Origin of the sequence: Cetobacterium sp., from assembly GCF_051653945.1 — a bacterium.
GTDB lineage: Bacteria > Fusobacteriota > Fusobacteriia > Fusobacteriales > Fusobacteriaceae > Cetobacterium_A.
Genome location: NZ_JBOFXD010000061.1, coordinates 1 through 56,075, shown reverse-complemented (window position 1 = coordinate 56,075; position 56,075 = coordinate 1). Strand labels below are relative to the sequence as shown.

Sequence of the window (56,075 nt, the reverse complement as noted above, 5' to 3'; positions counted from 1 at the left end):
TATATCTTATTTAACACATTCTTAGTAATTGGACTAAAAATATTGTTTATTTCCTCTTTATTTACCTCATATCCCTCAACTGAAAGATTACAAATACTTGATATCATAGGAAGCTCTCCAAGTAGGTCCAGTCCGTTCTCTTTCAAGAAGCTATCTGTTGACGCTCCATTGAACAGCTTAATCTTAGTTTCACAACCAGGGCAAACTATATAACTCATATTTTCAACCACTCCAAGCACATCGACACCCATTTGTTTTGCCATTTTTACAGCTTTTGCAACTATCATAGATATCATATCTTGAGGTACTGAAACCATTACTATTCCATTTAATGGAATTGATTGCATTACAGTTAAAGCTACATCTCCTGTTCCTGGTGGCATATCTATAACTAGATAGTCAAGCTCTCCCCAAATAACATTTTCCCAAAATTGTTTAACTGCTCTTCCAATAATTGGACCTCTCCATAATACTGGGTCATTTTCATTTTCAACTAGGAAGTTTAATGAGATTACTTTTATTCCATCTTTTGTTACTACTGGATAGATATCCTCTCCTTTTCCTCCAGCTCTCTCTCCACCTAAACCTAATAATCTTGGTATACTTGGCCCTGTTATATCAGCATCCATAATACCTACTTTATATCCTTGTTCTGCTAACTGTTTTACTAGCAGTGTTGAAACTGTAGATTTTCCCACTCCACCTTTTCCACTCATAACACCTATTACTTTTTTTATTTTATTTGCAGGATTATTAACAATTCCACAACTTGTAGATTCTTTTGAGCATGACCCTTGAGATGGGCATGAATTACAACTTGACATTTTTATGTCCTCCTTTTCAGTACATAGATTAAGAAAAACTACGTCTTCTTATATAGACACATTTTAGTATAGTTTAATCCATTTGTCAATTCCATTTTACAAATTAAAATAATCATACAAATCTGAGTCTATCTCATATTTCAATTTTAGTTCATACTCCACTAAAGGTTCCCCTTTTTTTCCTAATGTTTCTTGAGCATTTAAAACTTTTTCAACCTCTCCTAAATAGAAGAAATTTTCTCCTGATTTTTTCTTTAGAAATGCCTCTATTGTATAGTCGTTATTAGCAATTTTCCCCTCTCCTGTTAAAATACCATTTCTACTGATACATCTATTGCTCTTAGAAAACCAAGTAAATCTCTGCTCATCATAAAAAACATTATCGTATGCTGCAAAAGGTTGGGAATCATCTAACGTTATAAATATTATTACTTTTTTTTGCTCCTCAAATATTGTATATCCACTCACTTGATACCCATTATTAAAATCTAAGTTCAAGTTCCAAAAAGCCTGTTGCTTTGTATACTCCCTATATCTCAATATAGTTTCTTTTCCCTGCTGCTTATAGTTTTTAAAAACATAATTTAAATTATACTCAACGAGATCATCTATTAACATTTTAAAATAACTATTTTTTTTGTAGCTACTTTTAAAACTTTTTCTTAGACTATATTTTTCTTCTAATTCAACTACTGCTTCAAACTCCTTTATTGTAGATAAACTTGTAAAAATATCTTTAGATAGATGTTTCATAGCATTTTCAACATTTTCTCTTTGTTCTATTAAAGAGTAATCTCTTTCTAAGATAACTTCTATATCCTCTATAGACACATCTTTATCTGAGAGTAAGGTTTTTAAAATAACCATCTCATGAACTCTTTTGCTTGGAGTAAAGATACTTGATAAAAACGTCAGATAATTTTTTTCAATTTTTGAAAGTTCACCTAAAAATAGTTTGGGTCTTAATGTTTTTAAAATTTCATCATAATCTTTTCTAAATTTTAATATAACACCAGGTTCTATCATATCTCTTTGAAAAAAATCATTGAGTAGAGGTATTCTTCCAAGTTGTTTCTCTAAAAGATTAAAATCATGCTCTATATTTTTTTTAGTTGAAAAATTTGTTTTGTTTATATTTTCAAAAATCCTTTCTTTTACAATAGCTTCAAAGGTTACACTACTCTCCCCTGGAATCATATTCGTTCCATTTATTAGAAATCTTTTCATAAAATCCCTATCAAAACTATTATTTTGTGATATGGCTGTTGGAATTAAAAAGTTTTTCTCATAATTTCCTATAAAATCCAATATTACAACATACTCTTTATTTTTACTTTTTCTAAGCCCTCTTCCAAGTTGTTGAATATAAACTATTGATGACTCAGTTGGCCTTAAAAAAATAACTTGATTTACACATGGGATATCTACACCTTCATTAAATATATCTACAGTTACTATATACTCAATCTCTCCCTTTTCTAAGCTCTCTATAGTACTCTCTCTTTCTAAATCACTACTCTTACCACTTAAAGCTTTACTTTTTATGCCTTTTTCATTTAATCTCTCTGCTAAGGCTATAGCCTCTTCAACTTTTGATGCAAATATAAGTCCATGAAGTTTATCTCCACTATAACCGTAATACCTACTTTTTTCAATTATATGGTTTACTCTCTCATCTATAACTAAATTTTTTACCAATATTTTTTCATCAATCTCTTTACCATCTATAGATATATCTGATATTCCAAAATAGTGAAACGGACATAGTAAATCCTCTTTTAAAGCATCATGAAGTCTAATCTCATAAGCAATATTGTGATCAAATAAAGCATATATGTCAAAATCATCACTTCTTTCTGGGGTAGCAGTCATCCCCAATAAAAATTTAGGTTTAAAATAGTTTAAAATTTTCTGATAGCTCTTAGCTCCACTGTGATGTACTTCATCTACAACTATATAATCAAACTCCTCCTTTGAAAATAGCTCTAAGTGTTTATCTTTACTCAAAGTTTGTACCATTGCAAAAACTATATCTTTATCTATAAGTATATCTTCCCCATATAAAGCCATTTTTTTATCTTTCATTATAGTTTCAAAACTTTTTTTAGACTTTTCAAGTATTGTTCTTCTATGAGCTAAAAACAGAACTTTTTTAGGGTTTGCTACTTTTATATCAAAAGCACTTAAATATGTTTTTCCTGTTCCAGTGGCACTTATTAGTAAACCTTTATTTTTACTTTCTCTTAAAACTTTAAAAGCTTTTAAAGCCTCTATTTGCATTAAGTTTGGCTTGATTTCTATATTTTTTATAGCTCTTTCTTTTTGAAGTTTTAACATCTTTCTATTTAAATCATATATCTCTTCATACTCTTTAACCATATCTAAAGTCAATTTAGGTAGAGTATTAAAAGTTGTGTTAAACTCATTTAGGACCTCACTGGCAATCTTTCCCTTTTCTAAAGAGCTCACTTTTAAATTCCATTCAAAATTCACAGTTAAAGCTGTTTGAGTTAAGTTACTACTTCCTACAATTAGCGTCCAAATATCATTTTTTCTAAAAAAGTAACCTTTAGCATGAAATTTTTCATTACTTAAAAGTTTTACTTCTATATTCCTATATGAAAGTAGTTTTTTTAAAGCTTTTGGCTGGGTAAAGTTTAGGTAATCGCCTGTTAAAATTTTTCCTTTAACACCTTTCTCCTCTAAAACTTTCAATTGCTCTAATATAAGAGAAAGCCCCCCCTCAGTTATAAAAGCTACTGAAATTATAAATTCATCACAGTTTTCAAGTTCTTTTCTTATATCTGTAACTATCTTTTTTTCTTTATTTGATAAAAGCTTATGTTGATATTCACTTTTTGACTCTATTTCAAAATTAATAGAGCTCGTTTTTAAACTTTCTACTAAGTATTTTTCCATCTCTCACCTTTTATTACATTTAATTTGTATAGTATATTATAACATATTTTTTAAATATAAAAACGGTTAAACTTTCTAAGTTTAACCGTCCACTTATTTATATTATAAAAATTCTAAACAATACCCCGCTACTACTACAGAAAGTGTTGTTACAGAAACTAATCCTGAAACTACATAGGCTGGACCTATCTTTTCCATAATAGCATTATATTCTAAATCTGTTTCAGCTACTGCTAAAGAGATTTCTTGAGCTACTAATAGGGTTGCGGGAAATCCTAAAAGCTGTGCCATTGCAATTCCCATAGATATATTTCTAGATCCTATTATTTTCCAAGTTGGTAAAATATACATTGTTACAAAACTTCCTATAACTAAAGCTCCAAATACAACTATTAAATGCCATCCTAAAGATAACAAATCTGTTGCTGTTATTTTTGCTAGTGAGGGAATTATTCCAGCAAAAACAGCTATAGTTATAAATCCAGAAGCTTTTCCATGATCTAAAATTTTCTCTGGAACAACCCCGTAGTGAGAAAGTGTAGCTCCTATAATTAGACACCATATCGTATTATTTATATTAGTTAAATCTTGTAATAAAAATCCTATATATGCACCTAAAGTTGTTATTCCAAAACAAACAAAAGGAGTAAAGTAGGCTTTATTTTTTTCTGAAAAAGTTGCCTTTTTTTCGATTTCGATAGATTTATTTTCTTCATTTTTTAAACTAAGATTCTCTCGATGCTTTTTCACTATACTTTTAGCTTCTTTTAATCCATAGTACGAAGCTATTGGTGTTCCTACAAATTTTTGTAAAGCGTATATCAATGTCCCAAATGCTGCTGCCATTGGAAATCCCTTTTCTAACGCTCCACTAACCATTATATTCGTGGCAACGATTCCTCCATTTATTATAGGAACTGCCACTAGAGCAGAGCTTTTACCTATTATTGGAACTATTAATAACATAAAACTAATAGCCCCAACCATAGAAAGCACTGAAACTAAGACTGTCCTCCACTCTGATTTCAACTGTTTGAAATTAACCATTGTTCCCATTCCAAAAACTAAAATAGGACTTGCCCAACGACCAACCTTTGTCAAACCTGATATCTCAACAATATCAACTGGTATTATTTTTAACATAAACAATATTAGGAAAATGAGCAAAGCTACAAATATTGATGACAACCTAGCTTTTGTTAAAACACTCAATATATCTCCAATAGCAAATATACATATTGTAATTGTTAACATTAATAACATCTCTTTCATCTACTACCTCTTTTTCTATTTTAGAAGCTCTTAAAATTTATAGCCTTAATTGTTACCATATTTTGAGTGAATTTTATAGTATCTTTATCTAATTTTAAATCACTCCCCATTGTAATTCCATTTAAGGCCATTCCTTTTAATAAATTATATAAAATTCTATCTCTATCTTCAAAGTTTGCCATTTTTATCCAATCCTTATAATTTCTTTTTACTTCAAACTTCTCAATTTCAAGACCTCCAAAATCAAAATCTTTTAGTAGGTCTTTTAACTCTCTTGAAGTAAAAAATTTATTATGAGAAAAATCTCTAATTTTTTCACAAGTATTTTGTAAAATATTTTCTCCTTCATCTGATGATGTATAAATATCAACTACTATAATTTCACCAAAAGGTTTTAATATTCTTTTTAATATCTGCATAACTCTTCTAATATCATGAAAATGATGGAAAGATAGAACACATATTATTGTATCAAAAAAGTTATCAGGGAATTGAGTATCATGTATATCTCCCTTTATAGCTTTTATATTTTTTATCTCTCTTTTTTTTATTTTAGATTTTAAACTATTAATCATTCCATTACTTATATCCAAAGCAAATATCTCATCAGCTTTATCTGCAAGACTTAGTGACAATAATCCCGTTCCGCACCCTAAATCTAAAACTCTTTTTCCCTTGAAAGGGTGACCTATATTTAGTATTCTATTCAAATACATATTATCCGTTAAAAGAGTATACTCATTATAACCACTTGCTTGTTTATCAAAAGATCTTTTTACTTTTTCCAAATAAAGATCTGTATCCTGTAAAAAATCATATCCCAATGCTATATATATTTTTTTCTCAGAAGTTGCTGATATTGTTTCCCCATTTTCAAAACGACTAATAGTTCTTATATTTAAACCTGTTATTTTAGATAAATCCCTTTGTGTCATTTTTCTTTTTTTTCTAAGCTCAATAACACTTTCAAAATCCTTTTCAATCATATATCCCTCTCTTTACTTGAGATTAATTAAATTAATAAAACTTTAATATCACTCTCATTAAAAGCATTACTATAACTGCATCAATAAGAGGAATCATTAGTAATAATTTTTGATACTTCTTTGCTACATCTGAAACTAAAACTATTCTAGCAAAGTGTCCTACTAAAGTTCCCATTATTATAACCGTTGGAAATAGTATCGTTGCTTGTTCTTGATTTATAAGTCCTTGTTCATAAAGAAGAAGTGCACTTGCGGCTCCTGCTGCCTTAGCAAAAAAGGCTGCTATCAAAGCTACAGTAGCTTCTCCAGGTAATCCAAATATTGCCATTATAGGTGATAAATATTTTCCTATTATTGGCATCATTCCTGTTACTGTTAAAATTGCTATTAATGCATAAGCCATAACCATAGCTGGAGCTATCAACTCTAGTCCTATATAAAGACCTTTTTTAGCTCCCTTCATAAACGTTTCTACTATACTAACCTTTTTTGTATTTGTTGTACTCACTTAAACTCCTCCTAAATAAACGCCTTATCTTTTTTTGCTTCTTTTTGATTTAATCTTTTGCAATAAAGTCTTACTATATTTGCCCCTATAATTTTTACAACAATCTGAATAAGTATAATTAATCCAACTGGTACAATAGAAACCGCTATAAGAGGTGCTCCACCAGTTAAGGTATTATTTATTACTCCTGATCCAGCATATTGATAAGCTACAAATATCGCTCTTTGATCATCTGTTATTTCATTATTTTCAAAATGCTCTTTTGTCATTACAGCTCCTACATCAGAAGAAGTAAATGTACTTACAAATGTTAAACCAACTACACCAGGTAATCCCATTAAAGGTTTTAAAAGCGGTGTGAATAATTTTGATGCTACTCTTAAACCTCCTAACTCTTGAGCAACCTCTATAAGTCCAAGAGCTAACATTGTTGTAGGAATAAGTGTCAACGCAAATAAGAACCCCTCTTTTGCTCCTGTTCCACCAGCTCCTCTAAAATCTAATTTTCCAGATACTTTACCAAAACTTCCAGCTAATGTATTAAAATCTAGTGCTCTTAAAGGTCCCTCAGCTTTTTGAAATGCTCCAGAAAATATCATTATTAACATAACTAATGATAACCACGCTATTATATTTTTTTTAGTATTATTATTATTCATCTTTTTATTTCCTTTCTTTAATTTAAGTTTATTTTTATTTAAAATCTTTTGGCATATTTAAAACAGTTGCAACTAATAGCTTTGCTCTTTCTTCTAAAGAGTCCACTAACGCTCTTTCTTCTAAAGTGTGATTTGCATATCCTCTAACTCCAATAGCACAAACAGTTGGTACTCCAGCCATAACACTATATGCAGCATCTGATGCTCCTCCTAATACGCACTCCTTTGGTTCTACAAACCCTAATTCTAAAGACGCTTGCTTTACCAATTCAAATAATCTCATATTTCCATCTGTTTTTTCCATAGGATGCATCAAAGATACTTTTTCTAAAACTGCTGTAGTCCCCTCAACATAAGATGTATTCGTAATATCTTCTAAAACTTTTTTCGCTATATCAACATCTTTATTTGTTCTAAATCTCACATCTATTTGAAGTTCACAGTCAGCTGGGATACTATTTGCAACTGTCCCACCTTTTATAACTCCAACATTGTAAGTGATTCCATCATAATTTGTTAATTTTTCCAAATTAATAGTTTTATATGCAGCTTCTTTTATAGCACTTATACCATTTTGTGGTTCATTCCCAGCGTGAGCTCCTTTTCCTTTTATTTTTATTTTATAAACTGCTCCACCTTTACGCCCTACAGCTATTCTTCCATCAACAAATCCTGTTTCACAATCAAAGGCTGCTGCAAATCCTTTTACTTCATTTAAAAATACATCAGCTCCTTTCCCTAAAGATGTAGAGTGTTGAATCTCCTCATCCCCTGAATAAACAAGCTTTATTTCTCTATCTATACCAATATGTTTTAATGCTTGAGCAGCTAGAAACCCAACTATTACTCCACCTTTACAATCTAAAACCCCTGGTCCAGAAATAATTCCATCTTCTATTTTTACAGGATTCTCTCCAAATCTTCCCTTTCTATGTACAGTATCAACATGTCCCATAAAAGCTACTCCTGGAAGATTACTATCTACTTTATAAGAAGCTACTAAACTATTTCCACTTCCTTGGAAATCATATATTTTTGTTTCCATCCCTACTTTTGAAAATTCCTTTTGTAAAAATGATTGTACTTTATCAATCTCTTCAAAATCATAAGCGTATGATTCCATTTTACAAATATCTTCCCATAATTTTCTCATCTCTTCACTCCTACTATCTATAAAAGTAAAAGCTTTTTCTAAATTATTTTTCATTATTCTATACCCTCCAATTTCTATTAATTTTTATAATCTTATTATATTTTCAAAAAAATAATTGTCCACTTTTTTTTTAAAAGTCTCATTTTATAAGGTATTGTCTTGTATGTTTCTACATGCTGTCTATAAATTGTCGTCTATGAAATAGAAAAATATTCTACAAAGTTCACAACAATTTTCCTTTTTTTCATGTACAAAAAAGGTGTGATTTTAGTTCGCCTTGCAAACACTAGCTTTCCCATTTTCAAAAAATGTGTTTATATATCAAAAAATAAATTAAAAAATAAAAATTTGGAATATTTATTTTCTTTTACTTTTTTGATATCATTACAGAGTAAGAAACATATCAAAGAAAGTCGGGGGACTAAAGCCATGATAGAAATTAAAGACATTAAATTAGCACAACAAGGAAACGAGGAAGCTACTGAAAAGATTTTCCACGAGTACCAAAGTTCAATCTTGAGAAATAATCGTAAATTTTTCTTAAAAGGTGCAGAATCAGATGATTTACTGCAAGAAGGTTATATCGGACTTATGAAAGCGATTAAATCTTATGATGAAACAAAAAATGCGTGTTTTAACACTTTTGCAAATCTATGTATTAGAAGACAGATTATAACAGCTGTAAAAACACATAGTTCTGCTAAATATCAAAACTTAAATTCTGCTGTTATGGGAGAGGAGTATGTTGGATTTGAAGAGGTTACTAAGTATAACTCTCCATCTATAAACTTCTACAATCCCGAAGAGATTGTTCTAGGAAAAGAGTTAATTAAACTTTTAGAAAATTTCTTAGTTGAAAATTTAAGTGATTTAGAAAAGAAAGTATTCTATTATTTATGTAAAGAATATTCATATATTGAAATTGCTGAAGCATTAGATGAAACTCCAAAGAAAATAGATAACACTATCCAAAGAATTAAAAAGAAAATATTAAACTATTTAGGAACTTACATTGAAAAATAGTTATTTAAAAATAGTAGCCTACATCTTTTGTAAGCTACTATTTTTTATGATAATATTTTTTGCTATCTCCAGCATCATGATAACCTACTAAAGAAACTTTTAATCTCTTGATTAGGTATTTTTAAAGAATATGATTTAAGCCCAGTTATTGAAGAAACTCTCATCTTTTCATATGTCAAATATCCTGAAAACAACATCAAAGACCATATGGTATTAATATTATTTAAGTCATCAAAGACTATATTTTCTGAGATTGTTTCCCAAATCGTTTCATCTTTAAATATCAATTCCAACTCTTCAAACACCTTTTTATCATTTTTAGCTAATAACTGCTTTATTAAGGCATTATCACTTGTGTTTATCCAGTATGCATCTAATTTATTTCTATTTAAAAAATTTATTAACGACCATGGATTATATACTAATTTATCTCCAAACGTGTAGCCATTATACCATTTTTTTACTTCTTCTAGTTCGTAATCTAACTTATAGTATTCCAAAGCTTCCTCTACTTCATTTTCAGTTAATCCAAAATAATTAAAATCATTATCTAAAATTGTAGATACTGTAAGATTATTTAAACCCGAAAATATACTTTCCTTAGCTACTCTTAATATTCCAGTGAGTACTGCAAATTCTAAATATGGATTCCCTTTTAATGCTGCACTTAGAAAGTTACGGAAGAAAAATATAGCTTCATCATAGTATCCTTGTGAATGAGCTGTTACTAAAGGTGTATCGTATTCATCTATCAAAATTACCACTTTTTTATTATATTTTTCATATAAAATTTTTGATAACTCTAAAAGTGATGTCTCTTGATTTTCTCTTTTTCTTTCTAATGTTACACCATACTTACTATATTCAGCTTGTATCAATAAATGCAATTTATTTAAGCAAAGCTCCCAGTTATTGACTTTTATATCTTTTAAACTTATATATATAACTGGATACTCCCCTTGATACACCATTTTATCTGTAGCTGAAATATCTAGTCCATTAAATAACTCTTTATTAACCTTTTTATTTTCTATATTAAAGAAATAGTTAAGCATTGACATATTTAAAGTTTTTCCAAATCTCCTCGGTCTTGGTAGCAATGTTACTTTAGATTTCTTATTTAATAGCTCATCTATTAATAAAGATTTATCTATTAAATAATAATTATTATCTATTATTTCTTTAAAATCATCTATCCCTACAGGCAACTTCTTCTTAACCATTTTTTCACCTCACTAATATTTTATATTATCTTTAGTATACCATATTTTTTATTAAAATTAGCATCCTCAATAAAATAAAAGTGTGAGATAAATCCCACACTTTTTCTACCTTAATACTTTATCTTTTTCTAATTCATTTTTCATTTTTTCTGCTAACTTCAAGTAATTATCCCAAGCAGTATTTCTTCTTGTAAATCCACTTTGCTTATAATTTCCTGACTTTTCAGTAGCTGGTAAGTCTGTTAAATCTAAAAGATTTTGAGTTTTTACCACTTTATCATTTAACGCATCCATCTGAACGTTAAACCCAATACGTGATGGCTCATCATACATAATACTCCAATATTTTGATTGTCTATAAAACTCTTTTAATTTTTTATCTTTTATCTCATCCTTAGTATCTGCAAAAATCTCATCATATCTACACTCTACTATTTTACCTTTTTCAACAATAACTTTTAAAACTCCAGTTAAACCATTCCCAAAGTTTTCAGAAACACTATAGTATTTAGAATCAGATTTTTTATCCATTTGAGAGCTTAATTTTTCTGCTAGTGGAACCATAGATTGTTGAATACTATTTGATGCTCCCGCTACCATATCAAAAGTCCCTGTTAATCTTTGCTCTTTTATCATTTGATTCTCAGCAACTAGAACCCCTTCTATCCAAGCTACTCCACTTTTTTCTACCATTGAAAAATTATACGGTGATAATCTTTTTGATACATTTTGGTAAAAACGATTATAATAGTTCGGTCTTGTTAATTCATTAAACTCTACATGAACTAATTTACCATTATTTTTTACTACTTCTAAGGTTCCTAAATGTCCCTGACGAAATCTCTCTTCAATTTTATAATAATCACCTTTTACAACTCCCTCTTTAGGCTGAACTGTCCAATTGGGAACTTTTATCTCACTCATAGAAAGTGATGATACTAACGTTAACATAGCTAATAAAAATATTTTTTTCACTTTATCCTCCAAAACTTTTTCTATAAATAGTATACTTGTATTTCAAAGTAAGTCAAGAATTTAATTGACAAATCTAGAATTTTTGGATATTATTACTATATAAATTGAATAAAGTTGTATTTTAATGCAATGTGGTGCCCACAAGAAACTCATTAGGTTGTTTTAAAACAACTCATCTTGCTAGGGTGAAGTGTATCGTTAGTAAAGGTAATCCTAGGATTACCTTTTTTTATTTATTATTTTTTATCAGGAGGAATTATATTATGGATCACAAATTTTACTTAAGAAGATGTATTGAGATTGCAGATGAAGCAGTTGCCAGTGGAAATAATCCATTTGGAGCACTTCTAGTAGATTCTAAAGGAGATATTATCGTAGAATCTGGTAATATCGAAATTACTGAAAAAGACTGTACTGGTCATGCTGAAACAACAGTTATGAGAAAAGCTACTAAGCTTTATTCTAAGGAGTTTTTATGGGATTGTACTCTTTACACAACTGCTGAGCCTTGCTGTATGTGTACTGGAGCTATCTATTGGGGAAATGTTGGAAGAGTGGTATTTGGAATAACAGAAAAACAACTTCTTGAGCTTACTGGTAGCCACGAAAAAAATCCTACTTTTGACGTTCCATGTAGAGAGGTTTTAGCTAAAGGACAAAAAAATATCGAAGTTATCGGTCCAATTGATGATGTTGATTTACAAGAGGAGATAGTTAAGATACATAGAACTTTCTGGAAATAGATTTTTTTAACGGGGGTTATATAATATGAAAAACCAGATATTTGAAACTTTAAAACCTTATCTTGGAAAAGTGATCTCTGCATTAACCCTTAAATCTACGGAATCTATAATCGATTTGACTCTTCCACTTATTATGGCTGATATTATTGATAAGGGTGTTATGAAACAAGATATTGATTATGTTATATCTAGAGGGCTATTTATGATAGCTGTAGCTACCTTAGGTTATATTAGTGCAATTGTTTGTAACTACTATTCTGTTCAAGCTTCTCAAGGTTTTGGAAAAGATTTAAGAGAAAAAATTTTTATAAAGATACAGGGCTTTAACTTCAATCAATTAAATCGTTTCACCCAAGCTTCTCTTATAACTAGAGTTACTCAAGATGTAACTCAAATAGTTATGACCTCTTATATGTGCATGAGAATGGTTGTTAAAGGACTTGTCACAGGTATCGGAGCTGTTATAATGTCATTTATAATAAACCCCTCTCTTTCTACAATACTTCTTATTATAGTCCCTATAACTGTCTACCTAACATATTTTTATATGAAAAAATCTATTCCTCTTTATACTGAGCTTCAAATAAGACTTGATAAACTCACACAAATAATAAGAGAAAATCTAGTTGGAATTAGAGTTATAAAAGCTCTTGTTAGAGAGGGAGTTGAAAATCAAAAATTTGAAGATAGAAATACTGATTTTGCTGAAAAAAATATAGAATCACAAAACCTTATAGACTCTAAAAGTCCATTTATAGCTCTACTTTTAAACTTAGGTATTTGTGCTATTCTTTGGTTTGGTGGACAAAAAGTGAATTTAGGTTCAATAAAAGTGGGGGAGGTTGTAGCTTTTGTAAACTATGTGAGTATGATTTTTTTCTCTCTCAACGCTCTATCTTTTCTTTTTACTCTTTTAAGTAAAACAGTTGTTTCTTCTGAAAGAATCAACGAAGTTTTGGAGGAATCTACTGAAACTTCTGAAGAAAATGAAGTTTCAAAAAATATAGATTCCAATTTTTCCATAGAGTTTAAAGATGTTTATTTCTCCTATGAGAAAAACTCTCCTTGGGTTTTAGAAAATATAAACTTTAAAATAAAAAAAGGGGAAATTATCTCCATAATCGGTGGAGTTGGTTCTGGTAAAAGTACTCTTATAAATTTAATTCCACGATTTTATGATGTTTCTAGCGGTTCTATTTTAGTTGATGGGATAGATATTAAAAAATATAATCTTAAAATTTTAAGAGAGAAAATAGATCTTGTTATGCAAAAAACTTTCCTTTTTTCTCAAAGTATTGAGGACAATGTAAAGTGGGGAAAACTTACAGCTTCTCAAAATGAAATTGAAACTATAGTGGAAAAATCTCAAGGAAGTGAATTTGTTAATAATCTTCCTGAGAAATATAAAACTAAAGTGGCCAAAGGTGGAATGAATTTTTCGGGAGGACAAAAACAGAGAATCTCTATAGCTCGAACTTTAATTAAAGAGTGTGAAATTTTAATTTTTGACGATAGTTTTAGTGCACTAGATTTTATAACAGAAGCAAAATTAAAAAAAGAGATTTTAAGTTTAAAAGGAGATAAAACAGTTATAATAATCTCTCAAAGAATATCCTCTATTAAGAACTCTGATAAAATAATCGTTTTAGATAATGGGAGAATATGCGGCACAGGTACCCATACAGAACTTTTAAACTCTTGTGAAATTTACAAAGAGATTTGCCAATCTCAAGAAATCTGTTCTAAAGAGGGGGAGTCTTATGAGAATAAAAAATGAAATTTTGAAAAACCTACTTCCATATCTTTTAGAACATAGAAAAAAATTGATTTGGTTAAGTTTTATTGCCATCTTAGGAAATGGACTAACTTTAATAGGTCCATATCTCATTGGAAAAGGAATAAATATACTCAAACTTCAAATGTCTAGGGTAGATATTATCTCTCTTGGAAAAATAACTTTTCTTCTTGGAATAGTTTATACTATTGGAGCTTTTTTAACTTTTATACAAAATATAACCATGAATAGAGTTTCTCAACAAATAGTTTGGCGTATGAGAAAGGAGAGCTTTGAGAAACTTCATAAATTTTCTTTAAAGTTTTTTGATAATAACTCTCATGGAAATATTATTAGTATAATGATTAATGATATTGACAATATAAGTAGTTCTATTTCACAAATTGGAACTCAAGTTGTTGTCAGTATTCTTACCATTGTTATAACTTTAGGAATTATGACCTATATAAGTCCCACACTTACACTTATACAAATAGTTTTAATTATTGTAACTGGAGGTTTTTTACGAAAATTAACTCTTAAAAGCCGTGAAAAAATGAGAGAACAGCAAAGGTACTTAGGAGAATTAAGTGGATATGTCGAGGAGATGCTCATGGGAGAAGCTGAGGTTAAATCCTTTACTTATGAAGAAAATGCTATTAAAAACTTTAAAAATCTCAACGAAAAATATAAAGAGAACGCTGTTAAAGCATATTTTTTTACAGGTTTTAGTTACCCCTCTTTAAACTATATAGGAAATATAGGGTATGCCCTTATAGTGCTTATTGGGTCTATTTTTATTTTAAATAATGAAATTACCTTAGGAGGTCTTTCAAGTTTTATAATCTATTCTAGAATGTTTAATCGACCAATAGCTAACATCTCAGATGTTTACAGTATTATCCAAACTGTTCTTGTCAGTGCTGAAAGATTCTTCACTTTAGTCAATCAAGATGAGGAGAAGGAAACAGGAGATAAAAAAGTAATTCTAGAGGAAACAAAGGGTAACATACAATTTATAGATGTGACATTTGGATATCAAAAAGAACAAAAGATTATTGATAAATTTACCTTTGAAGCTAAATCTGGAAATATGATTGCAATAGTTGGACCTACTGGAGCTGGAAAAACTACTATAACTAATCTTTTAATGAGATTTTATGAGATTGATTCTGGTAAAATTATAATTGATGGAAGAGATATAAGAGAGTATTCAAGAGGGGAACTGAGAAAACTTTTTGGAATGGTACTTCAAGATACTTGGATTTTCACAGGTACTATTAAAGAAAACATAGTTTATGGAAATGAAAATGTCACTGAAGAGGAGATTATAGATGCAGCAAAATTAGCTTGTGCTCATGATTTTATTATAAAACTCTCTCAAGGCTATGACACAAAAATTAGTGAAGAAAATATAACTTTATCTCAAGGTCAAAAGCAACTTATCACTATAGCTCGTGCTATTTTAAGAGATCCTCGATTTCTTATTTTAGATGAAGCTACAAGTGGGGTAGATACAAGAACAGAGATGAGGCTTCAAAAAGCTATGGAAAACTTAATTCATGGAAGAACTAGTTTTGTAATAGCCCACCGTTTATCTACTATAAAAAGTGCTAATCTTATTTTAGTCATAAGGGATGGAAAAATAGAGGAGCAAGGTACGCATAAAGAACTTATGGATAAAAAAGGGTTCTATTATACAATGTTTAACGAGCAATATACAAATATTTAATTAGACCCATTAAACCCTAATTAGATCCACTTAATTATTCACAAATGAAAAAAGAGGTTATACAACCTCTTTTTCTATTTTATATATCCCAGTGCTTTTAGTATCTTTTCTCCTAAGTTTCTATTTTTACCCTTATATGGATAGCAATGAATATGTATTGCTGGATTAAAATTTAACTCTATTATGGCGTAGTTACCAATTGGATTTGGATTTTTTATATCCTCTATCATCATATCTACCCCACATATCTTCGCTCCCACAGCTTTTGAAGCTTTTACAGCAATCTCTTTATACTCATCTAAAATATCATCTGTATAGTCTAGGCTATCTCCCCCTGTACTTATATTTGAATTTTCTCTCAAATATATAACTTCATCTTTTTTAGGAATATACTCTATAGTTAATCCTTGTCCTTTTAAAAATAACTTTTCAGAATCTCCTAATCTTATCTTTTCTAAAGGCGTTTTATAACCAATACCCCTCAATGGATCTAAGTTTTTCTCTTCCACAAGCTCTTTTATACTTCTCTCTCCATCTCCCATTATATTGGCAGGAACTCTATGTAAAATACCAACGACCTCCTCTCCTATAACAAAGATTCTATACTCTTTTCCTTTTACAAATTTTTCTATAAGAATTGAGCTATCCTCTTTAAAAGCTATTTCCAATGCTTTTTCATAATCCTCTTTTGAAAAATCCTCTTTAAATATTGTAATACCAAGTCCAAAATTTGTAGACTTAGGTTTTATAACTGTTCCAGCTCCATATTTTCTATAATCATTTTTGGCTTCTTCAATACTAAAATAATCTTTTCCTTGCGGAACTACAATCCCCTCTTTTTCTAAAACTTTTTTCGTTACAACCTTATTCTCCATAATAAGCATTGTTACATATGAATCTAAAGATGTTTTAGTCGCTTGTTTAACATATTCCACCTTCCCATTTTTTTCTAGATGTATAAAATTTTCCTCTCTATCTAAAAGTTCAAATTTAACTCCATTTTTTATAGCTGCTTTTAGTAATATCTGAGTAGATAACTCCAAATCTTCAAACCCTTTAAGAGTATATGGAGTTTTTTTCATTTCATTTAAAAACTCTTTTGCCTTATTTATATGAAATTTTACAAAACCTTTTTGTCCTACCTCTTTTAAAACCATATCTGAGTATAATCTATTTGATAAAATCTTATTTTTTTGATACTGTAAAGTTTTCTCATCTTTATTTGTAAACGCTCCTACAGTTTTTAAATATCTTTCTATCTCCTCTAAAATAACCATTGAATACTCTTTTGGAGAAACATTTTTATCTTCGCAACAAATTAGCCTAAACTCATCTGAATTACCCCTATTTGCAAGAATCTCTTGATTTTTTAAATATCTAAAATAATCTTTTTCTTCAAAAGGTTCATCATCTTTTAAAAATAAAAAAAGTATAAAAAGATGTAAAAATTCTAAATCTGCTTTCTCTATACCTATCTCTGAAAAAGGATTTAAATCTATTGATCTAAACTCTAAATACTCAATTCCACTATTTTTTAACTCTTTTAATATCTCTTTAGGATTTTTTGTTTTTAATCTAATTGGGCTATAATACTCTTTCGCACTTGAAATACTCTCTTTTTCTATTAACTTCTCTAAGCTTTCAACATACTTATCTACACTTTCATAATTAACAAAAAAATCTTTTTCATTTCTATAGCCACAACTACCATTTCTAAAAGAAACTAAGTCTTCAAAATAGTATGTATCATCAGTAAATCTTTTCATTTTATCTATACATTTTTGAAGATATGTCTCATGAATGACAGGACTTGCACCTAATAGGTATATAATCATCCAACCATATTTAAAATAATTTCTAGATATTTTTAAATAAATACTATTTTTAAACTCTTTAAATGATGTTTTCTTCTCAGATAACTCATATAGCTCCTTTAAAAATTCATCCTCAAAAGAGAAATTAAAATGTATTCCTGATAAGAGTTGTTTTTTTCTACCATATTTTAATGCTAACTTTTCTCTATACTCCTCTAATGCTTTATTTTCTGGAAATTTTCCAATTGGAATTAGCTCCTCAGACGGTAAAATTGGAGGTACACTTTGAGACCATAGATACTCCTCTTTTAAATTTGTTGCAACTATCTCATGAATATTTCTTAAAAAATTATAAGCCTTTTCCACACTTTTTTCTGTAGGAGTAATCATCTCAATTTGACTTTCAGAAAAATCTACTGTAATATATGGATTTTCTGTTTTTTCTCCAAAAATCTCTGGATGAGGTGTTGTAGCCAGCTCCCCGTTTTCTTTAACTCTTACACTCTCTTTTTCGATACCAAATCTTCCCTTTTTTATATCCAATCCTAAAGAATTTTCTTTTATAATTTTTTCTATTGTGTTCATTTTTTATCAACTCCCCTATTTAAATATTTTTTAAAAAGCAATGGCGACAAAGCTCCCTTTATTACACTTGATAATGCTATACTTATCCACACACCATTTAATCCAAAATACTCCTCTTTTGATAAAATCAAAGCAGCTGGTATTCTTAAAGATGTGAATATTATACTTATTATCGATGGAACTTTTGGTTTCCCAATTCCACTAAAAGCACCATTTGTTACAATCTCATAACACATAAACAGTTGAGAAAAACCAATTATTCTCATATAGTTTATAGATATCTCTACTGTTTCTGGTTTCTCTACAAATATTTTAACTAAATATCCTGGAAAAAATATGAATATTGCAGTTGTTATTGCACCAATTCCCGTACAAAGATACATTGCTGTTTTATATCCAGATCTTATTCTCTCCTCTAAACGTGCACCATAATTTTGACCTATAAAGCTTGAAATAGCACCTTGTAACCCAGCTATAGTCATAAATGTTATAGACTCTATTTGTAGACCAATCTTTTGAGCTGCAATAGCATCTGGTCCCCACTGAGATATTATTTTTGCTATAGCTATTCCAAACCCTGTAAATAAAACTCTTTGAATAGCAATTGGAGTTCCTAAGACCATCATCTCCCTCATTTTACTCCAACTTTTTGATATATAACTTTCAACTTTAAAATAATCTTTTGATTTTTTTACAAATAGATATGTATTTATTCCCTCAGCTAAAACTGTAGCTATTGCAGCTCCAGCTACTCCCCAATCAAATACAAAAATAAATATAGGATCTAAAATTATATTTAAAATAACTCCAACACTGCTTATTTTAAAAGGTAACTTACTTTCTCCATAACTATTTAAAATTCTCGTATACAAGAAGTTAAAAAACTTAAAAATCAATCCAATTCCACCAATGACTAAGTACACTTGAGCCATTCTTTCAACTTCATTTTCCAAATTAAAAAATTTTACTAAATTTTTAGAAAAAATTACAATTGGAAGAATAAATGATATTGCCATTAAAAAGTTTAAGGTACATGAGGCTTTTATATACTCTTTAGTGCTTTCCATATCTTTTGCACCTATTACATGAGAAACTTTTATCCCTGCACCTATTACAATCATTGAATTAATTGCATATCCTAAATTTATAAAAAAACTTGCTGTTCCAACTGCAGCTACAGCGTTACTACCAATTTTCCCTACCCAAAACATATCCACTAACCCGTATATCATCTGTAAAAATGATGATCCCATTATTGGAAACGCTAAGGAAAGTAGTATTTTTTTTATATCTCCTGTTGTTAAATCCACTTTTTTCATAAAATCTCCTTTAGACTATATCAGTTTTTTCTAATATGACTTTAACACTTTTCAAATATTTTGTCAATTTAATTAATCAAAATAAAAAAAGATGTGATTTCTCACATCTTTACCAACTGTTTACTTTTTATCCTGCTTTGGAAATGGTATATAATCAACTAAAATATCCACAAAAGATTGAATATTTCTAGTTTGAATAATTACCTTTCCTCTCCCCTTAAATGTATTTAATAATCCCTCTCCTGATTTAAATCCAAATAATCCACTTGCTATCTCTAACTTATAATCTAATGTTTCTTGCCAACACACTACATGACCATTATCTATTTGAAAAGGTTGTGAACCATCTAACTCTATCTCAATTAGATCTCCAAATCCATTGACTAAAAGTTCTCCCTCTCCTTTGGATTTTAAAATAAAGAATCCACCAGTTCCTCCTAAAATAGAGTTCAAAAGTCTTTTTTGTCTAGTTGATATATAATCAACTGATGTATTACATGCTAAAAATGCTCCATCATTAATATACCATTGATTTCCCGAAGATACATTTAGAACTTTTATATTTCCAAATCCCTTTGGTGCAACTGCCACTCTTCCTGAAGATTTAGCTGTAGCTACAGATGTAAAGAAACTCTCTCCTCCTAGAAAAGCTTTTCCTATCGCTGAAAAAAAACCACCATTTACTTTTCCCTCTAAATTTATACACCCATCTTTATAAACCATACATCCTGGCTCTATTCTTATGCTTTCTCCTTTTTCTAACTGAAACTCAACAAGAGAAGCACTTGTTGATGATGTTTGAACTATTTTCAATTTTTTCACCTCACAATTTTTTATCGAACTATATTAAAAAAAAATCATATATATTCTATTTAAATAATACTTTTTAGTAAAATTTCAATAAAACATATATGATTAAGAGCTTATTGGTGCCTGAGGGGGGACTCGAACCCCCAAGGTGCAAACACCGGCGGATTTTGAGTCCGCTACGTCTACCAATTCCGTCACTCAGGCCTTTCGTTGTTATTTTATACCAATTAGAGAGGTTTGTCAACAACTTTTATAATTCTTAAAAGGAATATTCTAATTTTATACGTAAATAACTTAAAGTCTAATGTCTAAATTTTTTAATAATTTTAAGGAGGTAACTTATATGCTTAAAAGATTTATCTTTTTATCAGTTTTAGTTTCTGCTTTAGTTGGATGTGCTAATAATGGTTTTTATAACACTCCAACAGTTAGAAAAAATGCACTTGGTGGAGCTGCTGTTGGTGCTCTTGCTGGTCAGCTTATTGGTAGAAACACTGCTGGTACTTTAATTGGTGCTGGAGTTGGTGCTCTTGCTGGAGCTGCTATTGGAAACGAAAAACAAAAAAACTATTATAGAAACAGATACTATTATTAATTAGGAGGTTTTCAATGAAAAAAACATTATTATTTTTATTCTCTCTTACTCTTTCAGTAAGTATATTAGCTAGTAGTGACAATTACAACTTTCCTAAATTAAAAGAAAAGATGGAAAAAGATGGTTATAAACTGGAGTATGTAAAAAAAGATGAAGGATTTAATTTTAAAAAAGGGGATTCTCATGTTGAAGTTACAGATTATAAAAATTATGCTAATTTAAATGATGCTATAGCTAACTCTATAAACTTATTAGAAGAGAAAGGATTTAAACTTGTTCCTCAAGAGTGTGACTTTGGAAATGGTGTTTTAGTTTTTACTAATCCAACTATAAAAAACTATGCTTTTGTTCTTTCTGCAAACTATAAGCAAAATATTATGTTAAATACTGGTGGAGCACCAAAAGATGTTGAATTCTCGGTAAAAACTTTACAAGAAACTTTAAAACCTACTAAAAAATAAAAAAAGTGAGTTTTAAGTATGATGCTTAAAACTCACTCCCATATTTCACTCTACTACACCCAACTCTTTCTATTTATTCAATCTTTTTGCTAACTCTTGAACAGCATATGAAGCTACATCATCTGCATAAGTTCCAGTTCCAAACCCAGCGTCGTATCCTAACTCTTTAGCTAATTCATGAGTGATTCTAGCACCACCACAAATTACTAACATCTTATCTCTTAATCCCTCTGCCTCTAACATTTCAATAAGCTCAATTAAGTTTTTAATATGAACATCCTTTTGAGTAACTGTTTGAGAAACTAAAAGTACATCAGCACCTATTTCAATAGCTTTAGCTATAAAGTCCTCATTTAACACCTGACTTCCCATATTTAAAGCCTCTATCATCTCATATCTTTCTAATCCATAGTGTCCTGCATAACCCTTCATATTCATTACAGCATCTATTCCAACAGTGTGTGCATCTGTTCCTGTACTTGCCCCTAACACAACTATTTTTCTTCCAATATTTTCTTTTACAAACTTGTCAGTTTCCTCCATTGACCAAGTTGTTGATTCAACTTTTGGAACATAGATAGACTCATAATCAACTGTATGAGTACAATTACCATAGCAGTTAAAAAATGTAAATCCATCTGTTAACTCTTTAAAATATGAAACTTGTGGGTTTTCAAACCCCATTTTCTTCATAAGCTGTTTTGCAGCTTCAACTCCCTCTGCTCCTGCTGGTACTGGTAAAGTAAATGAAAGTTGAGTCTTTCCATCATTCATTGTATCTCCATATGGTTTAACTGCCTTTAAATCTAATGTTGTATCAAATGTTTTTGCTTTCATTGAATATAATCCACCACTCATTACTTAACCCCTCCTAACATTTTTGGAATAAACAGATTCATGTAGCTAGATCCTTTTTCCACAACTCCAGCTAGTCCTTTTCCACCTGTTCGACTTCTTTTTATATCTGCAAAAGTTCCTTTTTCTAGTGAATTAAATAGTCCATCCTCAACCATTTTCTCAAGTAGTTCCACTGATTCATCTAAAACAAGTTGAGCTCTTTTTTGAATTATTCCATCTGCTTTAAACTCTATTTCAGATCCAAAATCTCTCATATTGTTAAATATGTATCTTGCATTTTCTATTGATAAATATCTATCTGACATAAATGGTGTATGGATAGCTTCTGTCATCATTCCTAACAGTTGAAGCCCCTGTCCTGTCATTATTGCAACTTGATTAAACAGTGCATCTTGAATATGACCTTTAAATATATTTCCTGTCATAAACTTTGTAGGTGGCATATATTTTAATGGTGCCTTAGGGAATATCTCTCTAGTCATCTGTGCTTGTGCTAACTCTAATAGGAATCCATTTTCTAACTCTGGGTCCATTTCAAATGCGTGTCCTAATCCCATCTGTTCTTCAGGAAGACCAGCCATAAATGCTAATTGCTCATTTATTAAGTCTGATGCTAAAACTGTATGAGCATTTTCCACTGCATCAGCTGTTGTTAAGTAGTTATCCTCTCCTGTATTTATTATAACTCCTGCAAATCCATTTATTACTCTTGAGAAAAACTGGTCAACTAATGTTCTTTGCATATTTATATCTCTAAATAGTATTCCATATAATGCGTCATTTAACATTACATCAAGTCTTTCTAAAGCTCCCATAGCTGCAATCTCTGGCATACAAAGTCCTGAACAATAGTTACAAAGTCTTATGTATCTTCCAACCTCTTCTCCAACTTCGTCTAGAGCTTTTCTCATAATTCTAAAGTTCTCTTGAGTTGCAAAAGTTCCTCCAAATCCCTCTGTTGTAGCTCCATAAGGAACATAGTCTAGTAAACTTTGCCCTGTTGTTCTAATAACAGCTATTATATCGGCTCCCTGTCTTGCTGCAGCTTGAGCTTGAATAACATCTTCATATATGTTTCCTGTTGCAACTATTACATATAAATAAGGTTTTGGCCCCTCTCCAATAGTTGTTAGATACTTCTCTCTTTGCTCTCTATTTGATTTGATTCTCTCTACAACTTTATTTACAATAGGTTCTACTGCTTTTTGAACCTCATCTTTACTGTGCTGTTTAATCTTAGTTAAATCTAACTCTCCAGAGCTTACTTTGTCAGCTATCTCTTGAGGAGACATTCCTGTTTCTAGCATAGCATTTCCTACAAAATACATTACCCCTTCTGATAAAACACCCTTATCTTTTAAATGATCTACTACAATGTTTGGTAGTGGTACCTCGTCACAATCTACTCCATCTATCTCTAACAATCTACAAATTGTTCTTTCAACTGCAACAGTTGTATATGAATCCACAAATTTTTGTACATCTACTGCTATATCTTTAGCCAATCCTCTAGCTTTATCTACCTTATTGAAATCCAAACCTAACTTACTTTTAAACATTAACGTCCTCCTTATAAATACTTATATGCGTTATTTATAATATCTTCATCTATTTTTAATAGTTTTCCTATTATCAATGCTTCCTCTGGAACACTATCATCATCCGCTTCAATTAGAGAGTAATCTATATAATCCTCAATATTTTTATAGTTTACATCCTCCTCTATTTCCGTTTTCTTAATCCCTTTAACCCTTAATTTTACAACCTCTTCTCCCACTTGATCATAATGAGTTGTTATTACAGATTCTATAAAATAATTATTAAGAATCGTTATTACACTTTTTAAAAGAGCTCTTCCCTCTTGGGGGTTAGTCGTTCTTGCTAACTCATCTATTAAAACAAGAGGTCTTACACCTTTTTTTATCTTTTTAACTATTCTATCTATCTCTAACATCTCTGCTGCAAAGGAGGATAACCCCTCTTCTAAAGATTGAGTATCTCCAATTGATAAGCATATCTCATCAACAAGTTGTATTTCTCCCTCTATTGCTGGAATATAAAATCCCATTTGTGCCATATTTTGCACCAAACCTAAAGTTTTCAGTGTCAGAGTTTTTCCAGACATATTTGCTCCAGTTATAACTGTCACGCCGTTGTGAAGTGTTATATCAACCTTTTGGTATGTCTTGTCTTTATCCTCCAATATTTTTAAAACCTTTGGATTAAAAACACCTTTAAGCTCAGTTTTATTTGTAAATATAGGTTTCACTAAATTTAATTTTTGAGCTTGATGTGCTTTTGCTAAAATTAAATCTAAATACCCCAATCTTTTTATAGAACTTTTTAAAACTTGATTATAGTTTGATAATTTCCTACTAATAACCTTTCTTACATCATCTTCCAACTGCATCTCAGTTTCATATAATGTTTCATCTTTAGTTTCTTTTATAACTTTTCTAACTTCAGATAATTCTATGGAGTAGGAACTATATATATGAAAACTTGCTATTCTAAGTTTATCTGGATCCAATATATCAATTACTTTTTCCAAATTTTGAGGAGCTAAAAATTTATAATTTTCACTCAAAATTTCATATATCTCTTGGGAGATCATGGAAAAAATTTTAATCTCAAAAAGTTCAACATCATCTAATATATATCCATTAGACAATCTATTTACAATACTCTCAATATCTTTTAATGCTGATAATTTTCTTTTTAATGTAGTATAAATCTTGGGTTTATTTTCTAAAAGAGTTATTACACTTTGTAAATTTTCAAACTCTTTTTCCAATTTCAAAATATCTTTTGAAAACTCCACACTTTTTAATGTTCTTTTTCCCAATCTACTTACTATATCTAAGGTGTCAATTATATAATCAAATCCTATCTTTTCAAAGTTCATAACCATCCTCCCTTAGATTGACAACAGGTACCTCTGCAAACTCCTCTATAGCTTTTATAAGCTCCTTTGAATCCAATATATGCCCTGTTGGAGCCACTGGATTAACTGTTATTGCCACTAGTTTTGTTTTTAATAATACCTTTAATTTTCCACCTTTTCTTATAAATCTATTTAGTATCTCTCCAGATACAAATACTTTGGTAAAATCTTTTACAACTATCTCTATATTTTCTAAAAAACTCTGCTTTGTTAAGCTCTCTATAAATCTTTCTGTTAAAACTCCTGTTATATAAAGAGAACATTTTTCTTGAAATATATTTTCTTCCAACTGTGAAAAATTCAGTATTGATTTAATTGGTAGTTTATTTATAATATCCTCTTCCCATAAAACTTTATAAATTCCATCCTCTAAATCTATTATTTTCTCTTTTCTTTTCTCCTCTAAACTATCTAATTTTAAAAGATTTATAACATGCTTTGTTTTTTTTATAATCTCTTTACTATTGATAGAAACTGCCGCCCCTGTTGATAGAACTATTCCCTCTGTAATAATAGGAGACCCCACACTTAAACGTGATAGGGCCCCATCTACTAATACACTGTCTACACCTTTTTCTAGAACTTCATCTATAATCTCTTTTACCCAAGTTCCATTGGATGGTCCAGATAGTAAAACTTTTCCCTCTCCTAGGGCTCTTGCTGTTACAAGACGCCCTAGAGCAGTGGATTTTTCACTAACATCTAAAATTTCAGCTTGAAATCTCTTTTTTATATAGTGTTTTTCACTAGTTACAAAAATCATCCCTTCATAGATTGTTATTTCAGGCTTTGATGTATCTGTCACTATATCAACTGTTTCTCCATCTATTCCTATTGAAGTAACTGCTGTTGTAACCCCTTCATCCTTCAATCTTTTTAAGATATAATTCATAGTTTCTGTCTTACCAACATTTTTTTCTAATCCAATAGTTGCTATACTTTTATAGTTTTTTATATCTTTTATAAAGGGCATGATTCTCTCCTTTCAAGCTTTCTATATATTAATGAGCGTTTCTTTGCTTTCTATCAAGTTGTCTTGGCTCTAAAGTTTCTTCACATCCACTCATAAGTCCTGCAACTCCAACTTGCTTTTTCTTTGTTTCCCCTTCACAAACATCACACTCACACTTATTCTCATAGTTTGTAGGTTGAGTATATGTTGTAATTACTCCTTCAAAGTTTCTAAGAACAACTTTATCTGGAGATTGAGAGATTATATAGTTTGGCATAACTGGAATTTTTCCCCCTCCACCTGGAGCATCCACAACAAATGTAGGTACTGCATATCCTGATGTATGACCTCTTAATCCTTCAATTATCTCAATTCCTTTAGATACAGGTGTTCTAAAGTGCTCGATTCCCATTGATAAATCACATTGATAGATGTAGTATGGTCTAACTCTCATTTTAACTAAGTTATGAACTAAATCTTTCATTATATGTACACAATCGTTTACTCCTTTTAATAAAACTGATTGATTTCCTAAAGGAACTCCAGCATTTGCTAGCATATTACAAGCTTTAATCGCTTCTGGAGTTATCTCTTTAGAGTGATTAAAGTGAGTATTTAACCAGATTGGGTGGTATTTCTTTAACATGTTACAAAGTTCTGGAGTTATTCTTTGAGGCATAACAACTGGAGTTCTTGATCCAATTCTTACAATTTCAACGTGAGGAATCTCTCTTAATTTACTGATGATATGCTCTAAGTTCTCATCAGATAAAAGTAATGGATCTCCTCCAGAAAGTAGCACATCTCTTACTTGAGGTGTATTTCTTATATACTCAATAGCTTTTTCAATTCTCTCCATTGGTAAAGCGTGGTCTGTTTGTCCTGCAAATCTTCTTCTTGTGCAGTGTCTACAATACATTGAACACATATCAGTTACAAGAAGTAGCACTCTGTCTGGATATCTATGAGTTAATCCTGGAACAGGTGAGTCGCCATCTTCATGAAGTGGATCCAATTGATCTGCTGCTGATTTATGTAGCTCATTTATAGATGGAACTGCTTGCATTCTAACTGGGCACTTAGGGTCATTAGGGTCCATTATACTTAAATAGTATGGAGTAATTCCCATTCTAATAGTTTCTAAAGACTTTTTAATCCCCTCTTTCTCCTGCTCTGTTAATGTCATTAAACTCTCAAGTTGCTCTAAAGTTTCTATTCTATTTCTAACTTGCCATCTCCAGTCATTCCACTGCTCATCTGTTACGTTAAATCTTTCTCTCAAATTCATCATTGATAAACTCCTCCAAAATTTTCTATTGAAACCTTTTTTATTTTTTAACAAATTTTTTAATTAAACGTATAGCTTTTCAAATAACTCTCTAATTGCTTTTGATTCTCTTACAATCTCTAAAGTCAGATTAGCATGTCCTTTTGTATATCCATTTCCAACTATCATAGTTACATCTTTACCTACACCCTCTGCTCCTAAAGCAGCTTTTGTAAATGATGTAGCCATTGAGAAGAAATAAACTACTCCATCATCTTTTGTTATTAATATTGATGACATCTCTGTTCCTGGAACATTTACATTATTTATTACAACATCACATAACTCCCCATTTGTGATTTCGTTTATTTTATTATAGATCTCCACTGGCTTTGTTGCATCCCCTACTAAAACAACATGAGCAAGTCCTAAATCTCTAATTCTTTGAGCATTTGCTTCTGAGTATTCAAATACTATAACTTTTCCATTTTTCCCAACATTTTTCATAGCTTGATAACAGCAAAGGATTCCTGATTTTCCTCCACCACCAATTATACAAACTGTATCCCCCTCTTTAACTAACTTTTCAACTTGAGCAGGTGCTCCAGCTACATCCAGTGCTGCAAGTGCTAATTTTTCAGGAATATCATTTGGTAAAACAGCATATATTCCACTTTCAAATAGAACAGCTTTTGCATCTACATCCACTTGGTCATTTGAAATGTTTATCTTTTTAATCTTCTCTATCTTTAAAGGCGTTAATGAAAGCGAAACTAAAGTTGCTATTTTATCTCCAACTTTTAAGTTTTTATCAGGGAAGTCTGCTCCTATTTTTTCAATAGTTCCAATTAACATCCCTCCTGATCCTGTCACAGGATTTTGCATTTTTCCTCTCTCTGCCACTATACTTTCAATCATCTCTGCCATTTTTTTCTCATCTTTATTACATGCTTCTTTAATCTGTGTAAAACTAGCTGAATCAATATTTAGAGTTTGTACATTAATTAATACTTCATTTGACATAATCTCCATATCATTAGATATTTTTAATGCTCCTTGTGGTAATGATCCAACAGGCTCTATTACTCTGTGTGTTCCAAATTTGCATCCCTTTTTCATAATATCCTCCTTAATTTAAACCTAATATTTTTCTTGCCTCAGTTGGATTTGCTATCTCTCTTCCAAACTCCTTTGCAAGTCTTACAACTTTTTCAACTAATTCACCATTACTTTTTGCTAATACACCTTTTTCAATATATACATTGTCTTCAAATCCAACTCTTACGTGACCTCCTGATATTATAGAAGCCGCCGCAAGAGTGAATTCAAATCTTCCAATCCCAGCAACTGAATATGTAGACCCACAAGGTATGCTCTCTTTTAAAAATATGAAATCTCTTAAATCTCCAGAAATTCCACCATTTACTCCCATTACAAAACTAAAGTGAATCGGCTCTTTAATAAATCCTTTTTTGCACAATCTAATTGCCATATCTATCATTGATTTATCAAAAACTTCAACCTCTGGCTTAACACCCAAATCTATCATCTTTTTTCCAAACTCTTTAATCATATTCTCAGTGTTCACAAAAATTTCGTCGCCACCAAAGTTTAATGTCCCACAATCCAATGTTGCCATCTCTGGTTTTAAATCAACTGGCTCCAATCTTTCAGCTGAGGTCATCCCCACTGACCCCCCTGTAGAAGGTTGAACTATTACATCTGGACATCTCTTCTTTATAGCTTTTATACACTCATCATATCTTTCTTTTCTTTGAGTTGGAGTTCCATCATCCTCTCTAACATGAAGATGGATAACACTCGCCCCCGCTTTATATGCACTATAAGCTTCTCTAGCAATCTCTTCTACTGTATATGGTACAGCTGGATTATGTTCTTTTGTCACTTCAGCACCACAAATTGCTGCTGTTATTATCAACTTTTCCATAGTCTACCCCTTTCTCTGAACAGCTTTTGGAACAACACAAGTACCAACTGCTTTACATACTACAATAGGTTCTTCTAAAAAATCTGCTGCTGAATCACAAATATCAGCTCTTGGAACAATCACTTTTCTAGCTTCAAAACTCATTACTCTTGAAGTATTTCCAACTTTTGTAATCTCTCCTACAACCTCTAAATAATCTCCAGCGTATACAGGAGCCATGAACTCTACCTCACTATAAGCCTTGAATAAACCTTCATCCCCATCATGCTTTATAAGTAGCTCTGTTGCTACATCCCCAAATAACTGTAAAATTCTTGCTCCGTCTACTAAATTTCCACCATAATGAGCGTCTGCTGAACTCATTCTCAATCTTATCATTGATTTTGTCATAACTCCTACCTCTCCTTCACATATTTTTTATTATGCTAACTCTTCTGTTTCTGTTGCTACTTCTACCTCTTCGTTTTCTCCTACCAATTGTACATTTGGCTCTGATGGTAAAGCAAATCTTGGAATAAATCTATCAAGCCCTGTTAAAGTCAGTATTAAAATACTTCCAACAGCTATATAAGCCATAAAGTTAAACTTTATAATACTCATTGCTGTAAATGTGGCTAAAGGATACACTGCATTTGCAATTCCTAAGTAGAATCCTATGTATACGTGCCACGGAATTAATTGGGATCCAAAAACTCCCAGTGCATCACTAAATGTTGCATTTCTAAGTCTTAATGTTTCGATATCTTCTGGGCTTCCTTTTACATTTTTTTCAACAAGCTCTTTAATGATTGGTCCTATAGTTACAATTTGTGCCATTTCATCTGCTAAAGCAGCGTTTCCTAATACTGATAAAACACCATTGTAGAACATAAGTTGTCTAACATTTCCAGAAATCCTTTTAATAAGAATCGATATTGGTCTGAAGGCATCCATAATTTTCATTATTCCACCAAATGCTGCAACCCACATCATCATTACGATAACCCAAGATCCTGCTCCTTCAAATCCTGTGTAGATTAGATCTAAAAACGCTGATGGACTTTCAACAGTTCCAGCAACAGTTCCGCATACAAAAGATGCAAAAATTCCAAGGAATAAACATAATAGTGTATTTACTCCTTTAAATGCTGAAACTAAAACTAGAATTAGAGGAATAACCATATAATAAGGCACTCCACTTTTAACTTGATTAAGTAATGCTACTGCACTCTCTCTTTTTTCTGCTAGAGCGGCCCATGCTGATTCAGGTATCTGATTTATAGCCTCAACTGGACTTCCAACCTCTGTTGGTAATCCCATAGCAACACTCACTACATAGAAAGTTATTACTGCACACACAAGCACTAAACCAGACCAAATACCTTGATGTCTTATTCTTTTTACAACTTCAACTCTCTGAATTCCAGAACTTACTATTGTTGTATCTGATATAAGACCAATGTTATCTCCAAAACATGCTCCACCAGCTATTGCTGCTAAAGTTAAGAACATATTTCCTTGAACTATATGGTTTAGCCATAAAAATATTGGTGCACATGCTGCAAATGTTCCCCAGCTTGTTCCTGTAGCAATTGATAGAATTGATGTCACTATAACTCCAACTACTGCAACTGTTCTAGCTGTTAATCCAAATCCTAAAGCTATGTTAATTATAGAAGCTCCAACTCCTGTTGACATAAAAGCCTCTGCCATTGCATATGCCATCATTAGGATAAAAAAGGCTATTTGCATCTCTCTTGCATTTTTTATACAAGCATCTATGATATCACTTATTTTTTTCTTTGCCACAAGTGATGCTACAAGTGCTGCATATACTGTTGCTAAAGGTGCTGCTAATAATGCATCATACCCACTCATCATTAGTCCTGCCAAAACTAAAACTGGACTAAGCTTTATTATCGCCGTTACCGTTCCCATATTTTCCTCCTAGAATGTTTAATTTCTCATAAATTTTTCAAGTAGGATGTAAGTGAGTGCTTACTTTAGTTTTGTCATTAGCTATATATACCTCACGTTTTTTTCTAAGTCAATAGTAATTTAAAACTTTTTTCTTTTTTGAAGTTTTATTTTGGTACTAAAACATCCTATTATAGACAGTTTTGGACGATAAAAAATATTTTTAAAATAAAAAAATTTGACAAATTTAACTTTTATGAGGTAATAAGGGTCTTGTTAAGTATTTTTTAACTACAATTTGGGTAACAAGGAGGAAAAAATGGTATTTGAAAATCTTTTAACTGAAATTCATGGAAAAATCTGTATAGTTAAAATTAACAGACCTGAATCTTTAAACGCTCTAAACAAAGAAACCTACAAAGAGATTCACCAATGCTTTTCTCAGTTAGAAAAAAATGATGAGATTGACGTTATTTTACTAACGGGCGAAGGACGTTCTTTTGTGGCAGGAGCTGATATCTCTTTTATGAAAGATTTAAGCACAAAAGAGGCTAAAGAGTTTGGTATTTTAGGCACAAATGCTTTTAATGCAGTGGAGAATATCAATAAAGTTGTTATTGCTGTTATCAACGGATTTGCTCTTGGTGGTGGATGTGAACTTGCTATGTCATGTGATATTAGAATTGCTTCTGACAAAGCAAAACTTGGGCAACCTGAGGTTACACTTGGTATCACTCCTGGTTCTGGTGGAACTCAAAGACTTCCTAGATTAGTTGGTGTAGCTAAAGCTAAGGAGCTTATATATACAGGTAATATTATTGATGCCCAAGAAGCTAAATCTATCGGTTTAGTTAATCAAGTTATTGAGCATGATAAACTTATGGAATATGCACTGAATATGGCAAGTAAAATTAGTTCCAATGCTAAATTGGCAGTTCAGTATTCAAAAGAAGCTATAAATAAGGGGATTCAAGTGGATGAAACTACATCAATGTTCATTGAAAGTAGTTTATTTGGACTTTGTTTCTCAACAGAGGATCAAAAAGAGGGTATGTCAGCATTTTTGGAAAAAAGAAAAGCAAACTTTATTAACAAATAAACTATACAAAAGTTATAAGGAGGAACAATGAAAGTATTTATTATAGGTGCTGGAGTTATGGCTGGTGGAATTGCTCAAGTTTTTGCAACAGGTGGTCACGAAGTTTTGATGACTGATATCTGTACTGAGGCTCTTGAAAAAGCAAAAAAAGGTTTTGTAAAAAGTTTAAGCAAGTTAGTTGAAAAAGAGAAAATTACAGAGGATAGAAAAAATGAGATTTTAGCGAAAATCCAAACAACATCAAATATAGCTGATGCAAAAGATGCTCATTTAGTTATTGAAGCTGTATCAGAAAAAATGAGTATCAAAAAAGATCTATTTACAAAACTAGATGAGATTTGTTCTAAGGAAACTATATTTGCTACTAATACATCTTCACTTTCTATAACTGAGATTGCATGTGCTACAAAGCATCCTGAAAGAGTAATAGGAATGCACTTCTTCAATCCTGCTCCTGTTATGAAACTTGTTGAAATTATCAAAGGTTACACTACAAGTCAAGAGGTTTATGAAACTATTTTAAAACTTTCTAAAGAGTTAGGAAAAGAGCCTGTTTTATGTGAAGAAGCTCCTGGTTTTGTTGTAAATAGAATTTTAATCCCTATGATTAACGAAGCTATTGGAATTTTAGCCGACGGTGTTGCTACTGCTGAAGATATAGACAACGCTATGAAATATGGTGCAAATCATCCTATTGGACCTTTAGCTTTAGGAGATTTAGTTGGACTTGATGTTGTTTTAGCAATTATGGATGTTTTAACAACAGAGTTTGGAGATTCTAAATATAGAGCTCATCCTCTTTTAAAGAAAATGGTTAGAGCTGGAAAACTAGGAAGAAAATCTGGAGAAGGATTCTATAAATACTAATAGAAAAAGAGAAAACCTACTTTTGTTGGTTTTCTCTTTTTTATCTCTCCCTATTCTGTTTTTTTATACTGATTAATCGATTTCTGATAAAATTTAATTTTTTCACTTAAAAAATGCCCATCCCTTTCTCCTGTGAATTTTCCCTGTGTTAAAATCTTTAAAAGAAAACTACCCATAACACTACTCAACATATCATTTATAAAAACTTCAGGTGAGTAATGAATTTTATGTTCATGAAAAACTCCAATAAAATGATCTACTAAATAGTTTTTAAAATCAATTGTTCTAAGAAACTTTTGATTTTCACTATCTGATAATTTCAGTTGAAGTCTAAACATTATCTCATGTTGATGTAAAAAGTTTTGATAAAGTAAGATACTTTTAGCTATATCCTGTTCTAGTTCTCCCGTTAAACTTTCATGTAGAGAACGAATAATTTTACTCTCCTCTACAAATTTATTTATTATCTCCTCTAAAACTCTATTTTTACTTCCAAACAATCTAAAAATAGTAACTTCATTGCATTCAGCTTCTTTAGCTATACGTTTTGTTGAAACTTTATCAAATCCCTCTTCTGAAAAGAGTCTTTGTGCACAATCTAAAATTTTATCCCGTGTTTTCATCAATCCTCCAGTTCTGCCCGTATTTTTAAATGTTATCCCAATATATACCTCACTTTTGACTCTTTTGTCAAATATTTTTTAAGAAAATAAAAATATTTTTTTATTTTCAAAACTCCCCTCTAATCACACGTTTGTAACACCTTTTTTATGTTCGAAAAAAATATTTTTTATTTCACTATTGACATTTACTTTCTATATGAGGTATATATTCATACTGAAAATAAGCAAGTATGTACTTGCTAACTTAAACAAAGGAGTGAAGTTATGAAAAAATTGGTCTCTGTTGATTTTGCAGCATCACTTATTAAAGATGGTTCATCTCTTATGACTGGAGGATTTTTAAAGTGTGGCTCTCCTAAGGAGGTTATCGAAAAATTATTGGAAAATGGTACTAAGGACTTAACTCTTATTGCCAATGACACAAGTTTCCCAGATTTTGAAAGAGGAAAGCTTATTGTTAATAAAAGAATTAAAAAAGCTATTGTATCTCACATTGGTACTAACCCTGAAACTGGTAAACAGATGCACAGTGGCGAAATGGAAGTTATTCTAGTCCCTCAAGGAACTCTTGCTGAAAGAATTAGAGCTGCTGGAGCTGGACTTGGTGGAATTTTAACTCCAACTGGAATTGGAACTGTTGTCCAAGAGGGGAAAGAGGTTATTGAAGTGGATGGAAAGAAATATCTTCTTGAAAAACCATTAAGAGCTGATGTAGCACTTATTTACGGAACAAAAGTTGATTCTTTTGGAAATGTATCATTTCATGGTTCTACTAGAAACTTTAATACAATAATGGCTACTGCTGCTGATACAGTTATCGTTGAAGCTGAAGAGATTATTGATGGATGTTTAAATCCTAACGAAGTGGTTATTCCAGGAATATTTGTGGACTATATCGTTAAGGGAGGAAGATAGATGGAACTTACAAAAGAGAGAGTTAGAGAGATTATAGCTAGAAGAGTTGCTAAAGAGTTTAAAGATGGAGATGTGGTAAACTTAGGAATTGGATTACCTACAGAGGTTGCTAACTATATTCCTCACTCTATATACGTTGCATTGCAATCAGAAAATGGTTTAATTGGTATGGGACCAACACCTTGTGAAGCTGAAGAGGATTGTAGAATTGCCAATGCAGGTGGGTCGTTAGTTACTATTGCTCCTGGAGGATGTTTCTTTGATAGCTTTACATCTTTTGGAATAATTCGTGGAGGACACGTTGATGCCACTGTTTTAGGAGCTTTACAAGTTGATGAAAAAGGGAACCTAGCTAACTGGATGGTTCCTGGTAAAATGGTTCCTGGCATGGGTGGAGCTATGGATTTAGTTGTGGGAGCTAAAAAAGTTATTATAGCTATGGAACACACTGCTAAAGGAGCTCCAAAAATTTTAAAAAATTGTACACTGCCTCTTACAGCTGCTAATGAAGTTAATATAATTATTACAGAAAAAGGGGTTATGGAAGTTAGTGATAAAGGTATTATTTTAAAAGAACTTAGCCCATACTCATCTATTGAAGATATTGAAAGCTCTACTGAGGCTACTTTAATTATTGATGCAGATTTAAAAGTTATGGAAGTATAAATTTACTAGGAGGTTTTTAAATAAATGGAAAAAATCTATATTGTAGCTGCAAAGAGAACACCTATTGGATCTTTTTTAGGTTCTTTAAATAAAGTATCTCCAAGTCACTTAGCTGGAGAGGTTATAAAAAATATTCTTGAAGAAACTAAAGTTGATCCTAATAACTTGGATGAAGTTATTATTGGAAATGTTTTATCTGCTGGACACTCTCAAGGGGTAGGAAGACAATCTGCTATTAGAGGAGGAGTTCCTTACTCAGTTCCAGCTTATTCTTTGAATATTATCTGTGGTAGTGGAATGAAAGCTGTGATGTCAGCTTATCAAATTATAAAATCTGGTGAGGCTTCTCTTATCTTAGCTGGTGGAACTGAATCCATGTCTCAAGCTCCACATCTTCTTAACCACGGCATTAGAAGTGGAGTTAAAATGGGGGACTCTCTAGCTAAAGACCATATGATTTTAGATGCTTTAACTGATGCTTTCCACGGAGTTCACATGGGAATAACTGCTGAAAACATTGCCGAAAAGCACAATATCTCTAGAGAGGAACAAGACCAATTCTCCATTGAATCTCAGCAAAAAGCTATTGCTGCTATTGATAATGGACGTTTCAAAGATGAGATTGTTCCTATTGAAGTAAAAGATAGAAAAGAAACAGTAGTTGTTGATACAGATGAATATCCAAATAGAAAAACATCTTTTGAAAAACTTTCACAACTTAGACCTGCATTTAAAAAAGATGGTTCTGTTACAGCTGGGAATGCTTCTGGTATAAATGATGGAGCTGCAGTTTTACTTATCGCTTCTGAATCGGCTATTAAAAAATACGACTTAACTCCTTTAGTTGAAATTGTTGGAGTTGGACAAGGGGGAGTTGACCCTTTAATTATGGGACTTGGGCCTGTTCCTGCTATAAAAAATGTTTTAGATAAAACTGGAATGAAATTACAAGATATGGATATCTTAGAACTTAATGAAGCTTTTGCTGTTCAATCTCTTGGTGTTATGAAAGAACTTTGTGAGATGTATTCAATAGATCCTGTTTGGTTTAAAGATAAAACAAATGTCAATGGTGGAGCAATTGCTTTAGGACATCCAGTTGGAGCTAGTGGAGCTAGAATACTTACAACACTTGTACATGAAATGAAAAAAAGAGATTCACAATATGGGCTAGCTAGTCTTTGCATTGGTGGAGGAATGGGTACTGCAATAATTGTAAAAAATGTTCAATAAAATATATTAGGAGGAAATAAATGGATTTTACATTAACTAAATCGCAAGAACTTTTTAAGCAAATGATTACAACTTTTGCTGAAAATGAAGTTAAACCCCTTGCTGCTGAAATTGATGAGGAAGAGAGATTCCCTGTTGAAACTGTTGAAAAAATGAGTAAAACTGGTCTTATGGGAATTGTTATTCCTACTCAATATGGCGGTGCTGGTGGAGATCAAATTATGTATACTATGGCTGTTGAAGAACTTTCAAAAGTTTGTGGTACTACTGGTGTTATCCTTTCTGCTCATACATCTTTAGGAGTTGCTCCTATTTTAGAGTTTGGAACTGAGGAGCAAAAACAAAAATATCTTCCTAAAATGGCTTCTGGAGAATGGATTGGTGCTTTTGGTTTAACTGAGCCAAATGCTGGTACTGACGCTGCTGGACAACAAACTACTGCTTGGTTTGATGAAAAAACTAATGAATGGGTATTAAACGGTTCTAAAATATTTATAACTAATGCTGGATATGCCCACGTTTATATTATATTTGCTATGACTGATAAATCAGCTGGTTTAAAAGGTATCTCTACTTTCATAGTTGAGGCTGATACTCCTGGATTCTCTGTAGGTAAAAAAGAGAAAAAACTTGGAATTAAAGGTTCTGCTACTTGTGAGTTAATATTTGAAGATTGTAGAATTCCAAAAGAAAACTTAATTGGGGCTTTAGGAAGAGGATTTAAAATTGCAATGATGACTCTTGATGGAGGAAGAATTGGAATTGCTGCTCAAGCTCTTGGAATTGCTGGTGGAGCCTTAGATGAAACTATTAAGTATGTAAAAGAGAGAAAGCAGTTTGGTAGATCTTTAGCTCAGTTCCAAAATACACAGTTCCAGATTGCTAATATGTATGTAAAAGTTGAAGCATCTAAAAACCTAGTTTACAAAGCTGCTTGGAAAAAATCTAGAAAAGAGAACTACTCTCTTGATGCTGCTACAGCAAAACTATTTGCTGCTGAAATCGCAATGGATGTAACTACAAAAGCCGTTCAACTTCATGGAGGATACGGATATACAAGAGAATATCCTATCGAAAGAATGATGAGAGATGCTAAAATTACTGAGATTTATGAGGGAACATCAGAAGTTCAAAGAATGGTTATTGCAGGATCATTACTAAAGTAAATTAGGAGGATTAAACATAATGAAAATAGTTGTATGTATAAAACAAGTACCTGATACTACAGAGATTAGATTAGATCCTGTTAAAGGAACTCTTATTAGAGATGGAGTACCTAGTATCATAAATCCAGATGATAAAGGTGGATTAGAAGAAGCATTAAGATTAAAAGATAAATTTGGAGCACACATCACTGCTATAACAATGGGACCTCCGCAAGCTGATTCAGCTTTAAGAGAAGCTATTGCTATGGGAGTAGATAGAGCAATACTTTTAACTGATAGAAAATTTGCTGGAGCTGATACCTTAGCTACATCTCACGCCATATCAGCGGCTTTAAAAGAGTTAGATTATGACCTTATTATTGCAGGAAGACAAGCTATTGATGGAGATACTGCACAAGTTGGTCCACAGATTGCTGAGTTTTTAAATCTTCCACAAATTACATATGTAAACGATATTAAATTTGATGGAAAAGATACATTTGAAGTAAAAAGAGCTACTGAAGAGGGATATATGTTACTTCAAGTTCAAACACCTTGTTTAATGACAATTTTAGCTGAAGCAAATAAACCTAGATATATGAACGTTAAAAATATTGTGGAGGCTTTCAATAAAGAGGTTGAAGTTTGGGGAGTAGACAGATTATCCGATATAGATGAAGAAAAGTTAGGACTTAAAGGTTCTCCAACAAAAGTTAAAAAATCATTCACTAAAGGTGTTAAAGCAACTGGACAACTTTATGAAGTTGCCCCTCAAGAAGCAGCAAAAATCATTGTTGAGAAATTAAAGGAAAAATTTATAATCTAAAATTTTAAAGAAGGAGAATGTCATGAATTTAAATGAATATAGAGGAATCCTTGTTTTTGCTGAGCAAAGAGAGGGAGTACTACAAAATGTTGGATTAGAGTTAATCGGTAAGGGAAAAGAGTTAGCTAAATCTCTTGATGAAAAGGTTACTGCAGTTCTATTGGGGTATAATATTCAAAATTTAGCTAAAGAACTAGTTGCTTATGGTGCTGATGAAGTTATTGTTATCGACTCAAAAGAGTTAGCAATCTATGACACTGAAGCTTACACACAAGCATTCTCAGCTGTTATTAAAGATAGAAAACCTGAGATTGTACTAATTGGTGCTACTACACTTGGAAGAGATTTAGGACCTAGAATCTCATCTAGAATCGAAACAGGACTTACAGCTGACTGTACTATGTTAGAGATTGGAGAGAATAGAGAGTTTTTAATGACAAGACCAGCTTTTGGTGGAAACTTAATGGCTACTATTATCTGTCCTGATCACAGACCTCAAATGTCAACAGTTAGACCTGGAGTTATGACAAGATTACCAAAAGATGAGAATAGAGATGGAAAAATTACAGATTTTAAAGTTAGTTTTGACAACTCAAAAATGAAAGTAAAAATTTTAAATATAATAAAAGAAGCAAAAGCAAAAGTGGATATTACAGAAGCTAAAATACTAGTTTCAGGTGGAAGAGGAGTTGGAGCTCAAGGTGGATTTGATAGCTTAGAGCTTCTTGCAAATGAACTTGGTGGAGTAGCTGCAGCTTCTAGAGCATTAGTTGATGCTGGAGTAGTAAGTCATGACAGACAAGTTGGACAAACAGGAAAAACAGTTAGACCAGATATATACTTTGCATTTGGAATCTCTGGAGCTATACAACACTTAGCTGGGATGGAAGAATCAGAGTACATAATAGCTATAAATAAAGATAAAGCGGCACCTATTTTTGGAGTAGCAGATTTAGGATTAGTGACTGATTTAGGGAAAACAGCTACTTATTTAGTTGAAGAGATTAGAAAAGCAAAAGCTGAAAAATAAACCTTAAAAGTTACCACTTTAAAGCAAAGGATAAAAAATATCCTTTGCTTTTTTAAATAAGATATGGGGGTATGAAAATTGGATAATACAGTTAAAAATAAACAGTTTAATCTTTTTGAAAAATTCACTCAACTTTGTGTTACTGTAATGCAAAAGTATCTTCCTGATGCTTTTCTTTTTGCAACAATTCTTACTTTTATCGTTTTTATTGCTGCAACTATAATGACTAAGCAATCCCCTTTTCAAATAGCTATGCACTGGGGTAATGGTGTTTGGTCTCTTTTAGCTTTTTCTATGCAAATGGTAATGGTTCTTGTAACGGGACATACTTTAGCAACTGCTCCTTTTTTCAAAAGAATTTTAGATAAACTTTCTAATCTACCAAAATCTCCTATTCAAGCTATTATCTACGTCACTTTTGTATCTGGAGTAGCTTGTATTTTAAACTGGGGATTCGGACTTGTTATTGGAGCAATCTATGCCAAAGAGATTGCAAAGAAAATCAAAGGTGTTGACTATCGTCTTCTTATTGCCTCTGCTTACTCTGGTTTCTTGTTATGGCATGGAGGAATCTCTGGTTCTATTCCTCTTACTTTAGCTTCTGGAAACCTTTCAAAAGCTACTGCTGGTGCTTTAGATAAAGGAATTAGTACATCACAAACTCTATTTTCATCATATAATTTAATCATTCTTCTTGTTTTACTATTTACGCTTCCTCTACTAAATGCAGCTATGCACCCTAAAAATAAAGAGGATGTTTTTCAAGTTGATGTATCACTTTTAGAAGATGATATTCAACCTGTAACTTTTGATAAAACTGAAATGACTCCCGCTGATAAAATTGAAAATAGTCCTGTTGTAAATATTTTAATTGGTATTCTTGGATATACATATATAATTGGGTATTTTTTTCAAAAGGGGTTTGATTTAAATCTTAATATTGTAAATATGATTTTCTTAGTTACTGCTATAGTTGCTCATAAAACTCCTAAAAATCTACTTTTAGCTTTTGGGAACGCTTGTAGAGGAGCCGCAGGAATTATTTTACAATTTCCTTTTTATGCTGGTATAATGGGGATGATGGTTGGACAAAATAGTGATGGTGCTTCTTTAGCAGGGATCATATCACAAAGTTTTATTAGTTCATCCACAGCTCTTTCATTTCCAAGTTTAACTTTCTTAAGTGCTGGAATTGTTAATTTCTTTGTTCCATCTGGTGGTGGACAATGGGCTGTTCAAGCTCCTATCATGATGCCAGCAAGTATAGAACTTGGTGTTTCAACAGCAAAAACTGGTATGGCTATTGCTTGGGGAGATGCTTGGACTAATATGATTCAACCATTCTGGGCTTTACCTGCTTTAGGTATCGCCAAGCTAGGAGCAAAAGATATTATGGGATATGGAGTAATTATTACAATCTATTCTGGTATTGTCATTATGTTAGGATTAACTTTCCTGTAAACTCTCGGATAATCCTAAGAAAACCTCTCCCTAAAATAAGGAAGAGGGGGTCTAATTAAATATTTGTGTAAACCTTCAAGTTGGGGTAATATTAAATTATCTAACTTGGAGGTTTTTTTATGAGAAGAAATATGTCTGAAGAAGAAAAGCAAAAAAGAATTAAAGTGAGAGAATTTTTGAAACAAAATCCTATTTCTAGTCCTGATGATCTTAATACTTTTTTTAAAGATATGATGAAAATTATGATAGAAGAGTTTTACCAAATACAATTGGACAAGACTTAGAACCTAAAATAATTTCTATGTATGCTAAAGGCATGACTATCTCATATTAAAGAAATTTACGGTTATCAGGTTTCTGATAGCTCTATTACTAGAATTACAAAGATTCTTCCTCTTGTTAAAGAATGGCAAACTCGACCTTTAGAAGCTATTTATCCTATTGTTTTTATGGATGCTATTCATTATCACGTAAGAAGTGAAGGACAAATTGTAAAAAAAGCTGTATACATTGCTATTGGGATTAGTTCTTCTGGAGAAAATGAATCTGCAAAGTTTTGGCTTAGTAAACTGAATGAACTTAAATCTAGAGGAGTTGAAGATATATTAATCGCTTGTGTTGATGGACTTACAGGATTTTCTAATGCTATAGAAGCTGTCTATCCTCAAACTCAAATCCAACAGTGTATAATTCATCAAATAAGGAGCTCTACTCAATTTGTGTCATATAAAGATATAAAAGTTTTAATCGCTGATTTAAAGCTAGTATATAAAGTAACTACAGAAGAGAGTGCGCTATTAAACTTAGAGTTATTCGACGAAAAATGGGGTAAAAAATATCCTAAGATTGCAATATCTTGGAAAAACAAGACATTACAAAGAAATGGACAAGTCGTCAAAGAGATTGGGGTCAAATTATATCGCAGCTTCAAATATATTTTGAAGGAAGAATTTAAATTTAAGTGTATGAAAGTATAAAATTAATAAAGTGGATTATTCTTCCACTTTATTAAGATTTCTCTAAAATATATAAAAATGGATATTTAAAAAGGGATAACTTAAAAAAAAATCATCCCTAAAAAATATAAAATATTACTCTAAATTTTTTAGAGTTTACACAAAATTTGAAGAAGCCTCAAATAAAATCATTTTAAGTCACCTCTTAATTTTAAATTTTATCAAAAAAATTCTCAAAGCTACTAGCTACCTTAAATCCAACTCCTGTATTCACAGCTTTAAAGTGTTCTTTACCACATTTTATTTTTAAATTTTCTGTTTCTCTTCTATCCTCTTCAAATAAAGAACCTTTTGTTTCAACTATAAAATATAGTTTCTCTTCATTTTTATCAAGATTAGGTTTAACTAAAACAGCCCAGTCTGGATTATAATTTCCTAAAGGCGTTGCTATTTTAAACCAATCAGGAAGTTTAGCATATTTTATTACATTACTACTCTTTTCCAAATCGTTAGCAAAAGATCCCTCGATATCAGAATCTATAACAACATGAGAGTATGGAGATTTTGAACTCTCAATCATATTTCCATTTTTATTCATCTCTGTTTTTAAATAACCAAATAAATCTTCTGTTTCAAATAACTCCTGAGAATAATACTCACTATCACCAATTTTTTGATATTTTATTCCATCAACTATAAATGTTCTCATGGTTCTTTTTATAATATCCGTAACTTGTTCTAAGTACATCTGAGGATCTTTTTTGAAGCTATTTAAAGTAGATGTTTTTGTAAGTATATCAACAATACTTCTTCTAGTTAAATTAGTTTCATTTTGTAAATAACTTACAATATCAGGAAGCTTATATCTATTATAAATCTTTATATCTTCATGCTCTGATATAATCATTCCCTCTTCTATTCCACCTTGAGTTATTTGAAGTCTCTTCTTTTCAAATAAAAACTTTTCTGATGGTATATATACTGTATTATCAATAGCTTCAACACATTTTTCAATTAATTTTTTTTCATCAAAATTAACTTCGTAAGTTGTTTTGTATTTTACTTTATCCCATAACTCTTTAAATTCAGGACTTAATAAAACTCCTTTATTAATACAAACTTTCTTTTTATCATCTGCATTTTTAATAATAAGTTTTCCAGCAGTAGATTTTAGTTTTTTAATAATTGCAGTTTCAAAAGTCTTAAACTCTTCTGGTAAAGTAACTCTATTATCTTTTAAATCTATTTTTAATTTATCTTGAACTTTTCCTTTTAAATCTATATAACTTTCAGCAATAAGATAGTTAAATATCTCTTCAGACTTTTCATGTCCTAAATAAATCTCTTTTCCATGCTTTATATCAACTATAATATTAGCAAAGATATGACTTTCAACAACTCCAAATTTAATATTTTCCTCTTTCTCCATCTCTTTCTGTAGATTCTCAACAAACTGTTCATAAGATTCATTTGCCATTACTGTTAAAGTATTAACTTCAAACCCACGAACTCTTTCACCATGCTGATTAACAGCTATTCTAAGTCCTCTTCCAATCTCTTGTCTCTTTTTTATTTCAGATGTAGTTTCATTTAAAGTACAAATTTGGAAAACATTTGGATTGTCCCATCCCTCTTTAAGAGCAGAGTGAGAGAAGATAAACGATAGTGGTTCATCAAAACTTAATAATCTTTCTTTATCCCTCATAATTTTATTAAATGTATCGTTATCTGCATTAGTATTTCCTTTTGTATCTTTTTCTTCAAAGTATTCTTTACCACTTTTACTTTTCTTTTTATCCATAGAAAAATATCCATCATGCACTACTTGAGATCTTTTTTCTAAAGGCACTGAAAGAGTTCCTAAATCGTGATATTCAGGACGTTGAATAAGCTCATAATACTCTTCTTCAAACATAATTGCATATTTTCCTTTTTTAGGTTCTCCAGTTTCAGGATCATAGATTCTATAGTTAGCAACTTTATCAATAAAAAACAGTGACAAAACTTTTATCCCTTGAGTTTTTAATCTTTTTTGTTTATCAAGATGCTCTTTTATAGTTTTTCTAATTTGTAATCTTTTTATAGTATCTGGATTTTCTCCACCATTAAGTTGTCCTAAAGTAAGTCTAACTTTTCCTAAATCAATAAATGATTTACTAGAATCTTCCTCATTTACAGTTATTTCATTAACTGTATAACCGTCATAAATATCCCTCTTTGCTTTTTCATTTAAGTGGTCTCCTTTTTTTACAGTTACCTCTTTTCTAGTAACTTTGGCACCACTTTTAACATCCAATTCTAACTTAGCAGTTATTCCTGTTTTTGTTGCTTTTATATCTGTTACCTTAATATATTCAGTGTTAGCACTATGAGTAACTCCAACTGTTGCTACTTCAATTTGCTTAACAAGTTGTTTATCATAAGCATCTATTGAATCTAGCTTAAATACAGGGTTATATTTTTCTTTATGAGTTGCAGAGTATCTTAATGTACAAATTGGATTAAGATCCTTTATTGCTTCTTTGGCTTTGTCGCTTTCCATATTTTGAGGTTCATCTATTATTACAATCGGATGACATTGTTGGATATAATCTATTGGTCTATATCCATTAGCTTGGTCTCTTTCCTGTTTAATTATATTAGTATCCTTATTAAAGGCATCTATAGTAATAACCATAATTTGAATAGTATCATTAACAGCAAAATTTCTTATCATATCTATTTTTTTAGAATCATATATAAAGTAATCATAAGGTACATTATCATACAATCCTTTAAAGTGATCTTTAGTTATCTCTAAAGTTTTATAAACTCCCTCTTTAATTGCTATTGATGGTACAACTATTATGAATTTAGTAAAATTATATTGCTTATTCAGTTCCATTATAGTTCTCAAATAAACATATGTTTTTCCTGTACCAGTTTCCATCTCTACTGAAAAATGATAATCATCTTTTTTTATTTTTTTTGTCTGTGGTAATCCATTTTTAACTTGTATTTCATTTAAGTTTTTTAAGATCTCTTCAGGAAATAATAAAAGACTATTTCCTATACCAAGTTCATTTTCAACAGTTCCTAGTTTTATTTGAGAACCCACTGTTTTTTCAACAGTGAATATAGTTTTATTACTTTCTTGTCCATTAAATATATCTGTTATAGATTCTATGGCTTCTAACTGATAACCTAAATCATCTTCAAATTTTATTTTCAACTATTACTCCTCCTCCATAATTAATTTTTTTATATCCTCTTTTGAAGGAAGAATTGTTTCATATCTACTTGCAAAGATTTGCTCATTATTTTCTGGCAGTGTTATCTCTACCAATGTATCATTTTTTTCACGACATATTATTATTCCAATAGTTTTATTTTCTTCTAGTAATTTAATAAATCTGTCATAATAGTTAACATACATCTGCATTTGACCTAAATCTTGATGAGTTACTTCCCCTATTTTTAAATCGATAAGAACAAAGCATCTCAATAATCTATTATAAAAAACTAGATCTACTCTAAAATGTTTTTCATCAAAAGTAAACCTAACCTGTCTTCCTACAAAAGTGAATCCTTTTCCTAATTCTAATAAGAACATCTCTAGCTTATTAATTATTTCTGATTCTAAATCATGCTCTGAATATTCGTGCTTCTCTGGAAGCCCTAAAAATTCTAGTACATATGGGTCTTTTATTACATCTATTGGCTTTTCTATTATTTGACCTTTTAACGATAACTCTTTTACAGATTCTTTATCTCTACTTAAAACTAATCTTTCATAAAGAGCTGAATCTAATTGTCTTCTAAGTTCTCTTAAGCTCCAATTACTGTTAAACGCTTCAATTTCATAAAACTGTCTTTCCTCTATATTAGATATTCTCATAAGAATAAGATAATGAGACCAAGATAGTTTGAATTCGTCAGACAGCGTCTGACGAATCTTATAAACATCATAAAAAGTTTTCATCTGCTTCAAATTTGTTTCAGAAAATCCTTTTCCAAACTCTTTTGTTAATCTTATAGATAGAGTTTTTAAAAGTTCTTTACCATAAGTAGCACGATATTCACCTTTTTGTTCCTCTTCTAAAATTAGCCTTCCTATTTCAAAATAGGTTTTTACCATAGTTATATTTACTGTTTTCAATACCTTTTCTCTAGAATTTTTTAAAATATTTAAAATATTCTCATAAAAAATTTCGGTTTTATTTTGTATTTCCATAACTATATACTCCTAATCTCTTTTATCCCAACTTGCTTTAGCTTTTGAATAGCGTTTGTTTTATCAATATCGTTCTTGAATGAGCTATCTCTTAATACTACTGTAGTTTTATAGTCTTCATCTATTTCCAATAGCATCTTATACTCTTTACAAATAGAATCTATTACATCTAAAGTTATTGTCTTATTTAAATTAACCAAAAGAGTTCCTCCCCCAATAGAATAAAAGTCTTTATTTTCAACTATTGGAACATTCAGATCTAATCCATATTTTAAAAGAATTTCATAAAGTACATCTAGTGAAGTTCTATCAGATTTTATGTTGTCTATAGAGTCAAATAAGCTTTGTTTTAAATCTGTTGTTTCTGAATCCCATTCTTTTATATTAGATGTATCTAATTTAAATACTTTAAATCCTGTGTCTAATTTTTCTCTATTTTCTAAAGGTAAAGTTTCATCAGCTTTAATCTTTTCTCCAGCTCTTCTAATTCTCTCTTTTCCTATTTCACATATGTTTTTAAATCCTGTTTTTGCTGCTTCTGAATTTTCAGGTGTAGGCTCAGGTAATTGTACCATTATATATTTTCTATTTCCTCCATCCTCTGCATTTAATTGCATAGTAGCATGAGCTGTTGTTGCTGAACCTGAGAAAAAGTCTAAGATAATGTCTCTATTTTTTGAACTCAGAATTAACATTCTTTTTAATAAATCTATTGGTTTTGGATAATCAAAAAATGCATTTCCATCAAAAAGTTTTTTCAACTCTTGTGCTGCTTGCTGATTATGCCCTACTTCATTATAAAACCATAGTGAATTGGGAACAATTCCTGAATTTACTTCTGATAAAAAAGTTTTTAACCTTGGTGGATTTTCACCGCTTGTTCCGAACCAAATTCTGTTTTCAGATACCAATTTATTAAAATTTTCTTTATTCGTTCCCCAATATCTACCATTTGGAGGATAAACTTCTTTTCCTGAAGGCGTTGTTATCTTATATTTTAACTTTTCTGTTCCAGATGCTGTTGAAAATACAACTGATCTCCATGGCCCCCTAGGATCATTATCAATATTTTTATAATCTTTATTGTCTTCTTCCGTTCTTTCTAAACGATACAATTCAAACCCATCTTTACTATCTTTTGTTTTCTTTTTAAGCTTTGAATATACTAAAATTGTTTCATGCATAATTGAAAAGTAAGTTGCATCATTTTGTCTCGCAAATTTCTTTTGCCAAGCTATATCAACTATGAAATTTTCTTCTCCAAATATTTCATCACATATTTTTTTTAAATTTGTAACCTCATTATCATCTATAGATATAAATATTACTCCATCATCTGTTAATAAATTTCTAGCTAACTTTAACCTTGGATATATCATATTAAGCCAATCAGAGTGGTATCTTCCACTGCTGTCTGAATTTGTACTTAGCTTTTGTCCCTCTTCTCCAGTTTGCCCTGTTATTTCTAAATAGTTCTTTAAATTATCTTTAAAGTTATCAGGATATACAAAATCTTTTCCTGTATTATATGGAGGATCTATATATATCATTTTAACTTTGTTATGATATGATTTTTGAAGAAGTTTTAACACTTCTAGATTATCTCCTTCTATATACAGATTATTTGTATTATACCAATTTTTAGAATCTTCTTTAGATGGCAAAAGAGTTCCTGTACTCTGTTCTTGTGCTATTCTTCTTGCATTAGATTTTCCATGCCAATTGAAAGAATACCTTTCTTGTTCTACATCAATCTCTTTTCCTAAAAGTTGTTGTAGTGTTTCAAAATCTATTTTATTTTCTGAAAATACTTCAGGAAATATTTGTTTTAATTTCTCTATATTATCTTGAACTATGTCCATACTTGTTCCATTTAGTTTTTCCATTTATCTCTCCCACTTTTTATTAATTTTTTTATTGATTATTCCCATATTTTTATTTCTTGTTTCTATTTTTAATAATTTTTTTATAGTATCTAATTTTTTATTTTTTATTCCAAACTTGTATAGAAACTCTGGATTTTTAGTAAAGTAATTGATTATTAAATCTCTTAATTCAGAATAGTCATATTTAGAATCAACCACCTTTAAAACCTCTACAATAACTACTAAAACTGCTACGATACTTTTATCATCTATATCTGAATATTGTGTAATAAGTGGTTTATTTAATCTAGAAATTAATTTAAAATTCCATAGTATTCCATTATGTGCAACTATATTTCTAATCAATTTTAAACTTTTTAAATAAAAATCTAAATCCTTATTTGTTGATATATTTAGCTTTTTTGAAACTTTATCCTGGATATCTTTCACACTTTCCTCGTACATTTTAGTAGCCATCCCAAAATCAATAACTTCAATTAAAATCCAAAGAGGAATAAAATGCTCTTTCTTATATTTATCAAAATAACTTTCAATGCATCCTCTTGTATTTCTAGCTGTATATTCTGTAATCTTCTTTTTAAATTCCAGCTTATCCTTTAAAATTTCATGTGGCTTTTTCATTTCATTTTTTCTAGTTTTTTTATTGTAAAAAGAATAATCTTTCCATTCTAATGTGTTTAAATATCCAAAAGGTCCTATTTTTTTTGTTCTTTCTGAAATAAAGTAAGCTAAATTAGTTTTAAAAGAAATTTCTATCTTTTCTATCATTTCAAATACAATTCTAGAAAATTTTCTATCAAACTCGTATAGTTCTATAAATTTGCTAAATTGTAAATCATATTTATCTGATGATATTTCAAATACTTTCATGTATCCACTAAACTTATAGTAATTTATATTAGATATTACTCTTTCAGCTTCTAACTCTGAAATAACATTAAATTTTATTCCTCTATCTTTCATAAGCTCTATTTGCTCTTCATAAGTTTTAAAATTTTTTGTATAATTGCTCATATTCCTCCTTAATAAGACAAAAAAGACCCCTATGTTACCACTTATTTCTAAGCGATATGCCTCACGGCTATAGGGGTACGGATCTAACTTATTTATCATTTGATAAAATCATACCATTAAAATTAAAGTTTGTCAATCAAATTCCCCATCTCAAATTTTAAAAAATTACAAATCAGTTGTTCAAAATATCTTTTCTCTCTTTTATCTTTTCCATTAATTTAGTTTGTATTTCAGCTATTTTATTCAATTGAATCTCTTTTTCTCTTAGAGCTTTTAACTCCTCTATCTCTTTATTTAAAGCCTCTAGTTTTTCTATGTTGCTAGTGTCTATATTGGAATCTATTTTTAGATTTTTAGATAGATTATATATTTTTATTTTTTCTATTATACTTTCGTAGAATAGCTTTAAATTAGTTGAGTTAAAATTTTTATAAAGAAGCTCCTTTAAATACTCTTCATCACTGTTTATCCATAAACTATTTTGTAATTCTTCCACTTTAAGAGTATTCTCTGTAATCTCCTTTTTAGCTAAAGAGATCAATATCTCATTTTTCAACCCTAAGATTACAACAGTTCCTTTAGGAATAAGTTGATGCAGTAACTTTGAAACCGTATTTTCTTTCCCCTTCTCCTTTAGTTCAACTTTCAAAAAGTTAATCTCTTCATAACACTCTTTACTGTCTACGTAGCTTTCAATATTTGTATTTTTATAATTCAACATATATTGAAGTCTAATTCTTTCAACGTTTTCTATAAATATTCTTTTTAATTTTTCATCAGCATCTGCAACTTTATAGATTATCTCTTTGGGTACAATTTTATCTACTTTCCATTCTTTAGGAAAATTGAATATCTCCATATCTATCTCCCCTCCTATTTTATAACTAAAAATGATATTAACTCAAAATCATCCATGTTTTGGATTGAGCTATTTAGGCTAGTTTCCCCAAAACTAAATAAACTTTCTAATCCTTTTTCCTCTTCTTTTCCAACTATATTTTCAACAGTTTTTTCTAAAAAATTAGTAAATTTTCTCATATCTTTAGCTTCGTTAGTTTCAGTATTAAATTGAGCTATTAATTCAGAATAAACTTTATTTTCTCCGCTACAAACTTTTTTGTAAAGATCTAATATTTTTTTACTCTGTATGAAATTTAAAAGAACCTCTCCATTATCCTTTATATAAACTAGGAAATATGGATTTAAAGGATTGTGTTCACTTGGCTTTATCTCTTGGTTAATTTGCTTTAAACAGAAGATAACTCCTCTTTCAGCTTCATCTATATTGCTTTTAGCAATTGCATACATACCAGTTGAAGCAGTTTCTAAAACTTCTTTATGTTTTTTCATATAATTAACCAAATCCATTTTAAAATCATTAAAGGTTAAGTCGGTTATAGAGATTCCACCACTTATATCTTCTAAATCAACAACTTGCTCTTGAAGTTGGTGTAGCTGCTTCTTTCTATAATCCAAGTCATTCATATTCTCACTGTCAGTTATTATATTTTCCTCTCCAGTAGCAGACATATCTAGCATTACCATTCTTCCACTAACTCTAGCTTCTAAGTTTATATATTCATCTAACTCCATATTAGGCCAAAAATTAACAAGTTGAATAATATCATTTTTAGATCCAATTCTATCTATTCTTCCAAACCTTTGAATAATACGAACAGGATTCCAGTGAATATCATAATTAACTAAGTAATCACAATCTTGTAAGTTTTGTCCCTCTGAAATACAATCAGTTGCTATTAAAATATCAATCTCTGGTAAATTAGATTCTCCTCTCTCTTTAGATTTTGGAGAAAAGTTAGTTAGGATAGTATTAAATTCATTTCTAATACCTTTTAATGTTGTTTTAGGATTATCACTTCCTACAACAAGAGCAGAATGGACACCAAAATTTTCTAAAGCATATTTAGAAAGATGCTCATATAAATATTTAGCTGTATCAGCAAAAGCAGTAAATACAATCACTTTTTTATTGCCATCATTTATTGGATTCTTAATTTTATTTTCAATTAACTTTTTAAGTTCTTGAAGCTTTTTATCTCTATTATACTTTATATGAAATGCCTCTTTTAAAACTCTTTCAAGAATCTCTTTATCTTTTTCTAGTTCAGATCTCCATCTAATTTGGTCAATATCCTTTAAAAGAACTTTAACTTTCTTACTTCCTATTAAAACTCCATCTAATCTATTATCATCTATATCAATCTCTTCAATATCAAAGTCTTCTACAATATCTTCACAATTATCAAGCTTCTTTAAAGCTAAATCTATATTTTGAAGAAGTTTTGAAACTGTTAATCCAAAAGAGTGAATAGAACTTTCCATTCTTTTTAAGATATTTATTCTCATAAGATGTACTAAACTTTCCTCTCTATCCACTTGCTTAAATACAGACTTCCCAGTTTTAGTATCATATTTTTTGCTATACTCATCTAGTTTACTAGGAAGAACATATTTTATTGGAGAATAGATAGCTAAATTTAAACCTCTAATTAATCTATTTAACTCAGGAAGAGGTATAAATTCATTTAGTGTATCAATATCTGATTTTATATTAAGAGGTTTTAACCTTTCTGGAAATTTACCAATACTTGATGTATCATAATACTTTTGAATGTGCTTTCTAGATCTAGCAATAGTAAGCATATCTAAAAGCTTAAAGTAATCCATCTCTAAAAGTTCTAAAAGAGTTTCTAGTTTTTTCTTCTCTTCAGGCAAATCAGACCATCTATTAAAAGCCATTTGAGCTTTTCTTAAAGTTTGTTCTATGCTTTTTATTCCATGAATATTTAAAGCTGTATCATCTCCTTCCGTAGCAAAGGCGATTTGATTTTTCAAATCATTCATTTTATTATTTACAGGAGTGGCAGATAGCATTAGAACCTTTGTTTTAATACCTTTTTTTATTATTTGATTAAGAAGTCTAGAATATCTTGTTTCTTTATCATCTTTTTTATTATTGTTATTTCTAAAATTATGTGATTCATCTATAACAATTAAATCATAATTTTCCCAATAAATTTTTTCTAAATTTATTTCTCCACTATGTCCAGAGTATCTAGACAGGTCTGTATGATTTAAAACGTCATAATTAAGTCTATCTTTTTCTAAAACATTATCTTTTCTATTTCCTTTATATGTTAGCCAGTTCTCTCTTAGCTTTTTAGGACATAATACAAGAACTCTGTTGTTTCTGGATTCATAATATTTTATAACCGCAAGAGCTTCAAAAGTTTTACCAAGTCCAACTGAATCAGCTAAGATACAACCGTTATATTTTTCTAGTTTATCTATTGCTCCTAATACTCCATCTTTTTGGAAATTATATAGTTTATTCCAAACAACACTTTCTTTAAACCCAGTTTTACTTTTTACAATATCCTCTTCACTTAGATTATCTAAGTAATCTTTAAAAATATTGTAAAGAGTAACAAAATAAATAAATTCTGAAGTATTTTCTTTATAAACTCCTTCTAAAGTTTGAAGTAATGATTCCTTTACATCTTTAACTCTTGAGGTGTCATTCCAAAACATATTAAATTGGTTAACCATTTGAGAGGTATATATACTATTTTTAACATATGTATTCATCTCAGGTTTAGACGATGCTACTAGTCCAAGTCCTCCAGAAGTAAAGTCAGAACTTCCAAAAATACAAGAGCTTTCCTGTTTTTTATTCTCCATCAAATACATCTTTTGTGGTAGAGAATACTCTTCATCATAAGCTCTAACTTCTACCTTATTTCTAATCCAATCTGCACACTCTTTAGCTATTTCAGATTGTTTAAGCTCGTTTTTAAGGCTCATTTCATACCTATCACCAGCTAATCCTGTTTCATAGCTTCCGCTTAATTTAAATTCTCTATTTATATTTTTTTTATCTTTTATAAAAGTTGGCTCAGAAAAAAGTAATTTTAAACCATCTATCTTTTGTAATTCTTTTCTTAAATACTCGTAAGCATAAATAGTAAAATATGCTGATATTATTGAAACTTTCGTTCCTGTTCTCAAATCCTCTTTTAATTTATCAATAACTCTTCCTTGAGTTTTATTGTCTAAAAATTCCATAATTATCTCCCCTGATAACATTTAAATTTATACTTTTATTTATTATTGTACCATAAAACAACGTCAAAAACATCTTTAAATCAAAAAAACAAGAGCTTTAAAACTCTTGTTTTCACTGGATTTAATGATACATATTCTATATAAAATATAGCTTTATTCTAAAACTTCTAATTCTTTCCAAAGTTTTATAACAACAAAACTCTAAATCTTTTATTAAATCTAAATCTTTCATATCTGTATTATCATTATAGAATTTTACTGATATATACCCCTCCAAATACTATATTTCACACTTATTCTGAAATATATTCTTTTTAAAAAGTACCTATATTCAAGTCCTAAAATAGATTACTTCCTATTTTACAAGTCTCTTTCTGTAAATTAAAGTTAAAACATGCTGTTTTACTACTTTTTTAACAAAAGTTCATTTTTTTGACTCTCTAATTTCAATTTTAACCTTTTTGCTAATTTCTACTCTATAAAGTTATGAGCACCCATAGAAAATCAATTTAAACTGCACAAAATCGATTTTAAGGGTGCTCCTATCTTTTGTATTACACTTTTTTATTTAGAGCTTCAACCACTCTATTTCTTAACTCTATTCAAGATTCTATCTTTTAAATTAAAATCCTTTTCTATTTTTTTATTAGTAATTCTTTCTAGAGCAGACAAATTTCCATAACGACAAATATCATTCATCTCACTTTCTGTAAGAGTACTTGTTGTTTTTGACATCAACTCTTGAAAACGTTTTTTATTAGATATAAACTCCTCTATACACCCTTCCTCCTTTGTAGAGAAAAGATTATAAAAATCACTAACATAATCTTCTGGAATCACATATGGATTTTCATTTGGAATAAACAAAATCTTCATATTTGAACCTCTTGTCACATGGTGAAGAGTTTTTTCTGGTGACTCCCATACAGCAAATGCTTGCTTTTCAAAAAGAATATCTGACTCTAAAATCGATACCCCATATACAGTTTTTCCACCATGTAAGTCTATGTATTTTGCAACAGTTTCAAAAGAATCATTAATATTATACTTTCTTATTTGAATATTATGATCTAATTTACGAGTTAAAAAAACATAACTTTTAGAATGAATAAAATGTTCTAATTCATTGTAAATAATTTCTGGACAGTTTAATTTTGAGTGAGATTTCATTGCTACCTCCAAAAAAATCAAATATTTTTTGATTTTACTTATATTATACCCCGTATAAGAAACATTTACAACAAATGATTGAAATTAAAACTTTTTTATATTTTTCAACTAAATATAATTACAACTTTATAATATAAAACTTTACTCCATTTATTACAATTGTATCCTCTTTTTTTCTTCCGATCTTATCAAACTTACTATGAGTGTATCTTCTCACTAATTTAGCTGGATAATCTTTTGAAGTTTTAATAGAGATTAACTCAATTGTACTTAAAAGTTCAACTCTATCACTTGAAACTAAATAATCATCTGCACCATAAGAAAATAAAACTCCTTTGTAATAACCATCTGGTTTTATCATCTTAAAATTAAAATTCTTTCCTGTTTGCTTTACTATGTACTGCCCTAAAGCAGATATTTTTTCTTTCATTTTTTACCTCTTTTATATTCTTATTCTACTTTTATCTTTAAAAGCATTTTTTTACATCCTAATACACAACGTGTTACCTATTAAATCTCTTTTTTCATTTTTTCACAGAATTTTTTTGCTTTTAAACTGCTTTCATCTATATCTAACTCTAACTTTTTTATAGAACTATCCTCTTCAGATAAGTGAGTTAAAATAAAATATCCCAGTCCTCTATTTTGATACTTTGGACAAATAAAAAGCTTCACAACTTTAAAAGTTCCAACTTCACTTTGTTCTTTTAAAAATATAGCTCCTATTATCTCATTTTCTAAAAATATAACTTTTCCTATACTGTTTTCTACCATACTTTTAAACTCTTCGTAACTTTCCTCTTTTAAACTTTTTCTAAATGCATTTTTATTTATATTCCAAAGAATATTTAAATCACCTGCTCTGAAACCTTTAATCTCTACCATTTTTTTCCTCCTAAATATACATTTTTTTACTTTTTCACTCTCTTCATCAATACTAGAAATTAGCGATTTATCAAATTTTTACAACATCTATAGAAAGACGTACTTTCTATAAATAATTTTATATCTTTTATTTAAATTATATCTTTATTTCCACTTTTTTTCTAGGAAAAAGTTAAAATTCTTTTTTATTTTTAGGCTTTACTTGTCTTTTACCTGTTTTTTATTTTACCTTTACACACATCCTTTATAATACTATTAAATTTAAAAACGGGGTGATTTTATGATATTTAATAAAAAAATATTAGGTTCATTGGTTTTGACAACACTTTTAACTAGTTGTGGTTCTTCTGAAAAACCTGTATCTAAAGATAATATAACAAAAGAGATTACAGTTTATACTGCTTTAGAAAATGAGCAAATTCCAGAATATCTTCAATCTTTTAAAAAACAATACCCAAACATAAAACTTAATATCATTAGAGAATCAACAGGTGTTATCGTTTCAAGAGTTTTAGCTGAAAAAGATAATCCACAAGCTGATGTTATCTGGGGAACTGCTGCTACTGGTCTTTTAGCTTTAGATGAAGCCAATCTTTTAAAAGAGTATTCTCCTAAAGATATTGAAAAAATAAATCCAAAATTTAAAGATAACACTGGGAAAAATCCTAAATGGGTTGGAAATAACGCTTGGATGACAGCTATTTCAGTCAACACTATTGAAATGAAAAAATTAGGACTAGAAGAACCTAGGAGTTTTTCA

At 30.2% G+C, this 56,075-nt stretch carries 49 protein-coding genes and 1 tRNA gene; 18 read left to right on the top strand and 32 right to left on the bottom strand.

Going from position 1 to position 56,075, the window contains the following annotated elements:
- From ACRC8M_RS07065 to ACRC8M_RS07035, 7 genes are all read right to left on the bottom strand, one after another.
- A partial coding sequence (locus ACRC8M_RS07065; protein WP_438528496.1) for an Mrp/NBP35 family ATP-binding protein occupies positions 1 to 824 on the bottom strand: 824 nt, incomplete at its 3' end.
- 96 nt (positions 825 to 920) lie between these two features.
- Complete coding sequence (locus ACRC8M_RS07060; RefSeq protein WP_438528495.1) at positions 921 to 3,743, bottom strand: DEAD/DEAH box helicase; 2,823 nt, start codon at positions 3,741 to 3,743, stop codon at positions 921 to 923.
- Positions 3,744 to 3,845: 102 nt separating this feature from the next.
- Complete coding sequence (locus ACRC8M_RS07055; protein ID WP_438528494.1) at positions 3,846 to 5,015, bottom strand: hypothetical protein; 1,170 nt, start codon at positions 5,013 to 5,015, stop codon at positions 3,846 to 3,848.
- A gap of 20 nt (positions 5,016 to 5,035) precedes the next feature.
- Complete coding sequence (locus ACRC8M_RS07050; RefSeq protein ID WP_438528493.1) at positions 5,036 to 6,001, bottom strand: methyltransferase domain-containing protein; 966 nt, start codon at positions 5,999 to 6,001, stop codon at positions 5,036 to 5,038.
- Between the two features lie 31 nt (positions 6,002 to 6,032).
- A complete protein-coding gene (locus tag ACRC8M_RS07045) occupies positions 6,033 to 6,509 on the bottom strand; it encodes a nucleoside recognition domain-containing protein (RefSeq protein WP_438528492.1) in 477 nt (158 codons plus the stop codon).
- 11 nt (positions 6,510 to 6,520) lie between these two features.
- On the bottom strand, positions 6,521 to 7,168 hold the full coding sequence (locus tag ACRC8M_RS07040) for a nucleoside recognition domain-containing protein (RefSeq protein ID WP_438528491.1): 648 nt from the start codon (positions 7,166 to 7,168) through the stop codon (positions 6,521 to 6,523).
- Positions 7,169 to 7,202: 34 nt separating this feature from the next.
- Positions 7,203 to 8,375: a M20/M25/M40 family metallo-hydrolase gene (locus tag ACRC8M_RS07035; RefSeq protein WP_438528490.1), complete on the bottom strand. Its 1,173-nt coding sequence runs from the start codon at positions 8,373 to 8,375 to the stop codon at positions 7,203 to 7,205.
- 375 nt (positions 8,376 to 8,750) lie between these two features.
- Here ACRC8M_RS07035 and ACRC8M_RS07030 point away from each other — a divergent pair, with 375 nt between their 5' ends.
- Complete coding sequence (locus ACRC8M_RS07030) at positions 8,751 to 9,344, top strand: sigma-70 family RNA polymerase sigma factor (RefSeq protein ID WP_438528489.1); 594 nt, start codon at positions 8,751 to 8,753, stop codon at positions 9,342 to 9,344.
- 74 nt (positions 9,345 to 9,418) lie between these two features.
- Here ACRC8M_RS07030 and ACRC8M_RS07025 read toward each other — a convergent pair whose 3' ends face one another.
- Together ACRC8M_RS07025 and ACRC8M_RS07020 are read right to left on the bottom strand one after the other, a co-directional pair.
- Positions 9,419 to 10,567, bottom strand: a complete 1,149-nt coding sequence (locus tag ACRC8M_RS07025; RefSeq protein ID WP_438528488.1) for an AAA family ATPase — start codon at positions 10,565 to 10,567, stop codon at positions 9,419 to 9,421.
- A 105-nt stretch (positions 10,568 to 10,672) separates the two neighbouring features.
- Positions 10,673 to 11,542, bottom strand: a complete 870-nt coding sequence (locus ACRC8M_RS07020) for an FMN-binding protein (protein WP_438528487.1) — start codon at positions 11,540 to 11,542, stop codon at positions 10,673 to 10,675.
- A 263-nt stretch (positions 11,543 to 11,805) separates the two neighbouring features.
- Between ACRC8M_RS07020 and ACRC8M_RS07015 the strand changes: the two genes are divergently transcribed.
- The 3 genes from ACRC8M_RS07015 to ACRC8M_RS07005 are packed head-to-tail and all read left to right on the top strand — an operon-like array spanning position 11,806 to position 15,791.
- Positions 11,806 to 12,285, top strand: a complete 480-nt coding sequence (locus tag ACRC8M_RS07015) for a nucleoside deaminase (RefSeq protein ID WP_438528486.1) — start codon at positions 11,806 to 11,808, stop codon at positions 12,283 to 12,285.
- 25 nt (positions 12,286 to 12,310) lie between these two features.
- Positions 12,311 to 14,062, top strand: coding sequence for an ABC transporter ATP-binding protein (locus ACRC8M_RS07010; RefSeq protein ID WP_438528485.1), 1,752 nt, complete (start codon positions 12,311 to 12,313; stop codon positions 14,060 to 14,062).
- Positions 14,046 to 15,791, top strand: coding sequence for an ABC transporter ATP-binding protein (locus tag ACRC8M_RS07005; RefSeq protein ID WP_438528484.1), 1,746 nt, complete (start codon positions 14,046 to 14,048; stop codon positions 15,789 to 15,791). Before ACRC8M_RS07010 ends, ACRC8M_RS07005 begins: the two co-directional genes overlap by 17 nt.
- 74 nt (positions 15,792 to 15,865) lie before the next feature.
- Here the strand turns inward: ACRC8M_RS07005 and gshAB are convergent, their stop codons facing one another.
- The 4 genes from gshAB to ACRC8M_RS06985 form a co-directional block, all read right to left on the bottom strand.
- Positions 15,866 to 18,190, bottom strand: a complete 2,325-nt coding sequence (gene gshAB / locus ACRC8M_RS07000) for a bifunctional glutamate--cysteine ligase GshA/glutathione synthetase GshB (RefSeq protein WP_438528483.1) — start codon at positions 18,188 to 18,190, stop codon at positions 15,866 to 15,868.
- Positions 18,187 to 19,509: an MATE family efflux transporter gene (locus ACRC8M_RS06995; RefSeq protein WP_438528482.1), complete on the bottom strand. Its 1,323-nt coding sequence runs from the start codon at positions 19,507 to 19,509 to the stop codon at positions 18,187 to 18,189. The genes gshAB and ACRC8M_RS06995 overlap by 4 nt, the downstream gene beginning before the upstream one ends.
- Before the next feature lie 120 nt (positions 19,510 to 19,629).
- Positions 19,630 to 20,322, bottom strand: coding sequence for a TIGR00266 family protein (locus tag ACRC8M_RS06990; protein ID WP_438528481.1), 693 nt, complete (start codon positions 20,320 to 20,322; stop codon positions 19,630 to 19,632).
- Positions 20,323 to 20,436: 114 nt separating this feature from the next.
- Positions 20,437 to 20,523 (bottom strand) — tRNA-Leu (locus ACRC8M_RS06985).
- 139 nt (positions 20,524 to 20,662) lie between these two features.
- On the opposite strand from ACRC8M_RS06985, the gene ACRC8M_RS06980 reads away from it, so the two are divergent.
- Together ACRC8M_RS06980 and ACRC8M_RS06975 are read left to right on the top strand one after the other, a co-directional pair.
- Positions 20,663 to 20,914, top strand: a complete 252-nt coding sequence (locus tag ACRC8M_RS06980) for a glycine zipper domain-containing protein (protein WP_438528480.1) — start codon at positions 20,663 to 20,665, stop codon at positions 20,912 to 20,914.
- Between the two features lie 14 nt (positions 20,915 to 20,928).
- Positions 20,929 to 21,375 (top strand): hypothetical protein, encoded by a 447-nt coding sequence (locus ACRC8M_RS06975; RefSeq protein ID WP_438528479.1) that lies wholly within the window; start codon positions 20,929 to 20,931, stop codon positions 21,373 to 21,375.
- Positions 21,376 to 21,444: 69 nt separating this feature from the next.
- Here the strand turns inward: ACRC8M_RS06975 and ACRC8M_RS06970 are convergent, their stop codons facing one another.
- From ACRC8M_RS06970 to ACRC8M_RS06930, 9 genes are read right to left on the bottom strand one after another with little or no spacing between them, the layout of a single operon-like run.
- Positions 21,445 to 22,233: an OAM dimerization domain-containing protein gene (locus tag ACRC8M_RS06970; RefSeq protein ID WP_438528478.1), complete on the bottom strand. Its 789-nt coding sequence runs from the start codon at positions 22,231 to 22,233 to the stop codon at positions 21,445 to 21,447.
- Entirely contained in the window at positions 22,233 to 23,792 is a 1,560-nt protein-coding gene (locus ACRC8M_RS06965) for a lysine 5,6-aminomutase subunit alpha (RefSeq protein ID WP_438528477.1), read from the bottom strand. Before ACRC8M_RS06965 ends, ACRC8M_RS06970 begins: the two co-directional genes overlap by 1 nt.
- Before the next feature lie 11 nt (positions 23,793 to 23,803).
- Positions 23,804 to 25,138, bottom strand: a complete 1,335-nt coding sequence (locus tag ACRC8M_RS06960; protein WP_438528476.1) for a MutS-related protein — start codon at positions 25,136 to 25,138, stop codon at positions 23,804 to 23,806.
- On the bottom strand, positions 25,128 to 26,150 hold the full coding sequence (locus ACRC8M_RS06955) for a hypothetical protein (protein ID WP_438528475.1): 1,023 nt from the start codon (positions 26,148 to 26,150) through the stop codon (positions 25,128 to 25,130). Before ACRC8M_RS06955 ends, ACRC8M_RS06960 begins: the two co-directional genes overlap by 11 nt.
- Before the next feature lie 28 nt (positions 26,151 to 26,178).
- On the bottom strand, positions 26,179 to 27,420 hold the full coding sequence (ablA, locus tag ACRC8M_RS06950; protein WP_438528474.1) for a lysine 2,3-aminomutase: 1,242 nt from the start codon (positions 27,418 to 27,420) through the stop codon (positions 26,179 to 26,181).
- A 60-nt stretch (positions 27,421 to 27,480) separates the two neighbouring features.
- Positions 27,481 to 28,515, bottom strand: coding sequence for an L-erythro-3,5-diaminohexanoate dehydrogenase (locus ACRC8M_RS06945; RefSeq protein ID WP_438528473.1), 1,035 nt, complete (start codon positions 28,513 to 28,515; stop codon positions 27,481 to 27,483).
- A 10-nt stretch (positions 28,516 to 28,525) separates the two neighbouring features.
- Positions 28,526 to 29,344 carry a 3-keto-5-aminohexanoate cleavage protein gene (locus ACRC8M_RS06940; protein ID WP_438528472.1) on the bottom strand — a complete coding sequence of 273 codons (819 nt, stop codon included), beginning with the start codon at positions 29,342 to 29,344 and terminating at the stop codon, positions 28,526 to 28,528.
- Positions 29,345 to 29,347: 3 nt separating this feature from the next.
- On the bottom strand, positions 29,348 to 29,734 hold the full coding sequence (locus ACRC8M_RS06935; RefSeq protein ID WP_438528471.1) for a hotdog domain-containing protein: 387 nt from the start codon (positions 29,732 to 29,734) through the stop codon (positions 29,348 to 29,350).
- Positions 29,735 to 29,764: 30 nt separating this feature from the next.
- Positions 29,765 to 31,261, bottom strand: a complete 1,497-nt coding sequence (locus ACRC8M_RS06930) for a Na+/H+ antiporter NhaC family protein (RefSeq protein ID WP_438528470.1) — start codon at positions 31,259 to 31,261, stop codon at positions 29,765 to 29,767.
- A gap of 298 nt (positions 31,262 to 31,559) precedes the next feature.
- Here ACRC8M_RS06930 and ACRC8M_RS06925 point away from each other — a divergent pair, with 298 nt between their 5' ends.
- Both ACRC8M_RS06925 and ACRC8M_RS06920 read left to right on the top strand, forming a co-directional pair.
- Positions 31,560 to 32,339: an enoyl-CoA hydratase-related protein gene (locus ACRC8M_RS06925; RefSeq protein WP_438528469.1), complete on the top strand. Its 780-nt coding sequence runs from the start codon at positions 31,560 to 31,562 to the stop codon at positions 32,337 to 32,339.
- A 27-nt stretch (positions 32,340 to 32,366) separates the two neighbouring features.
- Entirely contained in the window at positions 32,367 to 33,206 is an 840-nt protein-coding gene (locus ACRC8M_RS06920) for a 3-hydroxybutyryl-CoA dehydrogenase (protein ID WP_438528468.1), read from the top strand.
- 50 nt (positions 33,207 to 33,256) lie between these two features.
- On the opposite strand, the gene ACRC8M_RS06915 is transcribed toward ACRC8M_RS06920, so the two are convergent.
- A complete protein-coding gene (locus ACRC8M_RS06915; protein WP_438528467.1) occupies positions 33,257 to 33,829 on the bottom strand; it encodes a TetR/AcrR family transcriptional regulator in 573 nt (190 codons plus the stop codon).
- A gap of 264 nt (positions 33,830 to 34,093) precedes the next feature.
- Here ACRC8M_RS06915 and ACRC8M_RS06910 point away from each other — a divergent pair, with 264 nt between their 5' ends.
- The 9 genes from ACRC8M_RS06910 (at position 34,094) to ACRC8M_RS06870 (ending at position 42,082) form a co-directional block, all read left to right on the top strand.
- Positions 34,094 to 34,744 (top strand): CoA transferase subunit A, encoded by a 651-nt coding sequence (locus ACRC8M_RS06910; protein ID WP_438528466.1) that lies wholly within the window; start codon positions 34,094 to 34,096, stop codon positions 34,742 to 34,744.
- Positions 34,745 to 35,410, top strand: coding sequence for a 3-oxoacid CoA-transferase subunit B (locus tag ACRC8M_RS06905; RefSeq protein ID WP_438528465.1), 666 nt, complete (start codon positions 34,745 to 34,747; stop codon positions 35,408 to 35,410).
- Positions 35,411 to 35,434: 24 nt separating this feature from the next.
- Positions 35,435 to 36,643 (top strand): acetyl-CoA C-acetyltransferase, encoded by a 1,209-nt coding sequence (locus ACRC8M_RS06900; RefSeq protein ID WP_438528464.1) that lies wholly within the window; start codon positions 35,435 to 35,437, stop codon positions 36,641 to 36,643.
- 20 nt (positions 36,644 to 36,663) lie between these two features.
- Positions 36,664 to 37,809 (top strand): acyl-CoA dehydrogenase, encoded by a 1,146-nt coding sequence (locus ACRC8M_RS06895; RefSeq protein ID WP_438528463.1) that lies wholly within the window; start codon positions 36,664 to 36,666, stop codon positions 37,807 to 37,809.
- 19 nt (positions 37,810 to 37,828) lie between these two features.
- Positions 37,829 to 38,614: an electron transfer flavoprotein subunit beta/FixA family protein gene (locus tag ACRC8M_RS06890; protein ID WP_438528462.1), complete on the top strand. Its 786-nt coding sequence runs from the start codon at positions 37,829 to 37,831 to the stop codon at positions 38,612 to 38,614.
- Positions 38,615 to 38,636: 22 nt separating this feature from the next.
- Complete coding sequence (locus ACRC8M_RS06885) at positions 38,637 to 39,644, top strand: electron transfer flavoprotein subunit alpha/FixB family protein (RefSeq protein WP_438528461.1); 1,008 nt, start codon at positions 38,637 to 38,639, stop codon at positions 39,642 to 39,644.
- 78 nt (positions 39,645 to 39,722) lie between these two features.
- Entirely contained in the window at positions 39,723 to 41,105 is a 1,383-nt protein-coding gene (locus ACRC8M_RS06880; RefSeq protein WP_438528460.1) for a short-chain fatty acid transporter, read from the top strand.
- 119 nt (positions 41,106 to 41,224) lie between these two features.
- Positions 41,225 to 41,389: a hypothetical protein gene (locus tag ACRC8M_RS06875; RefSeq protein ID WP_438528459.1), complete on the top strand. Its 165-nt coding sequence runs from the start codon at positions 41,225 to 41,227 to the stop codon at positions 41,387 to 41,389.
- Positions 41,390 to 41,434: 45 nt separating this feature from the next.
- The gene (locus ACRC8M_RS06870) at positions 41,435 to 42,082 is read left to right on the top strand and encodes an IS256 family transposase (RefSeq protein WP_438528497.1); all 648 of its coding nucleotides are present in this window, start codon (positions 41,435 to 41,437) and stop codon (positions 42,080 to 42,082) included.
- Positions 42,083 to 42,272: 190 nt separating this feature from the next.
- On the opposite strand, the gene ACRC8M_RS06865 is transcribed toward ACRC8M_RS06870, so the two are convergent.
- The 9 genes from ACRC8M_RS06865 to ACRC8M_RS06825 all read right to left on the bottom strand — a co-directional run bounded on the left by ACRC8M_RS06865 (position 42,273) and on the right by ACRC8M_RS06825 (position 55,315).
- Entirely contained in the window at positions 42,273 to 45,272 is a 3,000-nt protein-coding gene (locus ACRC8M_RS06865) for a type III restriction-modification system endonuclease (protein ID WP_438528458.1), read from the bottom strand.
- 3 nt (positions 45,273 to 45,275) lie between these two features.
- Positions 45,276 to 46,274 (bottom strand): PDDEXK nuclease domain-containing protein, encoded by a 999-nt coding sequence (locus ACRC8M_RS06860; RefSeq protein WP_438528457.1) that lies wholly within the window; start codon positions 46,272 to 46,274, stop codon positions 45,276 to 45,278.
- A gap of 2 nt (positions 46,275 to 46,276) precedes the next feature.
- The gene (locus ACRC8M_RS06855; protein ID WP_438528456.1) at positions 46,277 to 48,160 is read right to left on the bottom strand and encodes a site-specific DNA-methyltransferase; all 1,884 of its coding nucleotides are present in this window, start codon (positions 48,158 to 48,160) and stop codon (positions 46,277 to 46,279) included.
- Positions 48,161 to 49,174, bottom strand: a complete 1,014-nt coding sequence (locus ACRC8M_RS06850; protein WP_438528455.1) for an Abi family protein — start codon at positions 49,172 to 49,174, stop codon at positions 48,161 to 48,163. It abuts the gene before it with no gap.
- Between the two features lie 172 nt (positions 49,175 to 49,346).
- A complete protein-coding gene (locus ACRC8M_RS06845) occupies positions 49,347 to 50,033 on the bottom strand; it encodes a DUF4391 domain-containing protein (protein WP_438528454.1) in 687 nt (228 codons plus the stop codon).
- 14 nt (positions 50,034 to 50,047) lie between these two features.
- Positions 50,048 to 53,260 carry a helicase-related protein gene (locus ACRC8M_RS06840; RefSeq protein WP_438528453.1) on the bottom strand — a complete coding sequence of 1,071 codons (3,213 nt, stop codon included), beginning with the start codon at positions 53,258 to 53,260 and terminating at the stop codon, positions 50,048 to 50,050.
- 585 nt (positions 53,261 to 53,845) lie between these two features.
- Positions 53,846 to 54,430, bottom strand: a complete 585-nt coding sequence (locus ACRC8M_RS06835) for a hypothetical protein (RefSeq protein WP_438528451.1) — start codon at positions 54,428 to 54,430, stop codon at positions 53,846 to 53,848.
- A 118-nt stretch (positions 54,431 to 54,548) separates the two neighbouring features.
- Entirely contained in the window at positions 54,549 to 54,860 is a 312-nt protein-coding gene (locus ACRC8M_RS06830; RefSeq protein WP_438528450.1) for a hypothetical protein, read from the bottom strand.
- Between the two features lie 80 nt (positions 54,861 to 54,940).
- Positions 54,941 to 55,315: a GNAT family N-acetyltransferase gene (locus ACRC8M_RS06825; protein WP_438528449.1), complete on the bottom strand. Its 375-nt coding sequence runs from the start codon at positions 55,313 to 55,315 to the stop codon at positions 54,941 to 54,943.
- A gap of 280 nt (positions 55,316 to 55,595) precedes the next feature.
- Between ACRC8M_RS06825 and ACRC8M_RS06820 the strand changes: the two genes are divergently transcribed.
- A partial coding sequence (locus tag ACRC8M_RS06820; RefSeq protein WP_438528448.1) for an extracellular solute-binding protein occupies positions 55,596 to 56,075 on the top strand: 480 nt, incomplete at its 3' end.

What these genes read in the sequence shown, in the direction of transcription:
- ACRC8M_RS07060 (WP_438528495.1), bottom strand. Translation starts at nt 3,743, where the DNA reads ATGGAAAAATACTTAGTAGAAAGTTTAAAAACGAGCTCTATTAATTTT.
- ACRC8M_RS07055 (WP_438528494.1), bottom strand. Translation starts at nt 5,015, where the DNA reads ATGAAAGAGATGTTATTAATGTTAACAATTACAATATGTATATTTGCT.
- ACRC8M_RS07050 (WP_438528493.1), bottom strand. Translation starts at nt 6,001, where the DNA reads ATGATTGAAAAGGATTTTGAAAGTGTTATTGAGCTTAGAAAAAAAAGA.
- ACRC8M_RS07040 (WP_438528491.1), bottom strand. Translation starts at nt 7,168, where the DNA reads ATGAATAATAATAATACTAAAAAAAATATAATAGCGTGGTTATCATTA.
- ACRC8M_RS07035 (WP_438528490.1), bottom strand. Translation starts at nt 8,375, where the DNA reads ATGAAAAATAATTTAGAAAAAGCTTTTACTTTTATAGATAGTAGGAGT.
- ACRC8M_RS07030 (WP_438528489.1), top strand. Translation starts at nt 8,751, where the DNA reads ATGATAGAAATTAAAGACATTAAATTAGCACAACAAGGAAACGAGGAA.
- ACRC8M_RS07025 (WP_438528488.1), bottom strand. Translation starts at nt 10,567, where the DNA reads ATGGTTAAGAAGAAGTTGCCTGTAGGGATAGATGATTTTAAAGAAATA.
- ACRC8M_RS07015 (WP_438528486.1), top strand. Translation starts at nt 11,806, where the DNA reads ATGGATCACAAATTTTACTTAAGAAGATGTATTGAGATTGCAGATGAA.
- ACRC8M_RS07010 (WP_438528485.1), top strand. Translation starts at nt 12,311, where the DNA reads ATGAAAAACCAGATATTTGAAACTTTAAAACCTTATCTTGGAAAAGTG.
- ACRC8M_RS07005 (WP_438528484.1), top strand. Translation starts at nt 14,046, where the DNA reads ATGAGAATAAAAAATGAAATTTTGAAAAACCTACTTCCATATCTTTTA.
- gshAB (WP_438528483.1), bottom strand. Translation starts at nt 18,190, where the DNA reads ATGAACACAATAGAAAAAATTATAAAAGAAAATTCTTTAGGATTGGAT.
- ACRC8M_RS06995 (WP_438528482.1), bottom strand. Translation starts at nt 19,509, where the DNA reads ATGAAAAAAGTGGATTTAACAACAGGAGATATAAAAAAAATACTACTT.
- ACRC8M_RS06980 (WP_438528480.1), top strand. Translation starts at nt 20,663, where the DNA reads ATGCTTAAAAGATTTATCTTTTTATCAGTTTTAGTTTCTGCTTTAGTT.
- ACRC8M_RS06975 (WP_438528479.1), top strand. Translation starts at nt 20,929, where the DNA reads ATGAAAAAAACATTATTATTTTTATTCTCTCTTACTCTTTCAGTAAGT.
- ACRC8M_RS06970 (WP_438528478.1), bottom strand. Translation starts at nt 22,233, where the DNA reads ATGAGTGGTGGATTATATTCAATGAAAGCAAAAACATTTGATACAACA.
- ACRC8M_RS06965 (WP_438528477.1), bottom strand. Translation starts at nt 23,792, where the DNA reads ATGTTTAAAAGTAAGTTAGGTTTGGATTTCAATAAGGTAGATAAAGCT.
- ACRC8M_RS06960 (WP_438528476.1), bottom strand. Translation starts at nt 25,138, where the DNA reads ATGAACTTTGAAAAGATAGGATTTGATTATATAATTGACACCTTAGAT.
- ACRC8M_RS06955 (WP_438528475.1), bottom strand. Translation starts at nt 26,150, where the DNA reads ATGCCCTTTATAAAAGATATAAAAAACTATAAAAGTATAGCAACTATT.
- ablA (WP_438528474.1), bottom strand. Translation starts at nt 27,420, where the DNA reads ATGATGAATTTGAGAGAAAGATTTAACGTAACAGATGAGCAGTGGAAT.
- ACRC8M_RS06945 (WP_438528473.1), bottom strand. Translation starts at nt 28,515, where the DNA reads ATGAAAAAGGGATGCAAATTTGGAACACACAGAGTAATAGAGCCTGTT.
- ACRC8M_RS06940 (WP_438528472.1), bottom strand. Translation starts at nt 29,344, where the DNA reads ATGGAAAAGTTGATAATAACAGCAGCAATTTGTGGTGCTGAAGTGACA.
- ACRC8M_RS06935 (WP_438528471.1), bottom strand. Translation starts at nt 29,734, where the DNA reads ATGACAAAATCAATGATAAGATTGAGAATGAGTTCAGCAGACGCTCAT.
- ACRC8M_RS06930 (WP_438528470.1), bottom strand. Translation starts at nt 31,261, where the DNA reads ATGGGAACGGTAACGGCGATAATAAAGCTTAGTCCAGTTTTAGTTTTG.
- ACRC8M_RS06925 (WP_438528469.1), top strand. Translation starts at nt 31,560, where the DNA reads ATGGTATTTGAAAATCTTTTAACTGAAATTCATGGAAAAATCTGTATA.
- ACRC8M_RS06920 (WP_438528468.1), top strand. Translation starts at nt 32,367, where the DNA reads ATGAAAGTATTTATTATAGGTGCTGGAGTTATGGCTGGTGGAATTGCT.
- ACRC8M_RS06915 (WP_438528467.1), bottom strand. Translation starts at nt 33,829, where the DNA reads ATGAAAACACGGGATAAAATTTTAGATTGTGCACAAAGACTCTTTTCA.
- ACRC8M_RS06910 (WP_438528466.1), top strand. Translation starts at nt 34,094, where the DNA reads ATGAAAAAATTGGTCTCTGTTGATTTTGCAGCATCACTTATTAAAGAT.
- ACRC8M_RS06905 (WP_438528465.1), top strand. Translation starts at nt 34,745, where the DNA reads ATGGAACTTACAAAAGAGAGAGTTAGAGAGATTATAGCTAGAAGAGTT.
- ACRC8M_RS06900 (WP_438528464.1), top strand. Translation starts at nt 35,435, where the DNA reads ATGGAAAAAATCTATATTGTAGCTGCAAAGAGAACACCTATTGGATCT.
- ACRC8M_RS06895 (WP_438528463.1), top strand. Translation starts at nt 36,664, where the DNA reads ATGGATTTTACATTAACTAAATCGCAAGAACTTTTTAAGCAAATGATT.
- ACRC8M_RS06890 (WP_438528462.1), top strand. Translation starts at nt 37,829, where the DNA reads ATGAAAATAGTTGTATGTATAAAACAAGTACCTGATACTACAGAGATT.
- ACRC8M_RS06885 (WP_438528461.1), top strand. Translation starts at nt 38,637, where the DNA reads ATGAATTTAAATGAATATAGAGGAATCCTTGTTTTTGCTGAGCAAAGA.
- ACRC8M_RS06875 (WP_438528459.1), top strand. Translation starts at nt 41,225, where the DNA reads ATGAGAAGAAATATGTCTGAAGAAGAAAAGCAAAAAAGAATTAAAGTG.
- ACRC8M_RS06860 (WP_438528457.1), bottom strand. Translation starts at nt 46,274, where the DNA reads ATGGAAATACAAAATAAAACCGAAATTTTTTATGAGAATATTTTAAAT.
- ACRC8M_RS06855 (WP_438528456.1), bottom strand. Translation starts at nt 48,160, where the DNA reads ATGGAAAAACTAAATGGAACAAGTATGGACATAGTTCAAGATAATATA.
- ACRC8M_RS06850 (WP_438528455.1), bottom strand. Translation starts at nt 49,174, where the DNA reads ATGAGCAATTATACAAAAAATTTTAAAACTTATGAAGAGCAAATAGAG.
- ACRC8M_RS06845 (WP_438528454.1), bottom strand. Translation starts at nt 50,033, where the DNA reads ATGGAGATATTCAATTTTCCTAAAGAATGGAAAGTAGATAAAATTGTA.
- ACRC8M_RS06840 (WP_438528453.1), bottom strand. Translation starts at nt 53,260, where the DNA reads ATGGAATTTTTAGACAATAAAACTCAAGGAAGAGTTATTGATAAATTA.
- ACRC8M_RS06835 (WP_438528451.1), bottom strand. Translation starts at nt 54,430, where the DNA reads ATGAAATCTCACTCAAAATTAAACTGTCCAGAAATTATTTACAATGAA.
- ACRC8M_RS06830 (WP_438528450.1), bottom strand. Translation starts at nt 54,860, where the DNA reads ATGAAAGAAAAAATATCTGCTTTAGGGCAGTACATAGTAAAGCAAACA.
- ACRC8M_RS06825 (WP_438528449.1), bottom strand. Translation starts at nt 55,315, where the DNA reads ATGGTAGAGATTAAAGGTTTCAGAGCAGGTGATTTAAATATTCTTTGG.